Here is a 54359-nt window from a genome sequence, read left to right as displayed (position 1 = left end):
TTTGCTACGCGCATGGCGTCAAGTTATAAAGGCCCGACTGAAAGAATGCAGAAGACGATGTCCATGACTAAAGCCACCTCCCCCGCCGACAATGGCAAGCAGAAAGTCCGTTCGGCGGAGGTCGGCACCGACATCCTCAAGGCCCTTGCCGAGCTGGCCCCGTCCACCTCGCTGTCGCGCCTGGCAGAGCATGTACAGATGCCGGCGAGTAAAGTGCACCGCTACCTTCAGGCGTTGATCGCCAGTGGCTTTGCCGAACAGGATGCCGCCACCAACCATTACGGCCTGGGGCGCGAAGCATTGCGGGTGGGGCTGGCGGCGCTGGGCAGCATCGATGTGTTGAAGATTGCCGCGCTGCCGCTGGCGCAGCTGCGCGACGAGCTTAACGAGAGCTGCTTTATTGCCGTGTGGGGAAACCAGGGCGCGACCGTGGTCAGCATCGAACCGGCAGTGCGCGCGATCACCGTTGTGACGCAGATCGGCTCGGTACTGCCGCTGCTCAGCTCCTCTACCGGGCTGGTGTTCGCCACCTACCTGCCCGAACGCGAAACCGTGGAGCTGCGTGATCGTGAGCTGGCTGCCCTGGGGCACGCTGCCGAGGACTACCAGGTTGTACTGGCGGGTATTCGCGAACGTGGCCTGCACCATGTGCACGGTCTGCTGATGCCGGGCGTGGATGCGCTGTCGGCGCCGGTCTTCAACGCCATGGGGCAGATCGCTGCAGTGATGACCGTGGTCGGGCCGACGTCGATCTTCCATGCCGACGAACACGGCCCCGCGGCGCAACGGTTGCTGGCGGCCACGCGGGAAACCAGCTGGCGCATGGGCTATTCGCCTGCTGCCTGAGGGCCTGCGCCACTATTGCCCGAAACGTAAAGGTGAATGTCATAAGCGGCTATTTTTCCTACGGGATCAAGCGCTTATTCTTACCTCACTGGCACGGCATGAAGGGCTCTTCCCCCCCGCTCTTCAGGCCTGCGAGGTTCACCGACGTAGATTTTGAAGCTCCTTGATCTAACGTCTCGATTGGCCGCTGCGGCTTGCAGCGGCCTTTTTTTTGCTCTGAAAAACGTGCGTTTTCGTCTGGCTTGCGCGGTCCCTGTAGGAGCGGCCTTGTGTCGCGAAAAGGCTGCGAAGCAGCCCCTCGATTGCAGCTTCGCCGCAGAAATTGCTGGGGCTGCTTCGCAGCCCTTTCGCGACACAAGGCCGCTCCTACAGGGACCGCGCAAGCCTTTTCAGAGTGGATATTTCTGCAAATTCGCCATCATCTGCTGCAGCGCCTGCAAACTGTCCTGCGGGTGCACCGCGCCTTCAAAGTCACCAATCTGCGCCCAGTGCTCCGCCACCTGCTCGGGGGTGAAGCCTTCGCGAGGATCAAAGCCCACCCCCAGGCTGCGCTCCCAACGCACCTTGCCCACCCAGCCGCCGCCCACTTCGAACAACTCACCCGTGCCCTGGCACTGCTCACTGCCCAGGTACACCACCAGCGGGCTGACCAGCTCCGGCTTGAGCCGCTCAAACACCTGCGGCGGGATCAGCCCTTCGGTCATGCGCGTCCCCCCTGTGGGCGCAATGGCATTGACCAGAATGTTGTGCTTGCGCCCCTCGATCGCCAAGGTACGGGTCAGCCCGTACAGGCCCAGCTTGGCCATGCCGTAGTTGGCCTGGCCGAAGTTGCCGTAAATGCCGGAGGTGGACGCGGTAAAGATCACCCGCCCCCAGTTCTGCTCACGCAGGTGCGGCCAGGCAGCGCGGGTGACCTTGAAGGCGCCTTCGACATGCACCTGGTAGACCTGCTCCCAGTCGCTGTCGTCCATCTTGTGGAAGGTCTTGTCACGCAGGATGCCGGCGTTGTTCACCAGCACGTCGACCCGGCCAAAACTGTCCAGCGCCTGCTCGACGATACGCGCGCCCTGGCTGACCGAGTCATGGTTGGCAACGGCGCTGCCGCCGGCGGCGCGGATCTGCGCTACCACCCGGTCGGCAGCCGAAGCGCTGGCACCCTCGCCGTGGGTAGAGCCACCCAGGTCATTGACCACCACGTTGGCGCCGCGTGCAGCGAACAGCAGCGCATGGGCACGGCCCAGGCCACCACCGGCACCGGTTACGATTACCACGCGATCTTGCAGACGGACAGGCTCGCTCATGCTCAAGGCTCCAGGCAGTGTTCAGGTCAGCCGAGTGTCCGCCGCCAGCAGCAGGCGGACAATCAAGCTCACGCAGGCTGAATGCCTGGCAATAACGCAGGGCGATGGTTATGGGGCCGCTGTGCGGCCCATCGCAGGCAAGCCAGCTCCCACAGGTATCGCGTAAACCTTGAGGCTGGTGCAGTCGGTGTGGGAGCTGGCTTGCCCGCGATGAGGCCCGCTCAGGAATACGCCACTTTCGGCTGATAGTCGCTCAGCAGCTGCTCACGAAAGGCCAGGTAATGACGCAGCACCTGCACCGGCGCTTCGGTGTGCGGGTAGTGGCCAATGCCCTGCAACTGCACGGTGTCGGGCTCCGGCACCAGCTGCCGGTAACGCTCGAGCATGTGCGCGCCAGACAGCGGGTCGACCACACCGTTGATGAAGCGCAGCGGCACGCCTTGGCGCTGCATCGCCCCAACCCAGCGGTCGCGATGCAACCTGCGCTCGGGCATATAGCCCACCAGCTTGTGCAGGATGCGCGTGCCACGGTTGGCAGCGATCAGGCTCCAGAAATCATCCAGTGCGCTTTCGCTGGGGTGGGTGCAGGGGCCGTAGACCTGGGTCACGTTGCGCACCAGGTCATCGCGCCCGAACGAGCGCCCGACCAGCCAGCCAAAGCGGCTTAACAGCAGCTTCTGGATCAGCAGCATGCGACAGCTTTCGGCAAACAACCCGCCGTTGAGGAACACGCAGCTGGCCACTTCGACCCGCTGCTCATGGTGCCGCGCCAGCAGCTCCTGGGCCACGCTGCCGCCATAGTCATGGGCCAGCAGGTGCACCGGCAGGTCGACCTGCAGGTGGGCCAGCAAGGCCTGTTGCAGGTCGGCTTGCTCCATCAGGCTGTAGGCATGGTCGACCGGCTTGGCCGAATCGCCAAAGCCGAGCATGTCGCACGCGATTACCCGGAAGCGTTGGGCCAAAGGCCCCCACAAGTAATGCCAGTCCCAACTGGCGGTGGGGAAGCCATGTAACAGAAGCAGGGGCTCTCCTTGCCCTGCGGTCCAGTAGCGGATGCTCTGGCCCCGGAATGTGAAGCTCTGTCCCCGGGTACGCCAGACGCACAATGGAATTTCGGCCATAGGCATCAGATCGGTCCCGGTGAACAGGTGTTGGCGGAATAGGGCAAGGCTGCGGTCATTGCATGTTACCTCGGCACTTACTTGTGCTCTCTATGTCGAGGCTGAGTCTAGCCAGCCGCCCCTGGGCTGAAACTTGCGTTGCCAGCCAGCTTGATGACTGAGCGAGTCAGTGGCACGAACGGTCAGAGCAGCATGGCCAGCAGCGGCGCCGCGAACAGGTTGAGCAGCCCGGTCAAGACCATGACCAGGCCGGCCACCGAACCTTCTTCACGGCCCACTTCCTGTGCCCGGCTGACCCCGGCGCCATGCGCGCCAACGCCGAACAGGGCGCCCCTCGCCAACGGCGAGCGCAGCGGTAACCAGCGCAGCAGCACACCGCCGAACATGGCGCCGAGCACACCGGTGAACATCACGAACACGGCGGTCAGCTCGGGCACGCCACCCACGCCCAATGACGAGGCGTTCGATTACCAGCCGTTCTGCGATGAACCACTGGACGCGCTGTTGCCAGCGGGCCATGCGTTGGCGGGCCTGGACGGGGTAGACCTGGGGCAACTTGCCGCAACACCGTTCCTGCTGTACCAACGCAGCTTCGTGCTCAATGACCGGTTGCTGAAGGCGTGCCAGCAGCAGGGCTTTACCCCGAAGGAAGGCGGGCGCAGCGGCCAGGCAGATTTCCTGGCGGCGCTGGTGGCGGCGGGCCAAGGCGTGGTGTTGCTGCCCCGGGTAGTGGCAAAGGCGCTCGAGCGCCCAGGGGTGGTGCGCTTGCCATTGCGCTCGCCGGCGGATCTGCGCTGGGATATCGCCTTTATCTGGCGGCGCGGGGCGTATCTGTCGCGGGCGGCGCAGGCGTGGTTGGCTCTACTGCGCGAATATCACGGCTGACACGATCCTTGTAGGAGCGGCCTTGTGTCGCGAAAGGGCAGCAAGGCAGCCCCAGCAATATTTGCAGCATCGCCGAGATCCCGGGGCCGCTCTGCGGCCCGTTCGCGACACAAGGCCGCTCCTACATAGGAGCGCGTCAACTTCCGGTCAAGCCTTCAACGCTTGAACAAGCTCAGCCAACCAAGGCTCGGCATCAGTCTCGGGGGTCACTGTCTCACTGGCATCCAGACGCAGCATCGGTTGCACTTCGCGTACGCCCAGTTCGGCAAACAGCTCGCGCATCTGCTCACCGCCCCCGCAGTAGGTATCGCCATAGCTGGAATCGCCCAGCGCAATCACCGCGCCCGGCAGGCCACGCCAGGCCGCTGGCAGAATGTCGCGAATGCTGCTGTACAACGGCATGAGGTTGTCCGGCAGCTCACCCATGCCGGTGGTCGAGGTCACGGCCAGCAAGGCCTCAGGGGCAAAACCTTCAAGGTCCTGCAAGGTGGCACGTGCGGCATGCCAGGCCTCGAGGCCTGCAGCCTTGAGCAACGATTCAGCGTGACGGGCGACTTCTTCGGCGGTGCCATAGACCGATCCGGAAATAATGGCGACTTTCATCGGGTAGAGGATTCCGAAACTGAGTGAAAACGTAGGATACTAGCATTCAGCGCTGGCAAAAGGCCGCCTCTACCAAAGTCGCCGCCTTCAGCCCTGCTTCGCCCCTTTTTGCCCAATGGCCCGAACATGATCAACGCGCAACTGCTGCAATCGATGGTCGATGCCTCGAATGACGGCATCGTGGTCGCCGAAAAGGAAGGCGATGACACCATCCTCATCTACGTCAACGCCGCCTTCGAACGGCTCACCGGCTACAGTCGTGACGAAATCCTCTATCAGGATTGCCGCTTCCTGCAGGCCCAGGACCGTGACCAGCTCGGCCGCGCGCGTATCCGCAAGGCGCTGACCGAAGGCCGCCCATGCCGTGAAGTGCTGCGCAACTATCGCAAGGATGGCAGCGCCTTCTGGAACGAGCTGTCGATCACCCCGGTGAAGAGCGATGCCGACCAGCGCACCTACTTCATCGGCATCCAGAAAGACGTCAGCCGCCAAGTCGAACTGGAACGGGAACTGGCCGAACTCCGCGTTCGTCCGAAAGCCGACGAACGCGCCTGAACCAAGCGCCCTTTGCACGGTCAATGACGTTGAAGAAACTGCCACCACCGAGTTCGATCATGCAAGCCGACGCGCTCCTGACTCAGGCCGAACTGGATTTCATCCAGAACATGCAGCATTCGCCGCAGTTGAACCTGGCCGACTCCATGTCGAGCCTGCTGGTCAATGGTGACCGCCGCATTCAGAGCCTGCTCACTCGCCTGGTGGCCAACGAGCAGGTCACCCTGCAAGCCCAGTTCAACAACCAGCAGATCAGCTTCCCGCTGCAACTGGTGGAAGACGAGTTCCACGCCCTGCACTTGCAACTGGGTTCACCGGAAATCTACGAAGACGGCCCCATGCTGCGCCCCTGGCGCCTGTCGATGGAGCAGCCGAGCGCACTGCTTGATGCCCATGACAAGCAAAGCGGCTTGTGGGTACGCGAAATTTCGTTCAAAGGGTTACTGCTGGAACTGCGTGACCTGCCAACGGCACCCGCCCGCTTCGAGCTGCGCTTTGCCCCTGGCGGCATCAGCCCGATCGAACTGCATGGCGTGCTGGGTCGGCGTATTGGCCCGGACCTGGCAGCCTATGACCTCAGCCAAAGCCCGGCCGAAGAGATAGAACGCCTGCGCGACTACATCCTTCAGGCCCATCGCCAGGCCCACCCCGAACTGCATACTCAGGTATCCAGCTGACCGGCCAGAAACTGCCGTAAACGCTGACGCATCATTGCCCCCTGCGCACCCAGGCAAGCAACAGGGCTGCCTGCCAGGCTGTCCTGCGCCACTTCCGAGGCTTCACCCGCCAATAACAACGGGCAGTCCAGCACCGCCGCCAGGCGCGTCAGGTGCCGTGCCAGTTCTACCGTGAGCGGCTGATGGGAAAACAGCACCAGGGCGTCCGGTTTCAGGCGCTCGCAGACCAGCGCCAGTTCTTGCAGCGGTTGCCCGCAGGCCAATGGGGTCACGCCGGTTTCGTCGCTCCCCAGCACCAGGCCGGTGACCAGCAACTCAAGTTCATGACACTGCCCTGGCAATGGTGCCAACAGCACCGTGCGGCTGCGTGGTACATGAGCAAGCTGCAGACGGGCGAATACCCGGCCACGCAGGAACCGGTCGAAGAACAACCATTCGCTGGCCTGCCCGTAGCCGCCCTGCCTGACAGCCATGTCGTGCCACACGGGCATGAACACCTCGGTGAACACCTGGTCCAGGGTGCTGGCGGCAAACACCTCCTCGAAAAGGTGGTCCAGCCCTATCAGGTCAAAACGTTGCACCGCCAGGCGAATCTGGTGCTGCCAGCGCACCCAACTGCCCGTCGCCCCGTCGGCCTGCCCGGCCAGGGCATGGCTGCGGGCCAGGATGCTGCCCACCTTGCTCACCGCCACACCGCGTTCCAGCCAGCCAAGGATACGGCGGATTTCATCGATATCGGCCTGGGAATACAGGCGGTGGCCGCTGTCGGTACGGATCGGCTGGATCAGCCCGTAACGGCGCTCCCACGCACGCAGGGTCACCGCGTTCACACCGGTCAGGCGGGATACTTCACGAATCGGAAACAGCTCCTGCTGCTCGAAGCTCGCGTCGATCACCGGATTACGTCCCTGTTCGTTCATCTGCAAGGAATACCCTGTGTGCGGAAGTTGAAGACACAGTCTACTACGTCACCACCGTTCGCAACGTATGACCGTTTGCCGGCAGACATTTGCCGAAGTTCGCAACTGCGCGATAATCCGCGCCCGATTCTTGCACGCACGCCTGCGTTGCCCACCACCCCGGGCCACGCAGCCAGAGGGGCCAGCTACCCGCCAGCCCCGTTGCCAGGAGATACACGATGTCTACCCCCGTCACCCTGATGGTGTCGCGCCGCGCCGCCCATGGCCGCTACCAGGACCTGCTGGCCTGGCTGCACGAAGGCGAGCAGCTGGCCACCGACTTTCCCGGCTATCTTGGCTCGGGCATTCTCGCCCCGCCGCAAGATGGCGACGAATTCCAGATCATTTTCCGTTTCAGCGACGAGCCGACCCTGCATGCCTGGGAGCATTCCGCCTCACGCCGGGCGTGGTTGCAACGCGGCAATGGCCTGTTCGAACGCCCCAAAGAGGCGCGCGTTAGCGGCATCGATGACTGGTTTGGCACCAATATGGTGCAAAAACCGCCGCGTTGGAAGCAGGGCGTGGCCATCTGGCTGGCTTTCTTCCCGGTCTCGCTGGTGTTCAACGTGGTGTTCGGCCACTGGCTGGCAGCGCTCGACCTGGTGCCAAGGGTATTGCTCAGCACCCTGGCCCTGACACCGTTGATGGTCTACCTGTTCATCCCGCTGTCCACCCGCCTGCTGGCCGGTTGGCTGCATGCCACTCCGGCCACCGCAGGCGCCTTGCGCAGCCGCTGAGGCCAGGCCATACAACAGCGAAACAGTTCGGGTATGCTGGGCAGCAACCAAAGGACAGACAAGTTGACCGCCCCGAACATGAACAGCCCCATTCTCGTTACCGGAGCCAGCCAGCGCGTCGGGCTGGCCCTGGCCCTTGAACTGGCACAGGCCGGCCATACGGTGGTCAGTGCCAGCCGCAGCATCCAGCCACAGGCGGCCCACCCTAACATCGTGCAGTTCCAGGCTGACCTGTGCCTGGCGGCCGACCGTCAGGCGCTGGTCGACCACCTGCACCAACATTACGACGGCCTGCGTGCGATCATCCACAACGCCTCGCTGTGGCTCGACGATGGCCTGGACAACCTCGAGACCATGTTCCGCCTGCACGTCGAAGCGCCCTACCACCTCAACCTGGCCTTGGGCGAACTGCTGGCCAAGGTGGAAAAGGCCGACATCATCCACATCTGCGACGAAACGTCCTCGCGCGGCAGCAAGAGCCACATCGGCTACGCCGCCACCAAGGCCGCGCTGCAGAACATGGTGCTGTCATTCGCCGAAAAATATGCGCCCACGGTGCACGTGAACGGTATCCTGCCCGGGCTGCTGATCCTCAAGGAAGGGGGTGACGAAGCCTACCGCCAGCAAACCCTGAAAAAGGCCCTGCTGGAGTTCGAACCCGGCGCCGGCCCACTGATCGAAACGGTCAAATACCTGCTGGCCAGCCAGTACAGCACCGGCAGCCAGGTGGTCATCAACGGTGGCCGCCACCTGAAGAACCGCATGACTTGAGAGAAGCCCATGACTCCACAGCAACAGCTCGAACTTGAGGCCGCCGCATTCCGGCGCCTGGTCGACCACCTGCAAAAGCGTACCGACGTACAGAACATCGACCTGATGAACCTGTCCGGTTTCTGCCGCAACTGCCTGTCCAAGTGGTACAAGGCTGCGGCTGACGAGCGCCAGCTCGACCTGAGCCTGGACGACGCCCGCGAAGCGGTATACGGCATGCCTTACGCCGAGTGGAAAGCCCAATACCAGAAAGAAGCCAGCGCCGAACAACAAGCGGCGTTCGAAAAAGGAAAACCCCGTGACTGATCTGAACACCCTGCGCGCCAGCCTGGCCGGCGGCCAACACGTGTTTGCCGACACCCTGGCGTTCATTGCCGACAATTACAGCTACCAGCCGCAGGCCTTCAACAATGGTGGCGTGGAAAATGCCGCCGGGCAGAACGAAGGTTCGTGCAAGACCTTGGGCCTGGCTGTACTGGAAGGGCTGAGCGACCAGGAAGCACTGCTGGCGTTTGGTGAGCATTACCGTGATGTAGTGGCCACGCCTGAGGGCAGTGACCATGGCAATATCCGCGCGCTGATCAAGCATGGGCTGGCCGGTGTGAAGTTCGCCGCGCAGCCGCTGTCGCGCAAGGCTTGAGATTGCCGGGGCTGCTTTGCAGCCCATCGCGACGCAAGGCCGCTCCTACACGGGAGCGCGATCTCCTGTAGGAGCGGCCTTGCGTCGCGATGGGCCGCAAAGCGGCCCCAAACTATCGAGCCCGACATCAATCGATCAGGGTTCCCGGCACTCCCTCTACGAGCCCTCCCCGCTGCAACCACTGCAACGCCACCGGCCACAAACTCTCGCGAAACCGGTCATGGAAAAACGCGAAATGGCCAATTTCCCCAACCGAGATATCCACAGGCGCAATGCGCAGGTGCCGTCGCTCGCCCCCCTGCAGATAACCCAGCAAGCGCTCGGTCGCCTCGACCGTGCCAAAGGGGTCGTCAGTCAGGCTGATAGCCAACGTCGCCGCCCGCACCTGGGCAAACGGTAGCGCTGCCAATGCCCGCCCGCTGGGCCGCTGCTCATAACGCGGTGTACGGGTGGCCCAGTCATGCACCACGCCGGATGGCGTGTCCTCCAGCCAACCCAGGCGCTTGCCGGGGAAGTAGCCGAATACCCGTGTCAGCAGTGGCATTACCACATGCCATTTGCCAAACAGCTGCCAGCGCTGATCGGCCGCGTAGTCGCGCCAGTAGGCGAACTGCGCACCCACCATTACCACCCGGCGTACCTGGCCTGCCGACGGAGCCAGGCCTACCGCACAACCGCCGAAGCTGTGCCCCACAACATCTACCGGTTGGCCGGGAAAGTGTTCGGCCGCATGTGCCAGCATGGCTTCGAAGTCCAGCCGGCCCCAGTCGCTCCAGGTGGCCTGAAAGCCGCGCAGGGAAGCCGGGCGGGATTCGCCGATGCCACGGTAGTCGTAGGTCAGCACATCGCAGCCTTGGGCGAACAGGTAATCGGCAAAGCGGGAGTAATAGCGGCAGCGTACCGAAGTGGCTGCGTTGATGATCACCAGCGGGCGCTGGGGGTCAGGCTGGGCGTGGCGCCAGATGAAGCCACCCAGGCTGTAGCCGTCGGCTGCGGGGTGGCGAAAGGCAGTGGCGGGTTGGGTGAGGCTGCTCATGGCACATTCCCGGTTGTTGTGCGCCAAAGCTAGCAAATAATCTTGAGCCTGTACCGGCCCTATCGCCGGCAAGCCAGCTCCCACAAGGTTCCCACAGACTTCAAGGGTTGTGGAGTACCTGTGGGAGCTGGCTTGCCGGCGATAGGGCCAGCACATTTTCAGATTACAGCTCGACGCAGTCGAACTTCACATCAGTCGCCACGTCTTCGTCATAGTTGACGTCAGCACGCTCGAAGCCGAACAGGTTGAGGAACTGCTTCTTGTAACCGGCGTAGTCGGTCAGCTCGAACAGGTTCTCGGTGGTCACCTGTGGCCACATGGCCTTGCACGCGTTCTGCACGTCGTCGCGCAGTTCCCAGTCGTCCAGGCGCAGGCGGGCTTTTTCGTCCACTTCGGCCGGGGCGCCATCGGCACGGTACAGGCGGTCGCGGAACATGCGGTCCAGCTGGTCCTGGGTGCCTTCGTGCACACCCTTTTCCTGCATGATCTTGAACACCATCGACAGGTACAGCGGCATCACCGGAATGGCCGAGCTGGCCTGGGTAACCACCGACTTGAGCACCGCCACGTTGGCGCCACCCTTCACTTCAGCGGCCAGCTTCTGGTCCAGGCGCAGGGCGGTTTCGTCCAGGTCCTGCTTGGCCTGGCCCAGCGCACCGTGCCAGTAGATCGGCCAGGTAATTTCAGTGCCAATGTAGCTGAAGGCCACGGTACGGGCGCCTTCGGCCAGTACGTCGGCACCGGCCAGGGCGTCGATCCACAGCTGCCAGTCCTGGCCACCCATGACGGTGACGGTGTCGGCGATTTCCTGCTCGGTGGCCGGCTCGATGCTGGCCTCGATGATGGTGTCCTTGTTGGTGTCGATGGCGGTCGAGTTGTAAGGCTGGCCGATCGGCTTGAGTGCAGAGCGGATCACTTCACCGGTTTGTGGCAGCTTGCGCACAGGCGAAGCCAGCGAGTAGATGACCAGGTCGACCTTGCCACCCATTTCGTTCTTGATCAGCTCGATGACCTTGGCGCGGGCTTCGTCGGAGAAGGCGTCACCGTTGATCGACTTGCTGTACAGGCCCTCGGCCTTGGCGAACTTGTCGAAGGCAGCGGAGTTGTACCAGCCAGCGGTGCCGGCCTTGGTTTCGGTGCCTGGTTTTTCGAAGAACACGCCCAGGGTATCGGCCTTGAAGCCGAACGCCGCGGTAATGCGGGCTGCCAGGCCGTAGCCGCTGGAAGCGCCGATGACCAGGACCTTCTTCGGGCCATCCTCGCGCACGCCCAGCTTGCGGGTGGCTTCGATCTGGTCACGGACGTTGAGCTCGCAGCCCTTCGGGTGAGTCGTGGTGCAGATGAAACCGCGAACCTTAGGATGAATGATGGCCAATGTCTGTACCTCGTCAGGTTTATGCCGGGGAAGCGCCACTTGGGGCGATTCCGATTGATCAGAGGGTGAGACTACCCCCGCAGGTTATCCGACACATATTACGGGGTGATCATGGGGATGCAAAACGGTGGTTAGCTTGTTCCGGCCTCTTCGCGGCGGTTCGACGCCTCGATGAACCCGCTCCCACAGGGACCGCACACATCTTGAGAGCTGTGATGTACCTGTGGGAGCGGGTTTACCCGCGAAGAGGCCGGTACAGTCAGTCGCGACGCCGCCTACGCCCGGTGATCATCGACCACGGCAGGTTTTCGCGCAGGCGCACACTCTCGACGATGGCGCCCAGCACATGCAGGCACACCAGCGCCAGCAGCGCATTGGCCAGCCAGCTGTGCACATCCATCGGCCAGTCGGCTCCCCACAGTGCATCCACCTCCTGCGAAGCCCAGCCGGTCAAGCCAAGGCCGGTGATGCCGATCAGCATCAGTAGCATCACCACAGCGCCAATCGGCGAATGCCTGAGGCCATGAACATACCCTCCGCGCAGCAGCTCCCGGGCATGCCCGGCCACGCCCCGCAGGGTAGGCCAGAAATCGGCCCAGCGTGCGCTACGTGGCCCGACAAAGCCCCAGACCACACGCAACACCACACACACGAGCGCGTAGTAGCCCAGCCACTGGTGCCAGTCATCACCCTCCTCATTGAAAAAGTAATTGGCGAAGAACACGACGGCGATGGACAGGTGGATCAACCGCAGGAGCGGGTCCCACAGCTGCACCGTGCCGTCGCTGTTCACTTGTGGTACTCGGTCTTGACTGCCTTGCCGGTCACAGGGTCATGGTAGATCTCAACCTTCTTGCCATCCTTGTCGAAACCATAGATCTCGTAGCAGTTGCCCTTGGTGACCTTGAACGTGTTGATTTTGTAGCCTTGCTCCTTGAGCTGTTCCTGGAACTTGCCCTGGTCCTGCCAGGTGCTCTTGTCTGCGGTGGTGCATTCGGTAGCGGCGAATGCAGTGCTGCTGCCGATCAAGAGGGTAAGGGCCATGAAGATGCGCATGAGCATGTGCTCCATTCAGTTGAGTGATACAGCGCGTCATTCAGCTTAGATCGGGTGCGTGCTTTACGCCCACTCATTTGTTTTCCACATCAATCAAGAAGAAAAACAAACTTAACAAATAAGCCAAAGCAACCGATGCTGGGTGCTTTACGCCCATCGCACGGAGAACAACAATATGAACGACGTGGTCATCGTCGCCGCAACCCGTACCGCCATCGGCAGCTTCCAGGGCGCCCTGGCCACTGTGCCTGCGGTCGACCTCGGCGCCGCCGTGATCAAGCGCCTGCTAGCGCAGACCGGGCTGGACCCGGCGCAGGTCGACGAAGTCATCCTCGGCCAGGTGCTCACCGCCGGTGCCGGGCAGAACCCGGCCCGCCAGGCCGCGATCAAGGCCGGCCTGCCCTTCAGCGTACCGGCGCTGACCCTGAACAAGGTGTGCGGCTCGGGCCTCAAGGCCCTGCACCTGGCCGCACAGGCCATCCGCTGCGGTGACGCCGAGGTGGTCATTGCCGGCGGCCAGGAGAATATGAGCCTGGCCCCCTACGTGATGCCCTCGGCCCGTACCGGCCAACGCATGGGCCATGGCCAGCTGATCGACAGCATGATTACCGATGGCCTGTGGGATGCCTTCAACGACTACCACATGGGCATCACTGCCGAGAACCTGGTGAACCAGTACGGCCTCAGCCGCGAACAGCAGGACGCCTTTGCCGCCGAATCGCAGCGCAAGGCCGTGACGGCGATCGAAGCCGGCCGCTTCGACGCGGAAATCACCCCGATCGTGCTGCCGCAGAAAAAGGGCGAGCCGAAGGTGTTCGCCCGTGACGAGCAGCCGCGCCCGGACACCAGCGCCGAATCGTTGGGCAAACTGCGCCCGGCGTTCAAGAAGGACGGTAGCGTCACCGCTGGCAACGCCTCCAGCCTGAACGACGGTGCGGCCGCCGTGCTGCTGATGAGCGCCAACAAGGCTAAGGCCCTGGGCCTGCCGGTGCTGGCGAAGATCGCCGCTTATGCCAGTGCCGGGGTAGACCCGGCGATCATGGGCATTGGCCCGGTTTCGGCAACCCAGCGTTGCCTGGACAAGGCCGGCTGGCAATTGAATGATCTGGACCTGATCGAAGCCAATGAAGCCTTTGCCGCACAGGCACTGGCGGTGGGCAAGGCGCTGGAGTGGGATGCTGCGCGGGTCAATGTGAACGGTGGGGCGATTGCCCTGGGGCACCCGATTGGCGCGTCCGGATGCCGGGTGCTGGTGACCTTGTTGCACGAGATGATCAAGCGTGATGCCAAGAAAGGGCTTGCTACCCTGTGCATTGGGGGTGGGCAAGGCGTGGCGCTGGCCATTGAGCGTTGATCGGCGATTGAGTTGAGCAGGCCCGGCCTCTTCGCGGGTAAACCCGCTCCTACACAGGCTGTGTGAAAACCCCCGTCACTTTTCGATGATCGCGCTCGTACGTGAAATCTGAAAAGAGTTGGCTGCTCAGCAGACCCAGATTTTGCGTAAGAGCGCGATTTTTAGGATGTTTTTTGAACAGCTACATCGGTCGGGAGGTTTTCACACAGCCTGTACAAGTACGGCGCAAACGTTGAAATGTGCGCGGTCCCTGTAGGAGCGGGTTCACCCGCGAAGAGGCCGGGCCTGCTTATGAACCTTTAAAACCGCTCATCAGCAATAGCCGGCAAGGTCAGCTCACGCACATAGCTCGCCGCCGACAGTTCCAGCAAGCTACGCACCATCAGCACCACATCATGCAGCGGTATCAGCCCCCCTTCCCCACGCGCCGCCGCCTCGGCCAGCGGCACATCGAGGCTGTCCTCGGTATTCAAATACCCCAGGTTCAAGCAAGTCACCCCGAGCCCCTGCCCCCGATAGCCTTCACGCAACGCCTCGGCAATGCCGCGTAGGGCGAATTTGGACGCAGCAAAGGTCACTTCCGGGCACCCACTCTGCGGCAGGCCCGAGGTGGAGCCTGTAAGAATGATGCGTGGTTTCTCGCTTTTCAGCAGCAGCGGCAGCAGGCGCTTGATCAGCAGGATGGTCGCAGTGATGTTGCAGTCGACCATGCGCTGCAATTCCACATCGTGGTCTTCGAGAAAGCTGTAGTGCGCTTCGAAGGCGTCGGCCTCCCACAGGCCGAGGTTGTAGATCAGCGTATCCACGCCACCTTCGCCAAGCGCTTGGGCAATGGCCTCGACGGCAGCGGCCGGCTGGCCGAGATCGGCCTCGATCCACTGGGCGTGGATACCCTGGCTGATATTCACGGCCGCTGGTTTGGCGCGTGACACGCCGATCAATGTATCGCCGGGTTTACCCAGCCCTTCCATGAATGCCTTGCCTAAGCCCTTGCTGGCGCCGACTACCAGAATGCGCATCGCATCACTTCCCTGTGGATTTCATTGGAATCGGCATTCTAGGGGTTTTGTATGGGCTGTGCGGGCCTATTCGCGGGTGAACCCGCTCCTACAAGGACCGCGCAAATTTCACTGTTTGCGCTGTACCTGTGTAGGAGCGGGTTCACCCGCGAATAGGCCGGTACAGGCAACAGATGATCAGGCAGCGACGCGGTACTGCTCCAGCGAAGCGGCCAGCGTAGCTACTTCGCGGCACTTCTGCACAGCCACTTCCACGGTGCATTGAGCCAGCGAGCAGGCCGGCGCCAGCCACAGCCGTTCACCCAGACGTTCATGGGCATCGTGCAGCAGGTTAATCGTACTTCCCAGGTCGCAAGGCGCGGCGTCGCGGCCATCAACCAGGCCCAGCGACAGTACCTTGTAGGCCGGCAGGCGGTCGAGGATGGCCTGGTACTGCTCAGGCGCCTGTACCAGATCGATATGCAGGCCATCGACCGGCAGGTTGGCGGCCAGGCCGAGGTTGCCATCGAGACCACCGGAGTAGGTGGCGATCAGCTTCTTCAGCGGCGCACGCTGAAGGATGTTGTAGACGCGTTCGTAGGCGTTTTTCCAATCCTGCGGCAACGCCTGGGCAAGGATCGGTTCGTCGATTTGCACCCACTCAACGCCCAAGGCGGCCAAGCGGTTAAGAACCTGGTCATACAGGGGCAACAGGCGGTCGAGCAGTTCCAGCTTGTCGAAGTCGACGTTCCGGGCCTGTCCCTGCCACAGGTAGGTCAATGGGCCGACCACCACCGGCTTGACGGGATGGCCCAGCGCTTTGGCTTGCTCGACTTCTTCGAACAGGGGTTCCCAGTTGAGGACAAACGGCTGGTCATCGGTGCTCAGGGCGTAGTCATGCTGGGCGAAGTCGCCGACTGGCAGCAGTTCGACTCCGGCGTCCTTCTGCACTTGCCAGTGGCGGGCCCGCAGTTCGCGGTCCCCGCCAATGTGTGGAAAGCCCAGGTTATGTGCCAGTGCCATGTCTTGTCCCTTCAGCATGTTCAAATTGATGAAGCAATTTTCCGGCGGATGGGAGTATTGAGACAAACTCATAAAATTTGAGATGAACCCAAGAAATTCTCATGTTCATGGTTTTGCATGGGCTGACCCATGTCATTCAGAGCACCACCCTGCGCATCCGGACATGACCTCGCCCGCCTACTGCCGCACAATGCCACCCTGACTACACCAGGTGCCCGGCCTCATGAGCCTGCTGAAAACTGCGCTGCGTGAACAGAACTTTGTCTGTGTCATGGAGTTTGTCCCCAAAGCCTCCGCAGAACGCTTCGCTGCCATGCAGGCGATCATGGACCGTGCGCACCTGTGCGGCTGGCCAATGACCGTGGCCATCGGCGACCGCGTTGGCAGCCCGTTGGACATGTCGCCGCTGGACGCCCTTGCCTCGTTCAGCAGCCCGGTACCCGCCCTGCCCCACTTCTCCGGCAAGGACCGAGAACGCCACCACCTGCTTGCCCAATTGCAACGCATGGACGCCGCCGGCCTCGACCAGCTGTTGCTGCTGACCGGTGACCGCTTGCCCGGGCATGAACCTGGCCAGCGTCCGGTGCGCTACCTGGAGTCGGTGGCCGCGCTGCAGATTGCCCGGCAGGCCTGCCCGCACTGGTTGCTGGGCGCGGCGCTGAACCCGTTCAAGTACCACGAGGAAGAAGGCGGCGCGCAGTACTTCAAGGCCGAGAAAAAGCTGGCAGCGGGGGCCGACTTCCTTACCCTGCAACTGGGTTTCGATGCCGCCAAGCACCAGGAAGCCATGCACTGGATGCGCCGCCAGGCCACGCCAAAACCAATGCTGGCCTGCCTGATGAGCCTTACCCACGGCCGTGCAGCAATGCTCGACCACGTGGCCGGCGTGACCGTCACACCGTCCATGCGTGACATGCTCGAAGCAGAAACGGCGCAGTCCAAGGCCTTTGCCCAGGCACGCAGCGTTGACCGCCTGGCCTTGCAGATCGTGGGTACCAAACTGATGGGCTACGCCGGCGTGCACCTGTCGGGGGTTCACGAGCTTAAGCAGTTGCTTGCCCTGGAAGCGCGGTTGGAGCACTGGCAAGCGCAGGTTCATACGCTGGAACAATGGGCGCCTGCCTGGCAGGCCAGCTGGCAGATGCCCGGTCTGCCGGCAGTGACGTTCCATCCGCCCCATGCGGGCTGGCGCCAGGGCGAGTCACGGGTCGATGCCTCGTTCAAGGAAAAAGCCCGCTATCACCTGATGCATGGCATGCATTCGCTGCTGTTCAGCCGCCGCAACAGCCTGAGCAAGGCGTTTGGCTGGGCGGTGCGCCAACCCCTGTGGGCGACCCCCGTTGGTGCACACGTGCTGCACAGCCTGGAACGCACTGTGAAGCGCCCGCTGGTGGGTTGCGATACCTGCGGCCGCTGCCGCCTGGAAGAGACCTTGTATATCTGCCCGGAAACCTGCCCCAAGGGCCTGGCCAACGGCCCCTGCGGCGGTACTGCGCTGAACCGCTGCGAGTTCGGCGACCGCGAGTGCATCCACAGCATCAAGTACCGCACCGCCAAGGCCGTGGGGCAAACTGCCGTGCTGACCGAACGGCTGATTCCGTGCATCGAGGTGGAAACGCGCCACCGCAGCTCATGGCCGCAGTGGTTCGCCCCGCAAGCCCCACACCGGCTCAGTCCGCAGCCAGCGCCTCGAACCCAGCCCGAATCGTAGCCTCGGGCAGGTCATCGGCAATAAACACCATCACGCTTTCGCGTGTTTCACCTGCGGCCCACTCGGCGTCCCAGTCAAAGCCATACAGCTTGAGCACGCCCTGGAACACCAGTTTGCGCTCCTCGCCGGCAATGTTCAGTACGCCCTTGTAGCGCAGCAATTGCTTGCCGTGGGTTTCCAGCAGCTCGTTCATGAAGCCACTGAGGCGGTCGATATCCAGCGCGGTTTCCGTGCGCAGCACCATCGTGCCGATGCGGTCTGGTGTGGCGGGTTTGAGTACCGGGCGCAGCGAGGGTTTCAAGTGTGCGCCCAGGTCGGGGTTGAGGTTGAAACCGCGCACATCCAGTAGCGCTGCCAGGTCGATGCGACCGTGCTCAACGATACGGATCGCCGCCCGGCCATTGATGCGGGCCAGGCGTTCGCGCAAGGCTTCGACCGCAGCCGGCTCGACCAGGTCGGTCTTGCTCAGCAGCAGGCGATCGGCAAAGCCGACCTGGGCCTGGGCGATGGTCTGGGTCAGGTGCAAGTCGGCATGCATGGCATCGACCAGGGTGATGATGCCGTCGAGGAGATAGCGCTCGCGCAGTTCCTCGTCGATGAAGAAGGTTTGCGCCACCGGCGCCGGGTCGGCCAGGCCGGTACATTCGATCACCAGGCGGTCGAAGGCGATTTCGCCGGCGTCCAGGCGTTCGAGCAACAGGTACAAGGCGCGGGTCAGGTCGCCGTGGATGCTGCAGCATACGCAGCCATTGGCCAGGGTCATCACCTGCACCGGCTGGTCGCCCAGCAGCTGGCTGTCGATGCCGGCTTCGCTGAATTCGTTTTCGATCACAGCCAGCTTCAGGCCGTGCTCGGCCTTGAGCATGTGCTTGAGCAAGGTGGTCTTGCCGGCGCCGAGGAAGCCGGTGAGGATGGTGACGGGAATGGGCGTCTGCACGCAGAACTTCTCCTGTGCGGAAAAAACACTGGCCTCATCGCCGGCAAGCCAGCTCCCACAGGTACTGCACAAGCCTTGCGGCCTGTGCATTTCCTTAGAAAGCTGCTCCACAGGTACTGCACAAACCTTGTGGCCTATGGAGTACCTGTGGGAGCTGGCTTGCCGACGATGAGGCCGGGACAGGTTAACGCTTGTGGCTCAACAGCACTTGGGCCCGGACTTACCGCCGTAACGTGCTTCCTGACGTTCGCGGAAGAACTGCTCGTACGTCATGACCGGCTTGTCCGGGTGTGTCTTCTGCATGTGCTCGACATAGTTGTCGTAGTCGGGCATGCCGACCATCAGGCGGGCTGCCTGCCCCAGGTATTTACCCAGTCGACCCAGGTCGTTGAACATGGCTGCAGTCCTCTCAAGCGTCAGGCAGGGCCTGGAACGGGGTTTCCTTGTCGCTGCGCTCCTTGCGGCCGAGGGCGGCGTAGCCGACCTTGAGGGCAAAGAACAGCACGCTGAACACCACCAGCAGGAACAGGATGGTCAGGCCGGCGTTGGTGTAGGCGTTGAAGATCACGTGCTGCATCTGCCCGATGTCCTTGGCCGGGGCCAATACCTGACCGGCGTCCAGTGCGGTGCTGTACTTCTTGGCCAGGGCCAGGAAACCAACCGCCGGGTTCGGGTCGAACAGCTTGATCAGGCCTGCCGCGGTGGTGCAGATCAGCAGCCAGGTAGCCGGCAGCAGGGTGACCCAGATGTAGCGCTCGCGCTTCATCTTGATCAGCACCACGGTGCCGAGCATCAGGGCAATACCGGCCAGCATCTGATTGGAGATACCGAACAGCGGCCACAGGGTGTTGATGCCACCCAGCGGGTCGATCACACCCTGGTACAGCAGGTAACCCCACAGCGCCACGCAACCGCCGGTGGCGAGCAGGTTGGCCCCCCACGACTCGGTGCGTTTCAGGGCTGGCACGAAGCTGCCCAGCAAGTCCTGCAGCATGAAGCGGCCGGCACGGGTACCAGCGTCTACTGCGGTAAGAATGAACAGCGCCTCGAACAGGATCGCGAAGTGGTACCAGAAGGCCATGGTGTTTTCACCCGGCAGTACATGGTGCAGGATCTGCGCGATACCGACTGCCAGGGTCGGTGCCCCCCCGGCGCGGGCCAGGATGGTGTGCTCGCCGATGTCGCGGGCGACCGCCTCCAGTTGCTCCGGTGTGATCAGGAAGCCCCAGCTGCTGACCGTCTGCGCCACCGATGCAACGTCGGCGCCAACCACGGCAGCCGGGCTGTTCATGGCGAAGTACACGCCTGGCTCGATCACCGACGCAGCCACCATGGCCATGATGGCGACGAACGACTCCATCAGCATGCCGCCGTAGCCGATGTAGCGGGCGTTGGTTTCGTTATCCAGCAGCTTGGGCGTGGTGCCCGAGGAAATCAGCGCGTGGAAGCCGGACACCGCACCACAGGCAATGGTGATGAACAGGAACGGGAACAGGGTGCCCTTCCACACCGGGCCGGTGCCGTCGGTGAACTGGGTCAGCGCTGGCATCTTCAGCTCGGGCATGGTGATCAGGATGCCGATGGCCAAGGCGATGATGGTGCCGATCTTGAGGAAGGTCGACAGGTAGTCGCGCGGCGCCAGTACCAGCCACACCGGCAACACAGCCGCGACAAAGCCATAGCCCACCAGCATCCAGGTGATCTGTACCCCGGTGAAGGTAAACGCCGGGCCCCATACCGGATCAGCCGCAATCTGGCCCCCCAGCCAGATCGAACCCAGCAACAGCACCACGCCGATGACCGAGATTTCACCGATGTGGCCCGGGCGGATGTAGCGCATGTAGACGCCCATGAACATCGCGATCGGGATGGTCGCCATCACCGTGAACATGCCCCATGGGCTTTCAGCCAGGGCCTTCACCACAATCAGCGCCAGCACGGCGAGGATGATGATCATGATCAGGAAGCAGCCGAACAAGGCGATGGTGCCCGGAATGCGGCCCATCTCCTCGCGCACCATGTCGCCCAGCGAGCGGCCATTGCGGCGGGTAGACAGGAACAGGACCATGAAGTCCTGCACCGCACCGGCCAGCACCACGCCGGCGATCAGCCACAGCGTGCCGGGCAGGTAGCCCATTTGCGCGGCGAGTACCGGACCCACCAGTGGGCCTGCACCGGCGATGGCGGCGAAGTGGTGACCGAATAGAATGTGTTTGTTGGTCGGAACGTAGTCCAGGCCGTCGTTGTTGAGCACCGCCGGTGTGGCACGGCGCGGGTCGAGTTGCATCACCTTGGTGGCGATGAACAGGCTGTAGTAGCGATAGGCAACCAGGTAGATGGCCACTGACGCGACCACGATCCACAAGGCGTTGATTGCCTCGCCGCGACGCAGGGCTACCACACCCAGCGCGCAGGCCCCTATGACGGCCAGCGCAAGCCACGGAATGTGGCGTAGCAGGCTATTATTGTTGTTCATGGTTAGCTTCCAGCTGGTGGATTGGAAAGACCGCCCACCGAGTCTAGGGCCAGTCATCGCGCATTGCCACACTTGCTTTGGTCTAGAGCCTCTGCGGCCAGATTGCGGTACCTGATGCACATACTTCTAACTATAGTCAGGATGTCACCCGGAGACTCCGCCCATGAGCAATCACGACGAACGCCGCCGTTTCCAGCGTATCAAGTTCGATGCCCCGACCCGCTTGTGCCAGGGCGAACGTTGCTGGGAGGTGAAATTGCTCGACCTGTCCCTCAAAGGCCTGCTGGTCGAATGCCCGCAACCCTGGAATGCCGACCTGACCCAGGATTTCGAGGCCTACATCCTGCTCAACGACGAAGTGACCGAGGTGCAGATGCAGGTTGAACTGCGCCACGAAGAACCTCATCGGCTGGGCTTCATCTGCCTGTATATCGACATCGACTCGATGAGCCATTTGCACCGTCTTGTGGAATTGAACGTGGCCGACAGCACCGAAATGATGCGCGAGCTGCGCGAACTCATCGAAGAATAGAATCTGTTAGTCGGCTAACAGCCTTCCCATCTTCTGTTTCTTGTCTACCCAGACAGCTTTAAGCCTGGGTAGCAGCCCTTTGTACACACCCCTCTAGTACAGCTTCTGATGAGTTGGTACGCCTTCTGCATTGGGTTTTCGCGCACCCTGCAGCCGAACCTGTGCGCGATCCGATCAAAATATTGTATACAATTCTTGTGGCAATCATTTGTAGGAAGTGTCTACAGTAGCGACACAACAATAAACAGAGAGCCTGCTCCATGACTACGTCCCCTAGCACGTCTCCCGCCAAACGCCCCGAGGATGAAAACCTCGGGCTTGGTGCCAACCTGGCCTATGGTCTGCAGCATGTGCTGACCATGTATGGTGGGATCGTGGCGGTACCCCTGATCCTGGGGCAGGCCGCTGGCCTGAACGGTGCCGAGATCGGCATGCTGATTGCTGCCTCGCTGTTTGCCGGTGGCCTGGCCACCTTGCTGCAAACCCTTGGCTTGCCGTTCTTCGGCTGCCAATTGCCGCTGGTGCAGGGCGTGTCGTTCGCCGGTGTGGCGACCATGGGCGCAATCCTCAGCAGTGAGGGCGGCGGTGGCTTGCCGGGCGTGCTTGGCGCGGTCATGGCAGCATCGCTGATCGGTTTCCTGATCACCCCGGTGTTCTCGCGCATCACCAAGTTCTTCCCGCCGCTGGTGACCGGCATCGTCATCACCACCATTGGCCTGACCCTGATGCCGGTCGCCGCGCGCTGGGTGATGGGCGGCAACAGCGCTTCGCCCGAGTTCGGCAGCGTGGCCAACATCGGCCTGGCCGGGTTGACCTTCGCCATCGTGCTGCTGCTGAGCAAGCTGGGCAGCGCGACCATCTCGCGCCTGTCGATCCTGCTGGCCATGGTGGTCGGCACGCTGATCGCCTGGGCACTGGGCATGACCGACTTCAGCAAGGTCAGCGAAGGCCCGATGTTCGCCTTCCCCACGCCGTTCCACTTCGGCATGCCGGAATTCCACATCGCCGCGATCCTGTCGATGTGCATCGTGATCATGGTAACCCTGGTGGAAACCTCGGCCGACATCCTCGCCGTGGGTGAAATCATCGAGACCAAGGTCGACTCCAAGCGCCTGGGCAACGGCCTGCGCGCCGACATGGCATCGAGCATCCTGGCGCCGATCTTTGGTTCGTTCACCCAGAGCGCATTCGCCCAGAACGTCGGCCTGGTGGCCGTGACCGGGGTCAAGAGCCGCTACGTGGTGGCCACCGGCGGCGTTATCCTGGTGGTACTCGGCCTGCTGCCGGTAATGGGCCGGGTGATTGCCGCCGTGCCTACCCCGGTGCTCGGCGGCGCCGGTATCGTGCTGTTCGGCACCGTGGCTGCCAGTGGTATCCGAACCCTGTCCAAGGTCAGCTACAAGAACAACGTCAACCTGATCATCGTCGCCGCCTCGCTGGGCTTCGGCATGATCCCGATTGCCGCGCCGACCTTCTACCACAACTTCCCGAACTGGTTCGAGACCATCTTCCACTCGGGTATCAGCTCGGCGGCGATCATGGCCATCCTGCTGAACCTGATCTTCAACCACTTCACCACCGGCAACTCGGAAAACCAGTCGGTGTTCGCCGCAGCCTACGAGCGCACCATCCAGTACTCGGACATTTCCGCGCTGCGTGACGGTGACTACTTCAAGGATGGCAAGCTGTTCGATGCCGAGGGTAACGAAGTGCCGATGCTGGAACTGGACGAGCATGGCAATGAAACGGTCAGGCGCACGCCGGTGGCCGAGCATTGACCGCTGACTGAGCGGTGAGGTGGAGGGGCCTGTGGGAGCGGGCTTGCCCTAATGCCGGTCAGTTAAGCAATTTGGGGCCGCGTTGCGGCCCATCGCCGGCAAGCCAGGCTCCCACAATATGGCGCATGGCTTGAATCCGATGCGGTCGGTGTGGGAGCTGGCTTGCCGGCGATGGGCTGCACAGCAGCCCCGGCAGTCTTAACTGACTGGCATTAGGGCTTGCCCCGCGAACACCGGCGTAGCCGGTGCCAAAGGACAGTGTCGCCCTATTCGCGGGACAAGCCCGCTCCCACATTCCCGCGAATAGGCCGGTACAGGCTATACATCACTCAAACAACGCATCCAGAGCTTGCTCCAACCGGGTCACGGCAATCACCTGCAACCCCGCCGGCGACTCTTTCGGCGCATTGCCCTTGGGCACGATCGCCCGCTTGAACCCATGCTTGGCCGCTTCCTTCAACCGCTCCTGCCCGCTTGGCACCGGCCGCACCTCGCCCGACAGGCCAATCTCGCCAAACACCAGCAGGCCATGAGCCAAGGGCCGGTTGCGCAAGCTGGACATAACCGCCGCCAGCAGCGCCAGGTCGGAAGCGGTTTCCAGCACCTTGACCCCGCCAACCACGTTGAGGAACACGTCCTGGTCATGGGTCGGGATACCCCCGTGGCGGTGCAGCACCGCCAGCAGCATGGCCAGGCGGTTCTGGTCCAGGCCCAGGGTGACCCGGCGCGGGTTGGCCAGGTGGCTGTCGTCGACCAGTGCCTGGACTTCGACCAGCATCGGTCGGGTACCTTCCCAGGTGGCCATTACCACACTACCGGGCACTTCCTCCTGGGTACGGTTGAGGAAGATCGCCGACGGGTTGGACACTTCTTTCAGGCCGCGGTCGGTCATGCCGAACACGCCCAGTTCGTTGACCGCGCCAAAGCGGTTCTTCACCGCCCGCAACAAACGCAGGCGGCCATCGGACTCGCCCTCGAAATACAGCACGGTATCAACCATGTGTTCCAGCACCCGTGGGCCGGCCAGCGAACCTTCCTTGGTCACGTGGCCGACCAGGAAGATCGCTGTACCGCTCTGCTTGGCGTAGCGCACCAGCAACGCCGTGCTTTCGCGTACCTGGGCCACGCCGCCGGGGGCCGACTGCAGTTGCTCGGTGAAAATGGTCTGGATCGAGTCGATCACCATCACCCGCGGTTTCTCGACGCGCGCCGTGGCAATGATGGTCTCGATGCAGGTTTCGGTCATCACCTTGAGCTGGTCCTGGGGCAGGCCCAGGCGCCGCGAACGCATGGCCACCTGCTGCTGCGATTCCTCACCGGTGACATACAGCGCCGGCATGCCCACGGCGATGTTGCACAAGGTCTGCAGCAGGATGGTCGACTTGCCGATGCCGGGGTCGCCGCCGATCAGCACCACCGAACCATCCACAAGGCCGCCACCCAACACGCGGTCCAGCTCGGTGCTGCTGGTGGTGAAGCGCGGGATTTCCTCGACGCTGACTTCGGCCAGGGTCTTGATCTGCGCCTGCTGCCCGGTCCAGCCGGCACGGCCACTGCTGGGCGCCGCGGCGCCGCCGCTTTCGATCATGGTTTCGACCAGGGTGTTCCAGGCCCCGCATTCGCCGCACTGTCCGGCCCATTTGGGGAAGGTCGCGCCGCACTCGGTGCAGCCATACAAGCGCTTGGCTTTGGCCATGGGAGGGGTCTCCTGGAAAAAACCGCCATGATAGCCGAGCAAGACGTGTCTCGAACGCTTCCGCGTGCGACAAAACTATTCGTTCTAACTGCAGTCTGTAGCCCTGTACACAACGCATGAAGCGTTCTAGTGGCTTACACTGCGTTAACCTTACCTTTTGTTACAAGGATCTAAACATGGGCATGCTCAATGAGTTCAAGGCCTTCGCGGTCAAAGGCAATGTCGTCGACATGGCGGTTGGTATCATCATCGGCGCGGCCTTCGGCAAGATCGTCTCGTCCTTCGTCGGCGACGTGATCATGCCGCCACTGGGCCTGCTGATCGGTGGCGTGGACTTCAGTGACCTGGCCATTACCCTGAAGGCTGCCGAGGGTGACGTGCCTGCGGTAGTGCTGGCGTACGGCAAGTTTATCCAGACGGTGATCGACTTCGTGATCGTGGCGTTTGCCATTTTCATGGGCGTGAAGGCGATCAACCGCCTGAAGCGTGAAGAGGCCGTGGCGCCTTCTGCGCCGCCAGTGCCTTCGGCTGAAGAGACCTTGCTGACCGAGATTCGCGATTTGCTCAAGACGCAGAACCAGAATCGGTTGCCTTAAGGCTGCAAGCTGCAAGCTGCAAGAAAAAGCAGGTAGGTGAACTGGGGCTGCCTTTTCTTGAAGCTTGCAGCTTAAGGCTTGCAGCTCGCCTTACCAGTAGTTTTCCACAGCCACCTGCCCCGGCCGCTTGCTCAGGCTCAATTGCAAATCGCGCGCTTTCAGTACCTTGCGCGTCTCGTCGATCATTTCCGGGTTGCCACACAACATCACCCGCGAATGCTCCGGCGACAGCTCCAGCCCCGCCGCCTTCTCCAGCTCGCCATTCTCGATCAACGTGGTAATGCGCTGGTTCAACGCCCCCGGGTGCTGCTCGCGGGTCACCACCGGAATGAACTGCAGCTTGCCGGCAAACTCGGCCAGGTAGTCACGCTGCTCCAGCCCGGCGATTGCATCCACATAGGCCAGCTCCTTCGCTTCGCGCACTGAATACACCAGCTTGATGCTGTCGAACCGCTCCCAGGCCTCGAAGTCCTGCAGGATCGACATAAATGGCGCAATGCCGGTGCCAGTAGCCAGCAGCCACAGGTCGCGACCACCCACAAAGCGGTCCAGGGTCAGGAAGCCGAAGGCCTGGCGGTCGATCAGCAGGGTGTCACCCGCCCCTAGCCGGCTCAGTTCACTGGTGAATTCACCGCCCGGCACCACGATGGAGAAGAAGTCGAGGTGCTCGTCATGCGGCGCGCTGACCATAGAATAGGCGCGCCACACCACGCTGCCATCGGCCTTGGTCACACCCAGGCGGGCGAACTGGCCGGAACGGAAGCGGAACCCCGCATCGCGCGTAACCCGCAGGCTGAAGAGGTTCGGCGTCAGTGGCTGAACATCGAGCAGGGTCTGGCGAGTGAATTTTTCGGCGCTAGCGGTCATATCGGGCTCCAAGGTTTGCATGCGCACAGTGTCGCCTAAAGTGGCCGGGATAAAAACCACCGCTTTGTAGGGCCTCATCTACGGCGATCATGCCGAAGTTGCAGAAAAACCTGATCGCTATAACAAAAAAATCCCAACAGGATGGTAGGTCTTTTCCTACAATCATCCGGGTACTCAAACGGATTGGATTCTGCGTCCCCGAGGAGCGTTACAGATGCAGCACTGGAAACCCGAACATCTCCAAGCCTTCGTCAGTGAACGCAGCCCAAGGAAGCTGTTCGACATCGCGGTGCACCTGGCACAAGACTTGGGCATGGATTACCTCGGGTTAAAGATCCGCATTCAAATCGCTACACAAACGCCGAAGCTGTACCTGTACAGCAATTACCCAAACGGATGGATCGAGCGGTGCCAGCGCGAGGATTTCTACAAGCAAGACGCTGCTGCCAACGTAAGCCATAGCTCGACCATGCCTGTATTGTGGACGGACGACCTGTACCGCGAGGTGCCGCAATTTCGCGAAGAGGCTTGTTGGTACGGTCTACGCCATGGCTGGACCCAGTCAGTGCACGACCTGCAGCATAACGAAAGTCAAATCAGCGTATCCCGGCGCGTCGGCGACATCGACAGCGGCGAACTTTACGGAAATGCCGGCAACGTGCAATGGTTGTGTCACACCCTGCACGCGGTGCTGGGCGAGCACCACCTGAATGCGCTGTGCCCGCCACCCCCGAAAATGAGCGAGCGGGAACTGGAAGTGCTGAGGTGGTCGGCCGCTGGCAAAACAGCCAACGACGTGGCCTGCATCCTGTCACTGTCGCAAAGCACGGTAAACTTTCATATCCGCAGCGTCATCACCAAGACCAACGCTGCCAACAAGGCCGGCGCCATCGCCATCGCAGCTCTGCGCGGCTGGATCTGACCTTCAAGCCTGCGACCTCGGCCAAAGCCCTGTAGAATCGCCCGGCAAAGCCCGGGGCGAACCGCAACGGGCAGTTTCATACCCGAGCCAGACGCCATGCCCCTGTTGACCACCCCCTACGCCGAACTCGACCTGATCCGCCAACCGGAGCAGGCCAACGACCCGTTGCAGGCTTTCGATGCCGCCGACGAGTACCTGCTTGCGCAGTTGCACGAACAGGCACCTGACGCCAGCTGCCGGGTACTGGTGCTCAATGACAGCTTCGGCGCCCTGGCTGCCAGCCTGGCCGGCCAGCTGCAGGTGGTCAGCAGCGGCGACTCACACCTGGCGCACCTGGCCCTGGAAAAGAACCTGGTGCGCAATGGCCTGCCGTTCGACAGCGTGCCATTCGTGCCGGCCAGCGAACACTGGCAAGGCCCGTTCGACCGGGTGTTGGTGCGCGTGCCCAAGACCCTGGCCTTGCTCGAAGAGCAGCTAATCCGCCTACAGGGCCAGTTGGCGCCCGGTGCACAGGTGATCGCCGGGGCAATGATCAAGCACCTGCCACGGGCCGCTGGCGAGCTGATGGAGAAATACATCGGCCCGGTGCAGGCTTCGCTGGCACAGAAAAAGGCCCGCTTGCTGACTGCGACGGTAGCCGAGCGGCCCGTCGCCCGCTCGCCTTATCCCAGCCGCTATCGCCTCGATGTGCCCGCGCTGGAACTGGTCAACCACGCCAACGTGTTCTGCCGCGAGGGCCTGGACATCGGCACCCGGGCGCTCCTTCCGCACCTGCCCCGCGACCTCGGCCGTGGGCGGGTGGCGGACCTGGGTTGCGGCAACGGCGTGCTGGCGATAGCCAGCGCCCTGGCCAACCCGGATGCCGAGTACACCTTGGTTGACGAGTCGTACATGGCGGTGCAATCGGCACGGGAAAACTGGCAGGCTGCGCTGGGCGAGCGAGCGGCGACCTTCGCGGCAGCCGACGGCCTGGCCGGAGTAGAAAAGCAGTCGCTGGATGTGGTGCTGTGCAACCCGCCGTTCCACCAGCAGCAAGTGGTGGGCGATTTTCTCGCCTGGCGCATGTTCCAGCAGGCGCGCGAAGCGCTGGTGGTGGGTGGGGCGCTGTATATCGTGGGGAACCGCCACCTGGGCTACCACAGCAAGCTGGCGCGGTTGTTCCGTGGGGTTGAGCAGGTGGCGGCTACGCCCAAGTTCGTTATCCTCAAAGCCCGCAAGTAAGCCTGTACCGGCCCTATCGCCGGCAAGCCAGCTCCCACAGGTACTGCACAGGGCTTGAGGCTGATGCTCTCCCTGTGGGAGCTGGCTTGCCGGCGCTGGGCCAGAGCAGGCTTACCTTAATGGGTGGTCAGGCCAGCAGCCCCCATGAACAAACGCATGACCCACGCCGCCACCCCCAGCGCTGCAACACTCATTGCCCAGATCAGCACCAGCCAACCCAGCCGCTGCCACAGCGGTTTCTTTTCTTCAAGGCTCTGCTTGCCCGTCATCATTCGGCCTCCTAGTGATAGCCCTGGTCGTGAGTCACCTTGCCGCGGAACACGTAGTAGCTCCAGAACGTGTAGCCAAGGATGAAGGGCAGGATGAACAAGGTACCCACGAGCATGAAGCCTTGGCTTTGGGGTGGCGCCGCAGCCTCCCAGATCGAAATCGACGGCGGAATGATATTGGGCCACAAGCTGATGCCAAGACCGCTGTAACCCAGGAAAATCAGCACCAACGTCAGCAGGAACGGTGTGTAGTGAGCGTTGCGCGCCACCGCCTTGAACAGCCCGTAGAACGTCACCAGCACCAGCAACGGCACCGGCATGAACCAGATCAGGTTAGGCATGCTGAACCAGCGGTCGGCGATTTGTGGATAAGCCACGGGTGTCCACAAGCTGACGATACCGATCACAGCGAGCAACACCAAGGCCAGCGGCCGCCCGAGCTTGTGCATCTGTTCCTGCAGCGGGCCCTCGGTCTTCATGATCAACCAGGTGCAGCCCAGCAGCGCATACGCCACGATCAGCCCCAGGCCGCTGAAAATGCTGAACGGCGTCAACCAGTCCAGCGAACCGCCGGCGTAGTGCCGGTCGACGACCTTGAAGCCTTCGATGAACGCCCCCAATGCCACACCTTGAAAGAACGTGGCCACCAGCGAACCCCAGATGAACGCCTTGTCCCAAAGGTGGCGACGGTGGGCGCTGGCCTTGAAGCGGAACTCGAAGGCCACCCCGCGGAAGATCAAGCCAATCAGCATCAGGATCAGCGGCAGGTACAGCGCTTCGAGTACCACCGCGTAGGCCATCGGGAACGCGCCAAACAGGCCGGCGCCACCCAGCACCAGCCAGGTTTCGTTACCGTCCCATACGGGTGCCACCGTGTTCATCATCACGTCCCGGTCACGCTCGCCCTTGACGAAGGGGAAGAGCATGCCGATACCGAGGTCAAAGCCATCCATCACCACATACATCATGACGCCGAAAATGATGATCACGGCCCAGATCAACGGAAGGTCGATACCCATGGCTCAGTTCCCCTTGCTCAGGTCTGCAGTTGAGGCTTCGCTGCCGTCCTCGGCAGCGGACAGCGGCCGCGCAGGTGTGCGCTTCTGGCCTGGCCCGCCAGGGCGTGTTTCGTCGCCTTCGCCGGTGTGTGGGCCTTTGCGCACCAGGCGCATCATGTAGGCGAAACCGGTGCCGAACAGGGCGAAGTACACCACCACGAACGCCACCAAGGTAAAGCCCAGCTGGGCATAACTGTGGTTGGACACGCCATCGGCTGTGCGCATAACGCCGTAGACCACCCAAGGCTGTCGCCCGATTTCGGTGGTGAACCAGCCGGCCAGGATCGCAATCAGCCCAGACGGCCCCATCCACATCACAAAGTGCAGGAACGGACGCGAGCTGTAGAGCTTGCCGCCTTTGCGTAACAACAGGCTCCACAGCCCCGCAGCGATCATCAGCAAGCCAAGCGCAACCATCACCCGGAACGACCAGAAGATGATCGTCGAATTGGGCCGGTCCTCGGCGGGAAACTCCTTCATCGCCGGCACTTGCTGGTCCAGGCTGTGGGTCAGGATGAGGCTGCCCAGCGCTGGGATCTCGACTTTGAATCGCGTGGTTTCGGCTTGCATGTCGGGGATGCCGAACAGGATCAGCGGGGTCGGTTCGCCTGGGGTGTTTTCCCAATGCCCTTCGATGGCGGCAATCTTCACCGGCTGGTGCTTGAGGGTATTGAGGCCATGGAAGTCACCGATCACTGCCTGGATCGGCGCCACGATCAAAGCCATCCACATGGCCATCGACAACATCTTGCGCACCGACGGGTTGTCACGCCCGCGCAGCAGGTGCCAGGCCGCCGAGGCACCGACGAAAAACGCCGTGGCAACAAAGGCGGCGGTGGCCATGTGCATGAGTCGGAACGGGAATGACGGGTTGAAGATAATCGCCAGCCAATCAACCGGGATTACCCGGCCATCGACAATGGCATGCCCCTGTGGGGTGTGCATCCAGCTGTTGGAAGCCAGAATCCAGAATGTCGACACCAGCGTGCCGAGCGCCACCATGCAGGTGGAGAAAAAGTGCAGCCCGCGGCCAACACGGTTCCAGCCGAACAGCATCACACCGAGGAAGCCGGCTTCAAGGAAGAACGCCGTCAGCACCTCATAGGTCAGCAGCGGCCCGGTCACCGAACCTGCGAATTCGGAAAAACGGCTCCAGTTGGTGCCAAACTGATACGCCATCACCAGCCCGGAAACCACGCCCATGCCGAAGTTGACAGCGAAGATCTTCGACCAGAAGTGGTAAAGGTCGCGGTACACCTGCTTGTCGGTCTTCAGCCAAAGGCCTTCAAGCACTGCGAGGTAGCTCGCCAGGCCAATGGTGATGGCCGGGAACAGGATATGAAAAGACACGGTAAACGCGAACTGGATTCGGGCGAGATCTAGGGCCTCTAAACCGAACATAGTGCTTCCTCTTCAGATAATCCGGCGTTCGGGCTCGTGGCCCTGTCGCCCACTGCCCCCACATAGTCGAGTACGGCGAGTTGGAATTGTTCTGTTCGATTTGCAGGGATTAGGGCCGATGGCCCGATCACGACCGGATCGTTTCATTTGCAATGATTGACCCAGATCAATGACTGCCAGAAAGCATAGTCCCGAATGGCCCGGCGAGCCGTGTGGTTGATTGCCGCGTGACCGGTTGCCCCACCCTCTTACATAAACACTGAAAAAGTGCCGATCCGGGCAAACAGTAACCGTTTGTTACAAACAGGTGATACGCTGCGCACCCCGTCTACTGCGCCGAGGCCCCTGGTTTCCGATGTCCGAATCCGCACCGCAGTTGTTGCGTCATCACCGCCCTTTCCTGGCGTTCTGGCTGGCCCGCGTGTTTACCGCCAGCGGCTTCCAGATGCTCACCGTGGCCATTGGCTGGCACCTCTACCAGTTGACCGGCAATGTGCTGGACCTGGGCCTGGTCGGCCTGGTCGAATTCGCCCCACGCGTGCTGTTCATGCTGCATACCGGGCATGTCGCCGACCGCTACGACCGGCGCAAGGTCGCCGCCCTGTGCCAGAGCCTGCAGGGGCTGATTGCCCTGGCGCTGGCCGTGGGCAGCGCCACCGACAACGTTACCCGCGAGCTGATCTTCGCCCTGGCCTTCCTGCTCGGCGCCACCCGCTCGTTCGAAATGCCGGCGACCCAGGCGCTGCTGCCCAACGTGGTACCGCCCGGGCTGTTCCCGCGGGCTGTGGCAGCGTCGGCCTCGGCCACGCAGTCGGCGACCATTGTCGCGCCGGCGGTTGGCGGCTTCCTGTATGCCTTCGGCAGCCTCTGGGTGTACGGCCCAACCGTGGCCCTGTACGCCATCGCCTGCGTACTGACCCTGAGCCTGCAGGCGCGCGGCCAGGTGGTGCAGCGCGGGCGCGCCAGCATCGAGTCGCTGCTGGCGGGCATCCGCTTCATCCGCAGCCGCCCCGACATCCTCGGCGCCATCTCGCTGGACCTGTTCGCCGTGCTGCTGGGCGGCGCCACCGCGCTGCTGCCGGTGTTTGCCAAGGACATCCTGCTGACCGGCCCACTGGGCCTCGGCCTGCTGCGCTCGGCGCCAGCGGTAGGGGCGCTGCTGATGTCGCTGTGGCTGGCGCGCTTCCCGTTCGAGCGTAATGTCGGCCGCACCATGTTCACGGCAGTGGGCATTTTCGGCGTGGCGACCATTGCCTTTGGCCTGTCCACCTCGTTCTGGTTCTCGCTGGCGGTGCTGGTGGTGCTGGGCGCGGCGGACATGATCAGCATGGTCATTCGCAGTTCGTTCGTGCAGCTGGAGACGCCAGATGAAATGCGCGGGCGGGTGAGCGCGGTGAACGGGCTGTTCATTGGTGCCTCGAACCAGCTCGGCGAGTTTGAATCGGGGGTGACGGCGCACTGGTTTGGTACAGTGCCGGCTGTGGTGATGGGTGGGGTGGGCACTTTGCTGGTGACTGGGGTGTGGATAAAACTGTTCCCTACGCTGGCCAAGCGGGATCGGCTGCATAACGGTTGATTGCTGGCCTGTTCTGGCCCTATCGCCGGCAAGCCAGCTCCCACAGGTACTGCACAGGTTTCAGCAACGGTGGTGTACCTGTGGGAGCTGGCTTGCCGGCGATAGGGCCAGAACAGGCTATAAAAATCCCATTCCCAACGGCCATAGGCCCCCGTCCAGCATGCTGGTATGATGCGCGGCTTTTTTCCTCCCCACACAAAACCACGGCAACCGGTACGGTCTGTGCTTTGCTGATGGGGTCGATATATTCATGGCGCCGGGGGCGCCTTGGGGAGCGGGCATGCTGGAAAGGCTGTTTCAACTAAGAGCACATAACACCAACGTGCGCACCGAGATTCTCGCGGGCGTCACGACCTTCCTGGCCATGGCCTACATCCTGTTCGTCAACCCGAGCATCCTCGGCGAGACCGGCATGGACAAGGGCGCGATCTTCGTCGCCACCTGCCTGGCAGCGGCCATCGGCTCTACCACCATGGGCCTGATCGCCAACTACCCGATCGCCCTGGCGCCGGGCATGGGCCTGAACGCGTTCTTCACCTACACCGTGGTGCTGCACATGGGTCACACCTGGCAGGTGGCACTGGGCGCGGTGTTCCTGTCGGCGGTGATGTTCTTCCTGCTGTCGATCTTCCGCATCCGCGAATGGATCGTGAACAGCATCCCGTTGCCGCTGCGCTCGGCGATTGCCGCCGGTATCGGTCTGTTCCTGGCGCTGATCGCCCTGCATAACGCGGGTATCGTCGTCGATAACCCGGCTACCTTGGTAGGCTTGGGCGACCTCAAGCAGCCGGCACCGATCCTCGCCACCCTGGGCTTCTTCCTGATCGTAGGCCTGGAGTCGCTGAAAGTGCGCGGCGCCGTCCTGATCGGCATCCTGGTGGTGACCATCGCCTCGATCGTGATGGGCGTGACGCCATTTGCCGGGATCGTTTCCATGCCGCCGTCGCTTGCACCGACCTTCCTGCAACTGGACATCGCCGGCGCACTGGACGTGGGCCTGGTCAGCGTGATCTTCGCCTTCCTGTTCGTCGACCTGTTCGACAACTCCGGCACCCTGATCGGCGTGGCCAAGCGCGCCGGGCTGATGGGCAAGGACGGCCACATGCCGAAGATGGGCCGTGCGCTGATTGCCGACAGCACCGCCGCCATGGCCGGTTCGCTGCTGGGCACCTCGACCACCACCAGCTACATCGAGTCTGCCGCAGGCGTGAGCGCCGGTGGCCGTACCGGCCTGACCGCCATCGTGGTCGCCGTGCTGTTCCTGCTGGCCCTGTTCTTCGCGCCGCTGGCCGGTAGCGTGCCAGCCTTCGCCACCGCCCCGGCACTGCTGTTCGTCGCGGTGCTCATGGCTTCGGGCCTGGCAGAAATAAACTGGGACGATGTCACCGAAGCCGCACCGGTGGTGGTAACCGCCCTGGCCATGCCGTTGACCTACTCGATCGCCAACGGCATCGCCTTCGGCTTCATCTCCTGGACCGCCGTCAAGCTGATCTCCGGCCGCCACCGCGACCTGAACCCGGCCCTGGTGATCCTTTCCATCCTGTTCGTCATCAAGCTGGGCTGGTTCAACGCATGAGTGCTGCTTTCGACCCCTCCTCCTACGCCACCCAGCTGGATGCCAAGGTGGCCCGGCTGCGCGAGCTGCTGGCGCCGTTCGGCGCGCCGGAGCCGGCTGTTTTCGACTCGCCGCGTGAGCACTACCGCCTGCGCGCCGAGTTCCGTCTGTGGCGCGAGGATGGCCAGCGTCACTACGCCATGTTCGCCCCGGGCGAGAAGCACAAGGCGATCCTGATCGACGACTTCCCGATTGCCAGCCAGCGCATCAACGAACTGATGCCGCGCCTGAAAGCAGCCTGGCAGGCCAGCGAAGCACTGGGCAACCGCCTGTTCCAGGTGGAGTTCCTCACCACCCTGGCGGGCGACGCCATGATCACCCTGTGCTACCACCGCCCGCTGGACGAGGCCTGGGAAGTGGCTGCACGGCAGCTGTCCGAGACATTGGGCGTTAGCGTGATTGGCCGCTCCAAAGGCAAGCGCCTGGTAATCGGCCGCGACTACGCGGTGGAAAAACTCGACGTGGCTGGCCGTGTGTTCAGCTATCGCCAGCCGGAAGGTGCCTTCACCCAGCCTAACGGTGCAGTAAACCAGAAGATGCTGAGCTGGGCGTTCGAGGCAATTGGCGAGCGTGAGGACGACCTGCTGGAGCTGTATTGCGGCAACGGCAACTTCACCCTGCCACTGGCCACCCGCGTGCGCCAGGTGCTGGCCACCGAGATCAGCAAGACGTCGGTCAATGCCGCGTTGAGCAACCTCGACGAGAACGCTGTGGATAACGTGCGGTTGGTGCGCCTGTCGGCAGAAGAGCTGACCCAGGCGCTGAACGAGGTGCGGCCGTTCCGCCGGCTGGAAGGCATCGACCTGAAAAGCTATGACTTCGGTACGGTGTTCGTCGACCCGCCGCGCGCAGGGATGGACCCGGATACCTGCGAGCTGACCCGGCGTTTCGAGCGGATCCTGTACATCTCGTGCAACCCGGAGACGCTGGCGGCAAACATTGCCCAGTTGCAGGACACCCACCGCATCGAGCGGTGTGCGTTGTTTGACCAGTTCCCGTATACCCACCATATGGAAAGTGGTGTGTTGCTGGTTCGGCGTTGACCTGCCAAATCGCCGGGGCTGCTTTGCAGCCCTTTCGCGACACAAGGCCGCTCCTACAGGGGAATGCGATTTCCTGTAGGAGCGGCCTTGTGTCGCGACGGGCCGCAACGCGGCCCCAGAAGACTTGAATCAGAAGTCGAAGAACACCGTCTCCCCTTCCCCCTGAATACGGATATCAAAGCGATACGCCGTCTTCCCGTCCACTTCGCAGCGCTTGGCAATCAGCGTCTCACGGCGTTGCGGCTGCTCGATCAGGTTGAGCACCGGGCACTTGGCGTTGGCCTGGGCCTCGTCATCGAAATACAGGCGTGTGTGCAGGTGAATGTTGATCCCCCGCGCAAACAGGCTGATGTTGATGTGCGGCGCCATCGGCACGCCAGCGGCGTTGTTCACCACACCCGGTTTGACCGTGTGCAGGGTCCACTCACCGGCATCGAACGTGGTCGCAGTGCGGCCAAAGCTGTTGAAGGCGTTTTCCAGGTTGTAGGCATCCTGGTACTCGCCATTGGCGTCGGCTTGCCACACTTCCAGGAACGAGTCGCGCACCAGGTGGCCGTTACCGTCGTACACCTGGCCAAGCAGCAGAATGTGCTCGCCCGGTGCATCCGGTTTGGCCAGGCGGTTCCAGATTTCCTGATCGCGGGTCGGGTTGCCGGCCGCTTCCAGGGCCAGGCCGATGTGCACGTAGGGGCCGGCGGTCTGCGAAGGGGTTTCCGGCAGCAGTTCGATTGGCATGGCGGGGTCCTCAGCAGTTTTCGAAGTGGGTCTTGCGCTGGCCGCGCAGCACGATGTCGAAGCGGTAGGCCAGGCAGTCCATCGGATTGGCGCTGCTCATGTCGAGCTTGGCGATCAACTGCTGCACGGCTTCAGGGTTGGCGATCGACTTGACGATCGGGCACATCGGGATCAGCGGGTCACCTTCGAAGTACAGCTGGGTGATCAGCTTGGTGGCGATCGACGGGCCGCTGATGGCGAAGTGGATGTGCGCCGGGCGCCAGTCGTTCGGGCCATTGCGCCATGGGTACGGGCCCGGCTTGATGGTGCGGAAGCTGTAGTAGCCGTCACGGTCGGTCAGGCAGCGGCCGACGCCACCGAAGTTGGGGTCCAGCGGTGCCAGGTAGCGGTCGTTCTTGTGGCGATAGCGGCCGCCGGCGTTGGCTTGCCACATCTCCACCAGGGTGTTCGGCACAGGCTTGCCGTACTGGTCGACGACGCGGCCGGCAACGATGATGCGCTCGCCGATCGGCAGGCCACCGTTGTTGAAGTTCAGCAGCAGGTCATGGTCATGGGTACCGAAACCCAGGTGGGAAAAGTCGGGGCCGGTGGTTTCGCTGATCGATTGCGGGATGCTGACCAGAGCCTGACGCGGCGAGCGGGCGATGGACGTCTTGTAGTCAGGCGTAAGGGCTTTCGGGTGCCAGTTGCGATCACGGATCACGAAGCGGCTATTGTCCTGTGCGGGCATGCCGGTTTCCTCTCTTGGAATTATGTAAAAGCCTGGGCGTGGCAGGCGGACTTGCAGTTTCCGGCATGTCGTGCGTGACGAATATTGAAATGAAGCCATGCAAACATAACCATATGGTTATGCTTTAACACCTATGTCTGTCGCCATCGATTGACCTGAACTAATATTTGTCTTCTTGTTTCACGCTCTGGAGCGCATTCATGGAATGGCGAAAAGGCCGACGCAGCGACAATGTGGTTGATGCCCGAGGCGCAGGTGGCGGTGGCGGCATGCGATTCGGCGGCGGTAAAGGCTTGGGACTCGGCGCGATTCTGCTGATCGTCGGTATTGGCTGGCTCACCGGGCAGGACCCGTTGCAGATCCTGGGCCAGCTTACTGGCCAGATGGAACAGCAGCAACAGCAAACAGCCCCCCGTGGCGCTGGCGGCAAGGCGCCGCCGGCCAACGACGAACAAGCCGAGTTCGTCGCCTCGATCCTGGGCGATACCGAGGACACCTGGAAGGCTCTGTTTGCCGAAGCCGGCAAACAATACCGTGACCCCAAGCTTGTGTTGTTCAGCGGCCAGGTCAATTCGGCCTGTGGCTTTGCCTCAGCGGCGGTGGGGCCGTTCTACTGCCCGGCCGACCAGCAGGTGTACCTGGACACCTCGTTCTTCCGCGAGATGGAAACCCGCTTCGCCGCAGCCGGTGATTTCGCCCAGGCCTACGTGATCGCCCACGAAATCGGCCACCATGTGCAAACGCTGCTGGGGGTGTCGGCCAAGGTCGATGCCGCTCGCCGCAGCGGCCAGCGCATGGAAGGCGACAACGGCCTGCTGGTGCGCCAGGAACTGCAAGCCGACTGCCTGGCCGGGGTATGGGCCTACCAGGCGCAGAAGCGCCTGAACTGGCTGGAGCCGGGTGATGTCGAGGAAGCGCTGAACGCAGCCAATGCCATTGGCGATGACCGCCTGCAGCAGCAGGGCCGCGGGCGTGTGGTACCGGACTCGTTCACCCATGGCACCTCGGCGCAGCGGGTGCGCTGGTTCAAGACCGGGTTTGCCGAAGGCGAGGTGAACCGCTGCGACACCTTCAGTGCGCGTAACCTCTGATGCCTTGCCCAACAGGCTGACGCGGTCAGTGTAGGAGCGGCCTTGTGTCGCGAAGGGGCCGCTTCGCGGCCCTTGCGCGACACAAGGCCGCTCCTACAAAAATCGCGTAATCGTTATTGCTGAAAAAGCGTTTCAGCTTCCATGATCACTGCCGATAACCCCTGCACGAGTCAGCGGGCATCCAGAACAACAACGCCTGGCGATCGAAGATCAAGAGAGCGAAAACTACTTCTGGAGTGCGTGCATGAACAGCTGGTTCGCCAACATCAGCGTCAACCTCAAACTCGGCCTGGGCTTCGGCCTGGTGCTGATCCTCACCGGCCTGCTGGCCCTGACCGGCTGGACCAGCCTGGGCAGCCTGATCGACCGCAGTAACTGGATGGGTGACATCGGCCAGCTGAACAAGGACCTCACCGACCTGCGCATCGCGCGCCTGCAGTACATGATCGCCAACGGCGACGATGCCGCAGCTGCCAACACCCAGGCCAAGCTGGACGCCTTCAGTAAGCAGCAGGCCTACCTGGCCCGCACGTTCAAGAGCCCTGAGAACATCCAGCTGCTGAGCGAACTGGGCGAAACCATCAGCGCCTACAAGCTGTCATTGAACAAGATGCGCCAGGGCTACGACGCCACCCGCACCGCACGAAGCGCCATGGACAGCTCGGCCAGCCGCGCCGACCAGGCCATGGACGTGCTTAGCCAGGAAGTGATGGCTCGCCCCGAGGCCGACAGTATGCGCCTTGCCCAGTACCAACTGATCAGCAAGGCCCGCCAGCAACTGCTGCAAGTGCGCATCGACGTGCGTGGCTATATTGCCGACAACAGTGCCGCCAATGAACAGGCCGCCCTGCGCCAGCTGGATGCGGCACTGGCCGACATCGATAACCTCAAGCGCCAGCTGCCTGGCGAAAGCACACGCCTGCAGCAGTACGAAAGCGCAGTGCTGGCCTACCGCGACGCCGTGCGCCAGCTCCGCGACGCAGTCGCCAACATCACTACCTCGCGCGCCGAAATGACCGTGCAAGGTGCCGACATCGTCAAGCGCAGCGACGCGCTGTACCAGATCCAGCTGGAGCGCCGTGACATCGAAAGCACCCAGGCCCGCAGCCTGCAAGCCATCGCCACATTGCTGGCGTTGCTGGTAGGTGTGCTGGCAGCGGTCCTGATCACCCGCCAGATCACCCGCCCGTTGCGTGACACCCTCGCAGCAGTAGAAAAGATCGCCAGCGGCGACCTGACTCACGACCTGCGCGTCACCCGCCGCGACGAGCTGGGCGTACTGCAACAAGGCATCGCACGCATGGGCACCACCCTGCGCGACCTGATTAGCGGTATTCGCGATGGCGTCACCCAGATCGCCAGCGCCGCCGAAGAGCTGTCGGCCGTGACCGAGCAGACCAGCGCTGGCGCCAACAGCCAGAAGGTCGAGACCGACCAGGTGGCCACCGCCATGCATGAAATGGCCGCCACCGTTCAGGAAGTGGCGCGTAATGCCGAACAGGCCTCGCACGCCGCCACCGGTGCCGATGACGAAGCCCGCGCCGGTGACCGCGTGGTGGGTGAGGCGATTGGCCAGATCGAGCGCCTGGCCGAAGACATGCACCGCTCCACCGAGGCCATGAACCTGCTGCAACAGGAAAGCCAGAAGATTGGCAGCGTGATGGACGTGATCAAGTCGGTGGCCGAACAGACCAACCTGCTGGCGCTGAACGCGGCGATCGAAGCGGCGCGGGCTGGTGAGGCGGGCCGTGGGTTTGCCGTGGTTGCCGACGAAGTGCGCGGCCTGGCGCAACGCACGCAGAAGTCCACCGAAGAGATCGAAGAGTTGATTGCCAGCCTGCAGCATGGCACCCAGCAAGTGGCCAACGCCATGCAAGGCAGCCGCACCCTGACCGACAGCAGCGTCGAACTGGCGCGCAAGGCCGGGGTATCACTGGAAAATATCACCAGCACGGTGTCGAGCATTCAGTCGATGAACCAGCAGATTGCTGCGGCGGCCGAGCAGCAGAGTGCGGTGGCCGAAGAGATCAGCCGCAGCATCCTGAATGTGCGTGATGTGTCGGAGCAGACGGCGGCGGCCAGTGATGAGACGGCGGCGTCCAGTGTCGAGTTGGCGCGCCTGGGCGGGCAGTTGCAGACCCTGGTCAGCCAGTTCCGCGTTTGACCTGAAGAACCTGGGGCCGCTTTGCGGCCCTATCGCGACGCAAGGCCGCTCCTACAGGAGATCGCGGTCCCTTGTAGGAGCGGCCTTGTGTCGCGATGGAGGGCGAAGCCCTCCCGGCAATCGAACAGGTTTTTACTTGACGACCATCCCCACCCCACGCCCACGCGGATCAGAAGCGGTCTCCAGCTTACCCCCATCCACCCGAATCGCCTGGATATCGCCCATTTCCCAACCCTGGTCCTCCAGCACGTAGCCCATCTTCTTCAGCCCGTCAGCCACCGGCCCGGTCAACGGCGCATAGCTGTCGAAGTAAATGGTGTCCTTAGGCAGCAACTGATGGTGCACACGCTGCGCCGCCACCGCCTTGTCCAGCGGCATGCCGTAGTCGTACAGGTTGTTCATCACCTGGAAGATCGAGGTAAAGATCCGCGAACCACCCGGGGTACCGATCACCAGTTCGACCTTGCCATCACGGGTCATCAGGCTGGGGCTCATCGACGACAACATGCGCTTGCCCGGCTCGATCGCGTTGGCATCGCCACCGACCACGCCAAAAGCATTCGCCGCCCCCGGCTTGGCACTGAAGTCGTCCATTTCGTCATTCAGCAGGAAGCCCGCGCCCTTCACCACCACACCGCTGCCGTAGTCGAGGTTGAGGGTGTAGGTATTGCTGACCGCGTTGCCCTGCTTGTCGACGATCGAGAAATGCGTGGTCTGGTGCGGCTCCAGGCCCGGCTTGACCTTGTCGGTGTCGGAAATCGCCTTGGGGTTGACTTGCGCGGCGCGCTTGGCCAGGTAGTCCTTGGCTACCAACTTGTCCACGGGTACCTGGGTGAAGGCCGGGTCGCCGAGGTAGTCGGCGCGGTCGGCGAACACACGCTTCTCGATCTCGGCCAGCAAGTGGATGTACTGCGCCGAGTTGTGCGCTACCCCTTTGAAGTCGGCTGCGCGGTCTTCCTTGATGCCCAGCAACTGGGCCAGCGCCACACCGCCAGAGCTGGGTGGTGGCGCGGTGTACACCACGTTGCCACGCCAGCTGACGGCCATCGGCTCACGCCATACGGCCTTGTAGTCCTTCAGGTCTTCCTTGGTGATCAGGCCTTTGTCGGCCTGCATCTGCGCCACCAGCAAATCGGCAGTCTTGCCTTGGTAGAACTCGCTTACGCCCTTGTCGGCGATGCGCTCCAGGGTCTGGGCCATTTCCGGCTGCTTGAACAGCTCGCCAACCTTCATGTTGCCAAAGTAGTCGTTGAAGTTGGTCGCGGTCTTGAACATGCCCTGGGCATCGTTGCGGTACTGGTACTGCTTTTCGGCCACCTTGAAGCCGTTTTTCGCATAGCCGATGGCCGGGGTCAGCAGCTCGCTCCAGGGCAGCTTGCCGAACTTCTGGTGCGCTTCCCACAGGCCCATCACCGTGCCGGGCACGCCAGCGGCGCGCACGCCGACCAGGCTGAGGTTCTCGATCACTTCCCCCTTGTCGTCCAGGTACATGTTGCGCGTGGCGGCCTTGGGCGCCACTTCGCGGTAGTCGAGGAAGTACGGCTTGCCGTCGACGAACAGGGTCATGAAACCACCCCCGCCTATGTTGCCGGCCTCGGGGTAAGTCACCGCCAGGGTGAAGGCCGTGGCCACGGCCGCGTCTACCGCGTTGCCGCCCTTTTTCAGGATATCGGCGGCTACCTGTGCACCATATTGATCGGGGGCGGCCACCGCGCCACCTTCCAGATTGGCGGCGTAAACCGAGGAACAGCTCAGGATCGCGGCTGCGAGAGCCAGGTACTGGAACGGGACAATACGCATGACACTTCCTTGGTGTTGTTTTTGTTGAGCAGTCAGTAAGGCCGAAGCGCTTCGACTGTGCAATCAACAGCAGGAAGTTTCGCCGCCTGTGGGCAGGATCTGTCGCGTTCAGGCAACTCAGCAGGCGTACATCGCCAGCTTGCGCTGGATGAAATCGAGGAAGCACTGGATGCGCAGCGCCAACTGAGTGTTGCGGTAGTACACCGCATGGATCGGTTGGCGATAGCCATTGTTGGCTTCGCTCAACAGCACCTGCAGGCGCCCGGCGCGGATGTCCTCGTGGGTCATGAAGTGCGACAGGCTGACAATACCCTCACCGGCTAGCGCCAACTGACGCAAGGTTTCGCCGCTAGAGGCGATCAGCGCCGGGCGAATGCTCCAGCGGTCGCCCTGGGCATGGCGCAGCGGCCAGTGGTTGAGTGACTCGGGCTGGCTGAAGCCGAGCAGGCAGTGGCTGGCCAGGTCCTCGACGCGCTGTGGCGTGCCGTGCTGCTCCAGGTAGGCCGGGCTGGCCAGCACCTGCACCGGGCTGCAACCCAGGTTACGCGCATGCAGGCTGGAATCGGCCAGCTCACCGATGCGGATCGCCACGTCGGTGCTCTGTTCCAGCAGGTCGATGATCAGGTCGTCAGTGTTCAGTTCCAGCTCGATACCTGGGTACTGGCGGCGGAACTCGCCGATCCACGGCAAAATGGCATGCAGCATGAACGGCGCGGCGGCGTTGATGCGCAGGCGCCCGGTGGGGGTCTGGCGGTTCATCGACAGGCGCTCTTCCATCTCGTCCATCTGCTCGAGGATCAGCCGCGAGCGCTCAAGAAAGAACCGGCCCTCTTCGGTCAGGTCCATGCGCCGCGTGGTGCGGTTGACCAGCGTGGTACCGAGTTTGCCCTCCAGGCGCGACAGGGTGCGGCTGACGGCGGACGGGGTCTGGCCCATCTGCTCGGCGGCGGCGGAGATCGAGCCGCAGTCGATGACGGCGACGAATACCTGGAGTTCTTCGGATCGGGTTTTCACATCTGGGCCTTGGGTTAGACGCTGCAGAGATTAGATAGCTGCTTATTAAGGCCAAGTCCAGCGGTGCCTGTACGGGCCTATTCGCGGGTGAACCCGCTCCCACAGCCCGCTCCCACAGGTCCCCACACTCCTTGCTACCTGCGCAATACCTGTGGGAGCGGGTTTACCCGCGAAAGGCCGGAACAGGCAATACCTTATTGCGCCTTGCCAAACACCTTGTCCAGATGCGCCTCATAGGCCGCCAACGCAGCCGGCACATCCGGCCGCTTCATCACATCTGTCGCCAGGAACGTCGGCAGGCCCGTCATGCCAAGGAACTGGTTAGCCTTGTGGAAAGGGAAATACACCGCATCCACGCCTTTACCCTCGAAGAAGTCGCTCGGGTCATCAAACGCCTGCTGCGGCGCGTTCCAGGTCAGCGACAGCATGTACTGCTTGCCGTGCACCAGGCCACCGCTGCCGTACTTCTGCGAATGGTCCGAACGGGTACGGCCGTCGTTGGCATACAGGCTGCCGTGGCCTGCGGTGAAGACATCGTCAATGTACTTCTTTACCGTCCACGGCGCGCCCATCCACCAGCCGGGCATTTGATAGATCACGACATCGGCCCAGAGGAATTTTTCCACTTCTTCCTGGGCGTCGTAACCGCCATCGATAAAGGTCTGGCGCACATCGAAGCCAGCCCGGTCGAGATGGGCGATGGCGGCTTCATGCAGAGTCGCGTTAAGGCGACCATCGGAGTGAGCAAACTGTTTACCACCGTTGAGCAAAAGGATCTTCTTCATGCGAGCCTCGCGGAAAAATTCAGGTCGGCAGGTTAGTGGCTCGCGGGCACGGGATACAGCAGGGGCGGGGCAAAATACAATTGACCTGAAGTCACGAATACAGACCTCATTATTGCCGTAGAATCTGTTCATCTCCCCTCAACGAGTAGCGCCCCATGAGTGAGCAGTTCGCCTTCATCCTCAAAGCCAAGACCCGCCCGGACATGGCTGATGCGTTCGAAACCCTGTTCCGCCCCTATGTCGAGCCAAGCCGCCAGGAACCAGGCTGCATCGAGTACCACATGCTGCGCGACAAGGAAGACCCAAGCCTGTTCGTGTTCTTCGAGGTGTGGGCCGACCAGGCCGCGCTGGACATGCACTCGGCCCTGCCGCACATGACCGCGTTCTTTGAAAAACGCATGGATTACCTGGAGCGCGATTTCGATATCCAGCGGGTCGACATGCTCAGCGCTTCGTCTGCTAACCGTTGATCAGCAGATGGCCGCCGAGGGCGGCCAGGCCGATGAAGAAGCAACGCTTGAACAGCTGCGCGCTGATACGCTGACGCAGCCACTGACCGGCCAGCATGCCGAGCAGGGCCGGCACCAGCATCAGCAGCGATGCGCCCAGTGCCTGGCCACCCAGGGCAGCCTGCCCGGCCAGGCCCACGGCCAAGGCCAGGGTCGAGACAGTGAATGACAGGCCCAAGGCCTGGATCATCTGCTCCTGGCTCAGGCCCAGGCTCTGCAGGTAGGGCACTGCAGGCATCACGAACACCCCGGTTGCCGCGGTGATCACGCCGGTGACCAGCCCGCAGAGCGGCCCCAGCCAGCGCTCATGCCGCGCCGCCAGGTGCAACCCCGGGCCGACCAGCCCATAAAGCGCATACACCAACAAGGCTGCACCCAGTGCGTGCACGGCCCATCGGCCACTGTTGATCCCCAGCCAGGCGCTACCTAGCAAAGTGCCGACGAAGATCAGCGCCAGCATCGGCCCCAAGCGACTCAACAAGCCCCGCAGGTGCGCGCCGCTGGCCAGCTGCCACAGGTTGGTCAGCGTTGAAGGCACAATCAGCAACGCCGCAGCCTGCGCCGGCGACATAGCCAGGCCCAGCAGGCCCATGGCGATGGTCGGCAGGCCGAGGCCGATCACGCCTTTCACCGCGCCAGCCAGCAGAAAGGTGATTACCACCAGCACAGTCAGTGCCGGGCCTATGTTCTGGTAGAAAGAGAGGAAGGTAGTCATAGGCCGATGATGACGGCTGCCGGGTGCGGTGAAAATCTGCCATATACTCAGTCAGACTCTTGCACAGGCAGAGCCACATGCAATTCGACCTGATTGACCTCAAGCTGTTCCAGCACACCCTGGAGTGCGGCAACATCACGGCCGGTGCCAGCCGCAGCCACCTGTCACTGCCGGCCGCCAGTGCGCGCATCCGCGCCATGGAAGCCTCGCTGGGTATTCCCTTGCTGGAGCGTAACCGCCGTGGCGTACAACCCACCCCGGCCGGCCAGGCGCTGTTGCAGCATGCGCGGCTGATTGCACAGCAGGTCGAGCGCCTGCAGTTCGACCTGGGCCAGTACGCGCACGGGCAACATGGCCAGGTGCGGCTGCTGTGCAATACCGCAGCGCTCACCGAATACCTGCCCGAACTGCTGGCCAGCTACCTGGCGCAGAACCCGGGGGTAAGCGTGGACGTGCAGGAGCTGCCGAGCTTGCGCATCGTGCAGGCGATTACCCAAGGCATGGCCGACCTGGGCATCGTTTCGACCGCCGCCCCCAGCGAGCACCTGCAGACCCGGCCATTTCGCGACGACCCGCTGGTGCTGGTGACGCCGCTGGGCCACCCGCTTGCCAGTGCGGCCGCGCCCAGCTTCATCGACAGTTTGAGCCATGGTCATGTCGGCCTGGGTGCCGGCAGTGCGCTGGCGTTGTATTTGGAAGAACAGGCACTGCGCGAAGGGCGCCGCATGCAAGTACGGGTGCGGGCCGAGGGTTTCGATGGGGTGATCCGTATGGTCGCCGGCGGGGCTGGGGTCGGGGTGGTGCCGCTGGCTGCGGTGCAGCGCTGGCAGGGCGTGCTGCCGTTGCACTGGGTGATGCTTGAAGAGGCATGGGCCAAGCGCAAGTTGCTGCTGTGCGCGCGGGATTTTGCGGCCCTGCCGGGTTATGCCGCAGCATTGGTTGAAAAATTGGTGGAAGCCTGAGGTGCATTCACGGGTTAACCCCATCTCTGTGGGAGCCGCGCTTGCCGGCGATGGGCTGCGAAGCAGCCCCAATGCAGGCGACACCCTTCTGACGAATTGTGATTGACTTGTAACTTTGGGGCCGCTGCGCAGCCCATCGCCGGCAAGCGCGGCTCCCACACCGGGCACAGTCCCATTCGCGACAGCGCAGCCCGGAGAGGCTGGATGATCGCCCACAGAAGACCGATGCTTCCAGGGTTGACGCTAAACCTGTGGGAGCGGGTTTACCCGCGAAGCATGCTGACACACAATAGCGCCCTGTCGCACCACGAAAAAGGATTTTCCAGTGGCATCCATCTACCAGCTGAAACCACGCTTCCAGGCCCTGCTGCGCCCGACCGTACAGCGCCTTTACGACCGTGGCGTCACCGCCAACCAGGTTACCGTCGCTGCCGCTGTGGTGTCGCTGCTGCTAGGCATGCTTCTGGTAGCCCTGCCCCACATCCCCTCGCTGTTCATGCTGGTGCCGCTGTGGATGCTGCTGCGCATGGCACTGAACGCTGTCGACGGCATGTTGGCCCGGGAGTTCGACCAGCAGTCCACCCTTGGCGCCTACCTCAACGAGCTGTGCGACGTGATCGCCGATGCCGCCCTTTACCTGCCCTTCGCCTTGCTGCCTGGTGTGTCACCGGCACTGGTGGTGCTGGTCGTCCTGTGCGCTACCTTCAGCGAATATGCCGGGGTCATGGGGCCACTGGCCGGCGCCTCACGCCGCTACGACGGGCCCATGGGCAAGAGCGACCGGGCGTTTGCCTTCGGCGTGCTGGGCGCCGGCGTCGCCTTTGGCCTGCTCGATGGCAGCTGGGTCAACGGCCTGTTGCTGGTCATCCTCGTGCTCTCGCTCTATACCCTCTACAACCGGGTTCGCCATGGGCTGGCCGAAACCCGCTGAGCCACCTGCCGCTGCAAAAGGATGTTGACCATGCGTCAAGCGCAAGCGCTGCACTTCTCCACCCATGACGGTGTCGAGTTGCACTACCGTCATTGGCCTGCCACCCGCAATGAACACCAACCACGCCGAGCGGTGGTGATGTTCCACCGCGGCCACGAACACGGCGGGCGCATGGCCCACCTGGCCGACGAGCTGGACATGCCGGGCTACGACTTTTTCGCCTGGGATGCTCGCGGCCACGGCCAGTCGCCAGGCGCCCGCGGCGACAGCCCGGGGTTTGCCACCAGCGTTCGCGATGTTCAAACCTTCATTGCACACATACAAACCCACCACGGCATTGCAGAGCAGGACCTGGTGGTGCTGGCACAGAGCGTGGGGGCCGTGCTGGTCGCTACCTGGGCCCATGACTACGCACCCAAGGTGCGTTGCCTGGTACTGGCCTCGCCGGCGTTCAAGGTCAAGTTGTACGTACCGTTCGCTCGCCCCGGCCTGAGGCTGCTCAAGGCCTTGCGCGGGAACTTCTTCGTCAACAGTTACGTCAAGCCGCGCCTGCTCACCCACGACCCCGAACGGGTCATGTCCTATGTGGCCGACCCACTGATCAGCCGGCCCATTTCGGTGACCATGCTGCTGGGCCTCTACGAAGCCGCCGACCGGGTGGTGGCGGATGCCCAGGCCATCCAGGTACCCACGCAGTTGCTGGTATCCGGTGCCGACCTGGTGGTCGAGCGCCAGCCACAGGAACGCTTCTTCGAACGCCTGGGCAGTACGCGCAAGGAAATGCACATTCTGCCGGGCTTTTTCCATGACACTCTGGGTGAGCGTGGCAGGGCTCATGTTCAGCGGCGCATTGAACGCTTTGTCGAGCACTGCTTCGCCAGCCCAGCCGCAGTACCGTCGCTGCTCGATGCCGACAAGACCGGCGCCAACTGCGCCGAAGCAGAAAGCCTGGCCGCGCCGCTGCCGCGCAACTCACCGCGTGACCTGTACTGGCGCGCCACCCGCGCCAGCCTGCGCCTGGGCAAGGGCCTGTCCGAGGGCGTTAAGCTCGGCTTCGACACCGGTTTCGATTCGGGCAGCACCCTGGACTACGTGTACCGCAACCAACCCACCGGCAAGGGCAAGCTGGGCCGCCTGGTCGACCAGAATTACCTCGGCGCCATTGGCTGGCGCGGTATCCGCCAGCGCAAGCTGCATGTCGAAGAACTGCTGCGCCTGGCGATCGCCCGCCTGCGTGAACAACAGCGTCCGGTCCATATCGTCGACATCGCCGCCGGCCATGGCCGCTACATTCTCGAAGCCCTGCAGGAACTGCAGCAACTGCCGGACTCGATCCTGCTGCGCGACTACAGCGAGCTGAACGTGCAGCAAGGCAGTGCGTTGATTGCCGAAAAAGGCCTGGCCAACATCGCCCGTTTCATTCAAGGCGATGCCTTCGACCGGCAGAGCCTGGCCACGCTGGATCAGCCACCGACCTTGGCCGTGGTCTCGGGCCTTTACGAGCTGTTCCCGAGCAACCAGCTGGTGGGCAATTCTCTGGCGGGCCTTGCCGATGCCATGGAGGACGGCGGCTATCTGGTCTACACCGGCCAGCCGTGGCACCCGCAACTGGAAATGATCGCCCGCGCCCTTACCAGCCATCGCGGCGGCGAGGCGTGGGTAATGCGCCGCCGCAGCCAGGCCGAAATGGACCAGTTGGTGGAAGCGGCGGGCTTCCGCAAACTGGCCCAGCGCATCGATGAATGGGGCATCTTCAGCGTTAGCCTGGCACAACGGGTGCGCTGAATGGGCCTGGCACGTGAACCCGGGCTGATCCGCCGCGGTGTGTTCTGGCTGCTGTTGCTCGGGCCATTGTTTTTCCTCAGCTACGGGCTGGCCAACAACCATACGGCCGGGCGCATGGATGTCGGCAGCCTGGTGTTCGGCTGGGAGCAGGGCATGCCGCTATGGCCCTGGACGATCATTCCGTATTGGTCGATTGACCTGCTCTACGGGTTGTCCTTCCTGCTGCCGCGCACGCGCCAGGAAATGGACCGGCACGCGCTGGCGCTGCTCAGCGCTCAACTGATCAGCGTGACCTGCTTCCTGCTCTGGCCGCTGCGCTTCACCTTCGAGCGGCCTGAACTGGGTGGGCTGTTCGGCTGGTTGTTCGATGTGCTGATGGGTTTCGACAAACCCTTCAACCAGGCGCCTTCGCTGCATATTGCGCTGCTTGTGATCATCTGGACGATGTTTGCGCGGCATGTACGACACCCTGCCTGGCGTTGGCTGACGCATGGCTGGATGGCACTGATCGGGGTGTCAGTGCTGACCACCTCGCAGCACCATTTCATCGACGTGCCAACAGGGGCATTGGCGGGGTTTGCCTGTGTCTGGCTGTGGCCGCACGAGGGGCGGTTACCTTGGCAACAGGCTCGTCTTGCAGGTGATGCCAAACGTTGGTGGGTGGCGTTGTGCTATGCCGTGGGCGCCCTGTTGTGCACAGTGCCTGCCATTGCGTTGAGCGGTGCCTGGCTGTGGCTGGCCTGGCCGGCCGTATCGCTGGCTTTGGTGGCGCTGAATTATGCTGTGTTTGGCCCAGGCGGGTTTCAGAAAGGCACCGACGGGCGCTTGTCGCCTGCGGCCTGCTGGTTGCTGGCGCCGTACCTGCTGGGAGCGTGGGCCAATTCGCGGTTGTGGACCAGGCACCAGCCGCAGGCGAATGAAGTGTGCGATGGCGTTTATCTGGGGCGGCTTCCCGGGTACGGCGACGGCGCGCAATTCGCTGCGGTTGTCGATTTGTGTGCAGAGCTGCCGTGCCATTTTCAGGACAGCACGGACCTTTGTAGGAGCGGCCTTGTGTCGCGAAAGGGCTGCACAGCAGCCCCGGCGATCTCTGCAGCGAAGCTGAAAATCTGGGGCCGCTTCGCGCCCCTTTCGCGACACAAGGCCGCTCCTACACCGATTGCGTCAGCGGTTGGATACCAGTGTTTTCCTGCCTTGGACCTGATAGCGCCAGAGACTAACCTGCTGCACCAGGCAGCCAACGCCATCCAACACCTGCGCGCCCAAGGCCCGGTCCTGGTCTGCTGCGCCCTGGGTTATTCGCGCAGCGCCAGCGCCGTGGCTGCCTGGCTAATGCTCACAGGCCGCTGCAGCAATGCCCCACAGGCCGAAGCGCTGATCCGCAAGGCTCGCCCTGGTGTCGTTCTGCACCGCGCACACCGCCTGGCCCTGCAACAGCTTGGAGCACAGCCATGAACCTGTTCGTGGTTGCCACATTGCTGGGCCGTGGCAAACAGCTGGAACGCCTTTCAGACGGCCTGACCCTGCTGGCCCTGGCCTACGGCCTGGCGCCTTTGCTGGGCGCACCGCTGCAACCGCTGGCTAGCCTGCTGTGCTGCGTGCTGTTGATGCTTGGCGTGCTGCACAAGTACTGGGCCATCCGCGTGGCTGTGGATGCCGAACTGTTTGCCCGCCTCGCCGATAGCAGCGACCTGGCAGCAGACACCCTGGCCCTGGACCGTGCCCTGTTCGAACTGAAACTCAAGCCACAGGCCGCAGACGCCCGAGCCTGGCCCGCCCGCAGCCAGGCCGCGCTCGGCCTGTTGCGCCGCCAGGCAGTTTGCCTGGGCCTGCAACTGACGCTGGCCCTGGCTACCCTGCTGATGCTGCCTTTGAAGGGATGACTACTAAACCATGCTCGCCAACCTCACGGCCTACCTCATCACCTCCGCCGCCCGCCTGGTCACCGGCGCCCGCGCCCTGTGGCTGGGTTGCACGCCGTTGCCAGTGCAACGCCTGTATTTTGCCAACCACAGCAGCCACGGCGACTTCGTGCTGCTGTGGGCCTCACTGCCACAACCACTGCGCAGGCGCACCCGCCCGGTGGCCGGCGCCGACTACTGGGCCAAACCGGGCATCCGCAACTTTCTCATTCGCAAGGTCTTCAATGGCGTACTGATCGACCGGCAACGCAGCGAAGGCCAAGGCAGCCCGCTGCAGCCGATCCTCGACGCGGTCAGCCAGGGCGACTCGCTGATCTTCTTTCCGGAAGGTACGCGCAACCTGGGCGACGAGCCGTTGATGCCGTTCAGGAGCGGGTTGTATCACCTGGCGGCGGCCAACCCGAAAGTCGAACTGGTGCCCGTATGGATCGCCAACCTCAACCGGGTGATGCCAAAAGGCCGCGCCCTGCCCTTGCCGTTGCTTTGCACGTTGAGCTTTGGTGAGCCCCTGCACCTGCAAGCCGATGAAAGCAAACAGGCGTTTCTCGAGCGGGCCAGCCAGGCCCTGCTGAACCTGGCCCCGAAGGATGCCTGACATGGACGACAATACCCTTTCCCTTTTTGCCGGCATCGGCGCCTTGCTACTGCTCGCCAGCGTGATCGGCCGCTTGCTCAAGTGGCGCGCCGGGTCGGCACCGCACGCGGTAATCGACAACCTCAACGCCCGCATCAATGCCTGGTGGGTAATGGTGCTGGTGATCGGAATCGCATTTCTGTTCGGCAAGTACGGCGTGATCGTGCTGTTCTATGGCGTGTCGTTCTACGCCTTGCGTGAATTCATGACCCTCACGCCGACCCGGCGCAGCGACTACCCGGCACTGGTGGCTGCCTTCTATGTGGCGCTACCCGTGCAGTACGTGCTGATCGCCATGGACTGGTACGGCCTGTTCAGCATCTTCATTCCGGTGTACCTGTTCCTGTTGCTACCCATTCTGGCCAGCTTCGGCGGTGATACGACACGTTTTCTCGAACGTGCCTCGAAAGTGCAGTGGGGCTTGATGATCGCGGTCTACTGCGTGTCGTCGGTACCAGCCTTGATGACCCTGGATATCCCGGGTTATGAAGGCCGCAACCTGCTGCTGATCGCCTGGTTGATCCTGGTGGTGCAGATCAGCGATGTGTTGCAGTACGTATGCGGCAAGCTGTTCGGCAAACATAAGGTAGCGCCCAACCTGTCCCCCTCCAAGACCGTCGAAGGCCTGGCCGGCGGCGTGGCGCTGGCCACGCTGATCGGCGCCATGCTGTGCTGGATCACCCCGTTCAGCTTCTGGCAGGCCGCGCTGATGGCGCTGGCGGTGAACGCCATGGGCTTCTTCGGCGGGCTGGTGATGTCGGCAATCAAGCGTGACCGTGGGGTGAAGGACTGGGGGCACATGATCGAAGGCCACGGCGGCATGCTCGACCGCATGGATTCGGTGTGCTTTGCCGCACCGGTGTTTTTCCACTTTGTGCGGTACTGGTGGGCATAGCTATACCCCCAGGGGGTATACCCGCCTTTTGTAGGAGCGGCCTTGTGTCGCGATAGGGGCGTGAAGCGGCCCAAGATTTTCAGCTTCGCCGCAGATATCGCCGGGGCTGCTGCGCAGCCCTATCGCGACACAAGGCCGCTCCTACAACGGAACGCGCCACTGCCGCGCAATCACTTGAGGTAAGAGCGCAACAACGCCGCCACCTTGTCCGCCTCGTCCTGCCGTTCCTCGGCACTCAGCCCGTCCGCCACCAGGTGTTCGCGGATATGCCCTTCCATCACTTCGGCCATCAGCCCGTTCACCGCGCCGCGCACGGCGGCAATCTGCTGCAGGATCGCCAGGCAATCCTTGTCATGCTCCAGTGCCGTCTCCAGGGCGGCGGCCTGGCCTTTGATCTTGCGCACCCGGGTCAGCAGCTGCTTCTTGCTCTTCAGGGTATGTGCCATTGGATTTCACACCACGCTAGGTATACTGGGGTATAGTATATTTCTCGACGTTCCGGGAGCATGATAAACCATGGCGACACAAACCTCAGACCGCTGGCAGCACAGCCATCAGTTCCACACCAGCAACCTGGGCGCCGAGCGCAAGACGCGGCTGGCGGTGTGGTTGACCGCCGTGATGATGGTGGCGGAAATTGCCGGGGGCTGGTTCTTCAACTCCATGGCCTTGCTGGCCGATGGCTGGCACATGAGCTCTCATGCCCTGGCCCTGGGTTTGTCGCTGCTGGCTTACGCTGCCGCAAGGCGCTATGCCGCTGATCGACGCTTTGCCTTCGGCACCTGGAAGATCGAGATTCTCGGCGGCTACTCCAGCGCCCTGCTGTTGCTCGGTGTGGCCGGGCTTATGGTGTTCCAGTCCGTGGAACGGCTGCTGTCACCGGGGCCGATCCACTACGACGAGGCGATCCTCATCGCCGGGGTAGGCCTTGCCGTCAACCTGACCTGCGCCTGGCTGCTACGGGATGACCACCATCATCATGATCATGATGATCACCACCCTGGCCACGACCATCATCATGACCACGGCCATCACCACCACGACCTGAACCTGCGCTCGGCCTACCTGCATGTGATGGCCGACGCCGCCACCTCGGTGCTGGCAATCGTCGCCTTGCTGGCCGGCAAGTTCTGGGGCGCCAGCTGGCTCGACCCGGTCATGGGCCTGGTCGGTGCACTGCTGGTGGCGCTGTGGGCTCGCGGCCTGCTGCGCGATACCGGGCGGGTACTGCTGGACGCCGAGATGGACGCCCCGGTGGTGGAAGAGATCCGTGAAGTGGTGGCGCAACTGCCGGTCGCGGCCAGCATCACCGACCTGCATGTGTGGCGCGTGGGCAAGGACCAATACGCCTGCATTCTCGGGCTGGCCAGTCAAAGCGCTCTCAGCCCCGACAGCGTTCGCCAAGCCCTGGGTGTGCACCAAGAGCTGGCGCACATCACTGTCGAGGTAAACCGCCTGGCATAGCGCGGGCAGGCAGCTGGACGTCGAGCCCAGGCAACTGCAGCCCGGCATATGGCCCTATGGTGACGAGTCATTCAGCCAGTCACCAGGAGTTGTGCCATGTCCGATTTCATCACCGTCCTGCGCGAAACCTGCCCGACGCCGGTCGTGGACGCCACCAAGTGGAAGCGCATCGGCGGCGATCCGCACACCGTCAACCTCAACGCCTACCTGTCGGCCGACGGCAGCAAGATCATGGGCACCTGGATCTGCACCCCGGGCAAATTCGAGGTCAACTATGACAAGTGGGAGTTCTGCCACTTCCTCGATGGCTACTGCATCATCACCCCGGAAGGCGAAGAGCCTAAGCACCTGAAAGCCGGCGATGTGTTCGTGATCGAGCCGGGGATGAAAGGTACCTGGGAAGTGGTCGAGACGGTGCGCAAGTATTTCGTCTTTGCCTGATCCCACTGCTCACATAGCTTGTTGTAGGAGATCACCCAGCCCTTCCGGGCTACGCTGTCTCGCAGAGAACAATGGCCATTGTGGGAGCGGGCTTGTCCCGCGAAGCAGGCAACGCGGTGTCTGGCACCGGCTTTGCCGGTGTTCGCG

The 54359-nt window shown here is 62.8% G+C and carries 54 protein-coding genes and 2 pseudogenes; 30 read left to right on the top strand and 26 right to left on the bottom strand.

The annotated features are described in order from the left end of the window. Window positions 1-63: 63 nt before the first annotated feature. The gene (locus ACI2KG_RS25820; protein WP_400614292.1) at window positions 64-846 is read left to right on the top strand and encodes an IclR family transcriptional regulator; all 783 of its coding nucleotides are present in this window, start codon (window positions 64-66) and stop codon (window positions 844-846) included. Between the two features lie 389 nt (window positions 847-1235). Here the strand turns inward: ACI2KG_RS25820 and ACI2KG_RS25815 are convergent, their stop codons facing one another. The 3 genes and pseudogenes from ACI2KG_RS25815 to ACI2KG_RS25805 all read right to left on the bottom strand — a co-directional run. Continuing rightward, on the bottom strand, window positions 1236-2147 hold the full coding sequence (locus ACI2KG_RS25815; protein WP_404663804.1) for an SDR family oxidoreductase: 912 nt from the start codon (window positions 2145-2147) through the stop codon (window positions 1236-1238). A 221-nt stretch (window positions 2148-2368) separates the two neighbouring features. Continuing rightward, complete coding sequence (locus ACI2KG_RS25810) at window positions 2369-3274, bottom strand: alpha/beta fold hydrolase (RefSeq protein WP_404663803.1); 906 nt, start codon at window positions 3272-3274, stop codon at window positions 2369-2371. Between the two features lie 176 nt (window positions 3275-3450). Next, window positions 3451-3714, bottom strand: a pseudogene (locus ACI2KG_RS25805) (LrgB family protein); the annotation flags it as partial. Between ACI2KG_RS25805 and ACI2KG_RS25800 the strand changes: the two are divergent. Further along, window positions 3713-4153: pseudogene (locus tag ACI2KG_RS25800) on the top strand (LysR substrate-binding domain-containing protein); the annotation flags it as partial. The pseudogenes ACI2KG_RS25805 and ACI2KG_RS25800 overlap by 2 nt on opposite strands. A 147-nt stretch (window positions 4154-4300) precedes the next feature. Here the strand turns inward: ACI2KG_RS25800 and ACI2KG_RS25795 are convergent. Then, window positions 4301-4756: a flavodoxin gene (locus ACI2KG_RS25795; RefSeq protein WP_404663802.1), complete on the bottom strand. Its 456-nt coding sequence runs from the start codon at window positions 4754-4756 to the stop codon at window positions 4301-4303. A 126-nt stretch (window positions 4757-4882) separates the two neighbouring features. Here ACI2KG_RS25795 and ACI2KG_RS25790 point away from each other — a divergent pair, with 126 nt between their 5' ends. Both ACI2KG_RS25790 and ACI2KG_RS25785 read left to right on the top strand, forming a co-directional pair. Continuing rightward, window positions 4883-5311, top strand: a complete 429-nt coding sequence (locus ACI2KG_RS25790) for a PAS domain S-box protein (protein WP_404663801.1) — start codon at window positions 4883-4885, stop codon at window positions 5309-5311. Window positions 5312-5370: 59 nt separating this feature from the next. After that, window positions 5371-5988 carry a hypothetical protein gene (locus tag ACI2KG_RS25785; RefSeq protein WP_404663800.1) on the top strand — a complete coding sequence of 206 codons (618 nt, stop codon included), beginning with the start codon at window positions 5371-5373 and terminating at the stop codon, window positions 5986-5988. On the opposite strand, the gene ACI2KG_RS25780 is transcribed toward ACI2KG_RS25785, so the two are convergent. Next, window positions 5973-6908, bottom strand: coding sequence for a MerR family transcriptional regulator (locus tag ACI2KG_RS25780; protein ID WP_404663799.1), 936 nt, complete (start codon window positions 6906-6908; stop codon window positions 5973-5975). The genes ACI2KG_RS25785 and ACI2KG_RS25780 overlap by 16 nt on opposite strands. Window positions 6909-7126: 218 nt before the next feature. Here ACI2KG_RS25780 and ACI2KG_RS25775 point away from each other — a divergent pair, with 218 nt between their 5' ends. Genes ACI2KG_RS25775 through ACI2KG_RS25760 form a run of 4 tightly spaced genes read left to right on the top strand, consistent with a single transcriptional unit; the run spans window position 7127 to window position 9095 of the window. Next, window positions 7127-7684, top strand: coding sequence for an antibiotic biosynthesis monooxygenase (locus tag ACI2KG_RS25775; RefSeq protein WP_404663798.1), 558 nt, complete (start codon window positions 7127-7129; stop codon window positions 7682-7684). A gap of 33 nt (window positions 7685-7717) precedes the next feature. Continuing rightward, on the top strand, window positions 7718-8455 hold the full coding sequence (gene folM, locus ACI2KG_RS25770) for a dihydromonapterin reductase (RefSeq protein WP_404663797.1): 738 nt from the start codon (window positions 7718-7720) through the stop codon (window positions 8453-8455). 9 nt (window positions 8456-8464) lie between these two features. Then, complete coding sequence (locus ACI2KG_RS25765) at window positions 8465-8761, top strand: DUF1244 domain-containing protein (protein ID WP_146230333.1); 297 nt, start codon at window positions 8465-8467, stop codon at window positions 8759-8761. Further along, window positions 8754-9095, top strand: a complete 342-nt coding sequence (locus ACI2KG_RS25760; RefSeq protein WP_404663796.1) for a HopJ type III effector protein — start codon at window positions 8754-8756, stop codon at window positions 9093-9095. Before ACI2KG_RS25765 ends, ACI2KG_RS25760 begins: the two co-directional genes overlap by 8 nt. A gap of 127 nt (window positions 9096-9222) precedes the next feature. Here ACI2KG_RS25760 and ACI2KG_RS25755 read toward each other — a convergent pair whose 3' ends face one another. The 4 genes from ACI2KG_RS25755 to ACI2KG_RS25740 all read right to left on the bottom strand — a co-directional run bounded on the left by ACI2KG_RS25755 (window position 9223) and on the right by ACI2KG_RS25740 (window position 12562). Then, window positions 9223-10131, bottom strand: a complete 909-nt coding sequence (locus ACI2KG_RS25755) for an alpha/beta fold hydrolase (RefSeq protein ID WP_404663795.1) — start codon at window positions 10129-10131, stop codon at window positions 9223-9225. Window positions 10132-10294: 163 nt separating this feature from the next. Continuing rightward, a complete protein-coding gene (fabV, locus tag ACI2KG_RS25750; RefSeq protein WP_404663794.1) occupies window positions 10295-11506 on the bottom strand; it encodes an enoyl-ACP reductase FabV in 1212 nt (403 codons plus the stop codon). 259 nt (window positions 11507-11765) lie between these two features. After that, window positions 11766-12299 (bottom strand): cytochrome b/b6 domain-containing protein, encoded by a 534-nt coding sequence (locus ACI2KG_RS25745; protein ID WP_404663793.1) that lies wholly within the window; start codon window positions 12297-12299, stop codon window positions 11766-11768. After that, the gene (locus ACI2KG_RS25740) at window positions 12296-12562 is read right to left on the bottom strand and encodes a PepSY domain-containing protein (protein ID WP_404663810.1); all 267 of its coding nucleotides are present in this window, start codon (window positions 12560-12562) and stop codon (window positions 12296-12298) included. Before ACI2KG_RS25740 ends, ACI2KG_RS25745 begins: the two co-directional genes overlap by 4 nt. 175 nt (window positions 12563-12737) lie before the next feature. On the opposite strand from ACI2KG_RS25740, the gene ACI2KG_RS25735 reads away from it, so the two are divergent. Further along, a complete protein-coding gene (locus ACI2KG_RS25735) occupies window positions 12738-13916 on the top strand; it encodes an acetyl-CoA C-acetyltransferase (RefSeq protein ID WP_404663792.1) in 1179 nt (392 codons plus the stop codon). Window positions 13917-14215: 299 nt separating this feature from the next. Here ACI2KG_RS25735 and ACI2KG_RS25730 read toward each other — a convergent pair whose 3' ends face one another. Together ACI2KG_RS25730 and ACI2KG_RS25725 are read right to left on the bottom strand one after the other, a co-directional pair. Further along, window positions 14216-14935, bottom strand: coding sequence for an SDR family NAD(P)-dependent oxidoreductase (locus tag ACI2KG_RS25730; protein ID WP_404663791.1), 720 nt, complete (start codon window positions 14933-14935; stop codon window positions 14216-14218). 177 nt (window positions 14936-15112) lie between these two features. Next, the gene (locus tag ACI2KG_RS25725) at window positions 15113-15937 is read right to left on the bottom strand and encodes a 5-methyltetrahydropteroyltriglutamate--homocysteine methyltransferase (RefSeq protein WP_404663790.1); all 825 of its coding nucleotides are present in this window, start codon (window positions 15935-15937) and stop codon (window positions 15113-15115) included. 223 nt (window positions 15938-16160) lie between these two features. Between ACI2KG_RS25725 and ACI2KG_RS25720 the strand changes: the two genes are divergently transcribed. Then, complete coding sequence (locus tag ACI2KG_RS25720) at window positions 16161-17648, top strand: methylenetetrahydrofolate reductase C-terminal domain-containing protein (protein ID WP_404663789.1); 1488 nt, start codon at window positions 16161-16163, stop codon at window positions 17646-17648. Here ACI2KG_RS25720 and yjiA read toward each other — a convergent pair. The 3 genes from yjiA to ACI2KG_RS25705 all read right to left on the bottom strand — a co-directional run bounded on the left by yjiA (window position 17608) and on the right by ACI2KG_RS25705 (window position 21061). After that, window positions 17608-18585 (bottom strand): GTPase, encoded by a 978-nt coding sequence (gene yjiA / locus ACI2KG_RS25715; RefSeq protein ID WP_404663788.1) that lies wholly within the window; start codon window positions 18583-18585, stop codon window positions 17608-17610. The genes ACI2KG_RS25720 and yjiA overlap by 41 nt on opposite strands. 198 nt (window positions 18586-18783) lie before the next feature. Continuing rightward, window positions 18784-18981: a YbdD/YjiX family protein gene (locus tag ACI2KG_RS25710; RefSeq protein WP_085626863.1), complete on the bottom strand. Its 198-nt coding sequence runs from the start codon at window positions 18979-18981 to the stop codon at window positions 18784-18786. 13 nt (window positions 18982-18994) lie between these two features. Next, complete coding sequence (locus ACI2KG_RS25705) at window positions 18995-21061, bottom strand: carbon starvation CstA family protein (RefSeq protein WP_404663787.1); 2067 nt, start codon at window positions 21059-21061, stop codon at window positions 18995-18997. 163 nt (window positions 21062-21224) lie between these two features. Here ACI2KG_RS25705 and ACI2KG_RS25700 point away from each other — a divergent pair, with 163 nt between their 5' ends. Both ACI2KG_RS25700 and ACI2KG_RS25695 read left to right on the top strand, forming a co-directional pair. Further along, on the top strand, window positions 21225-21593 hold the full coding sequence (locus tag ACI2KG_RS25700) for a PilZ domain-containing protein (RefSeq protein ID WP_404663786.1): 369 nt from the start codon (window positions 21225-21227) through the stop codon (window positions 21591-21593). Between the two features lie 260 nt (window positions 21594-21853). Beyond that, window positions 21854-23371 carry a nucleobase:cation symporter-2 family protein gene (locus tag ACI2KG_RS25695; protein WP_404663785.1) on the top strand — a complete coding sequence of 506 codons (1518 nt, stop codon included), beginning with the start codon at window positions 21854-21856 and terminating at the stop codon, window positions 23369-23371. 325 nt (window positions 23372-23696) lie between these two features. Here the strand turns inward: ACI2KG_RS25695 and radA are convergent, their stop codons facing one another. Continuing rightward, window positions 23697-25067: a DNA repair protein RadA gene (gene radA, locus ACI2KG_RS25690; RefSeq protein ID WP_019472669.1), complete on the bottom strand. Its 1371-nt coding sequence runs from the start codon at window positions 25065-25067 to the stop codon at window positions 23697-23699. A gap of 176 nt (window positions 25068-25243) precedes the next feature. On the opposite strand from radA, the gene mscL reads away from it, so the two are divergent. Next, window positions 25244-25663, top strand: coding sequence for a large-conductance mechanosensitive channel protein MscL (gene mscL, locus ACI2KG_RS25685; RefSeq protein ID WP_400614235.1), 420 nt, complete (start codon window positions 25244-25246; stop codon window positions 25661-25663). Between the two features lie 90 nt (window positions 25664-25753). On the opposite strand, the gene ACI2KG_RS25680 is transcribed toward mscL, so the two are convergent. Continuing rightward, window positions 25754-26530 (bottom strand): ferredoxin--NADP reductase, encoded by a 777-nt coding sequence (locus ACI2KG_RS25680; RefSeq protein WP_404663784.1) that lies wholly within the window; start codon window positions 26528-26530, stop codon window positions 25754-25756. 214 nt (window positions 26531-26744) lie between these two features. Between ACI2KG_RS25680 and ACI2KG_RS25675 the strand changes: the two genes are divergently transcribed. Further along, window positions 26745-27452, top strand: coding sequence for an autoinducer binding domain-containing protein (locus ACI2KG_RS25675; protein ID WP_404663783.1), 708 nt, complete (start codon window positions 26745-26747; stop codon window positions 27450-27452). 96 nt (window positions 27453-27548) lie between these two features. Beyond that, entirely contained in the window at window positions 27549-28673 is a 1125-nt protein-coding gene (locus ACI2KG_RS25670; RefSeq protein WP_404663782.1) for a methyltransferase, read from the top strand. 116 nt (window positions 28674-28789) lie between these two features. On the opposite strand, the gene ACI2KG_RS25665 is transcribed toward ACI2KG_RS25670, so the two are convergent. The 3 genes from ACI2KG_RS25665 to ACI2KG_RS25655 are packed head-to-tail and all read right to left on the bottom strand — an operon-like array spanning window position 28790 to window position 31401. Next, window positions 28790-28945 (bottom strand): DUF2474 domain-containing protein, encoded by a 156-nt coding sequence (locus ACI2KG_RS25665; RefSeq protein ID WP_404663781.1) that lies wholly within the window; start codon window positions 28943-28945, stop codon window positions 28790-28792. An 8-nt stretch (window positions 28946-28953) separates the two neighbouring features. After that, complete coding sequence (cydB, locus tag ACI2KG_RS25660; protein WP_400614225.1) at window positions 28954-29961, bottom strand: cytochrome d ubiquinol oxidase subunit II; 1008 nt, start codon at window positions 29959-29961, stop codon at window positions 28954-28956. A gap of 3 nt (window positions 29962-29964) precedes the next feature. Continuing rightward, complete coding sequence (locus tag ACI2KG_RS25655; RefSeq protein WP_404663780.1) at window positions 29965-31401, bottom strand: cytochrome ubiquinol oxidase subunit I; 1437 nt, start codon at window positions 31399-31401, stop codon at window positions 29965-29967. A gap of 355 nt (window positions 31402-31756) precedes the next feature. Between ACI2KG_RS25655 and ACI2KG_RS25650 the strand changes: the two genes are divergently transcribed. From ACI2KG_RS25650 to trmA, 3 genes are all read left to right on the top strand, one after another. Further along, window positions 31757-32977 (top strand): MFS transporter, encoded by a 1221-nt coding sequence (locus ACI2KG_RS25650; protein ID WP_404663779.1) that lies wholly within the window; start codon window positions 31757-31759, stop codon window positions 32975-32977. Window positions 32978-33257: 280 nt separating this feature from the next. Further along, window positions 33258-34553 (top strand): NCS2 family permease, encoded by a 1296-nt coding sequence (locus ACI2KG_RS25645; protein WP_404663778.1) that lies wholly within the window; start codon window positions 33258-33260, stop codon window positions 34551-34553. Further along, a complete protein-coding gene (gene trmA, locus ACI2KG_RS25640; RefSeq protein WP_404663777.1) occupies window positions 34550-35635 on the top strand; it encodes a tRNA (uridine(54)-C5)-methyltransferase TrmA in 1086 nt (361 codons plus the stop codon). The genes ACI2KG_RS25645 and trmA overlap by 4 nt, the downstream gene beginning before the upstream one ends. A 129-nt stretch (window positions 35636-35764) precedes the next feature. Here trmA and pcaG read toward each other — a convergent pair whose 3' ends face one another. Then, complete coding sequence (gene pcaG / locus ACI2KG_RS25635; protein WP_003251601.1) at window positions 35765-36370, bottom strand: protocatechuate 3,4-dioxygenase subunit alpha; 606 nt, start codon at window positions 36368-36370, stop codon at window positions 35765-35767. Window positions 36371-36380: 10 nt separating this feature from the next. Continuing rightward, a complete protein-coding gene (gene pcaH, locus ACI2KG_RS25630; RefSeq protein WP_400614215.1) occupies window positions 36381-37100 on the bottom strand; it encodes a protocatechuate 3,4-dioxygenase subunit beta in 720 nt (239 codons plus the stop codon). A 200-nt stretch (window positions 37101-37300) separates the two neighbouring features. Here pcaH and ACI2KG_RS25625 point away from each other — a divergent pair, with 200 nt between their 5' ends. Together ACI2KG_RS25625 and ACI2KG_RS25620 are read left to right on the top strand one after the other, a co-directional pair. Next, entirely contained in the window at window positions 37301-38191 is an 891-nt protein-coding gene (locus tag ACI2KG_RS25625) for a neutral zinc metallopeptidase (RefSeq protein WP_400614213.1), read from the top strand. Between the two features lie 244 nt (window positions 38192-38435). After that, window positions 38436-40355: a methyl-accepting chemotaxis protein gene (locus ACI2KG_RS25620; RefSeq protein WP_404663776.1), complete on the top strand. Its 1920-nt coding sequence runs from the start codon at window positions 38436-38438 to the stop codon at window positions 40353-40355. Between the two features lie 132 nt (window positions 40356-40487). Here ACI2KG_RS25620 and ggt read toward each other — a convergent pair whose 3' ends face one another. The 3 genes from ggt to ACI2KG_RS25605 form a co-directional block, all read right to left on the bottom strand. Continuing rightward, entirely contained in the window at window positions 40488-42155 is a 1668-nt protein-coding gene (ggt, locus tag ACI2KG_RS25615) for a gamma-glutamyltransferase (protein WP_404663775.1), read from the bottom strand. 117 nt (window positions 42156-42272) lie between these two features. After that, on the bottom strand, window positions 42273-43169 hold the full coding sequence (locus tag ACI2KG_RS25610; RefSeq protein WP_404663774.1) for a LysR family transcriptional regulator: 897 nt from the start codon (window positions 43167-43169) through the stop codon (window positions 42273-42275). A gap of 194 nt (window positions 43170-43363) precedes the next feature. Then, complete coding sequence (locus ACI2KG_RS25605; protein WP_404663773.1) at window positions 43364-43954, bottom strand: NAD(P)H-dependent oxidoreductase; 591 nt, start codon at window positions 43952-43954, stop codon at window positions 43364-43366. A gap of 155 nt (window positions 43955-44109) precedes the next feature. Here ACI2KG_RS25605 and ACI2KG_RS25600 point away from each other — a divergent pair, with 155 nt between their 5' ends. After that, window positions 44110-44424: a putative quinol monooxygenase gene (locus ACI2KG_RS25600; RefSeq protein ID WP_404663772.1), complete on the top strand. Its 315-nt coding sequence runs from the start codon at window positions 44110-44112 to the stop codon at window positions 44422-44424. On the opposite strand, the gene ACI2KG_RS25595 is transcribed toward ACI2KG_RS25600, so the two are convergent. Continuing rightward, window positions 44414-45178: a sulfite exporter TauE/SafE family protein gene (locus ACI2KG_RS25595; RefSeq protein ID WP_404663771.1), complete on the bottom strand. Its 765-nt coding sequence runs from the start codon at window positions 45176-45178 to the stop codon at window positions 44414-44416. The two genes, ACI2KG_RS25600 and ACI2KG_RS25595, sit on opposite strands and share 11 nt — an antisense overlap. A 77-nt stretch (window positions 45179-45255) precedes the next feature. On the opposite strand from ACI2KG_RS25595, the gene ACI2KG_RS25590 reads away from it, so the two are divergent. From ACI2KG_RS25590 to ACI2KG_RS25560, 7 genes are all read left to right on the top strand, one after another. Then, on the top strand, window positions 45256-46140 hold the full coding sequence (locus ACI2KG_RS25590) for a LysR substrate-binding domain-containing protein (RefSeq protein WP_404663770.1): 885 nt from the start codon (window positions 45256-45258) through the stop codon (window positions 46138-46140). Between the two features lie 325 nt (window positions 46141-46465). After that, complete coding sequence (locus tag ACI2KG_RS25585; protein ID WP_404663769.1) at window positions 46466-47071, top strand: CDP-alcohol phosphatidyltransferase family protein; 606 nt, start codon at window positions 46466-46468, stop codon at window positions 47069-47071. Window positions 47072-47101: 30 nt separating this feature from the next. Next, a complete protein-coding gene (locus ACI2KG_RS25580) occupies window positions 47102-48856 on the top strand; it encodes a bifunctional alpha/beta hydrolase/class I SAM-dependent methyltransferase (RefSeq protein WP_404663768.1) in 1755 nt (584 codons plus the stop codon). After that, window positions 48857-50311 carry a phosphatase PAP2/dual specificity phosphatase family protein gene (locus ACI2KG_RS25575; protein ID WP_404663767.1) on the top strand — a complete coding sequence of 485 codons (1455 nt, stop codon included), beginning with the start codon at window positions 48857-48859 and terminating at the stop codon, window positions 50309-50311. Further along, window positions 50308-50739: a hypothetical protein gene (locus ACI2KG_RS25570; protein ID WP_404663766.1), complete on the top strand. Its 432-nt coding sequence runs from the start codon at window positions 50308-50310 to the stop codon at window positions 50737-50739. Before ACI2KG_RS25575 ends, ACI2KG_RS25570 begins: the two co-directional genes overlap by 4 nt. A gap of 10 nt (window positions 50740-50749) precedes the next feature. Further along, window positions 50750-51373: a lysophospholipid acyltransferase family protein gene (locus ACI2KG_RS25565; RefSeq protein ID WP_404663765.1), complete on the top strand. Its 624-nt coding sequence runs from the start codon at window positions 50750-50752 to the stop codon at window positions 51371-51373. Window position 51374: 1 nt separating this feature from the next. Beyond that, window positions 51375-52307 (top strand): phosphatidate cytidylyltransferase, encoded by a 933-nt coding sequence (locus ACI2KG_RS25560; RefSeq protein WP_404663764.1) that lies wholly within the window; start codon window positions 51375-51377, stop codon window positions 52305-52307. Window positions 52308-52477: 170 nt separating this feature from the next. Here ACI2KG_RS25560 and ACI2KG_RS25555 read toward each other — a convergent pair whose 3' ends face one another. Further along, window positions 52478-52753, bottom strand: coding sequence for a metal/formaldehyde-sensitive transcriptional repressor (locus ACI2KG_RS25555; RefSeq protein WP_400614182.1), 276 nt, complete (start codon window positions 52751-52753; stop codon window positions 52478-52480). A 70-nt stretch (window positions 52754-52823) separates the two neighbouring features. Here ACI2KG_RS25555 and dmeF point away from each other — a divergent pair, with 70 nt between their 5' ends. Then, window positions 52824-53771 (top strand): CDF family Co(II)/Ni(II) efflux transporter DmeF, encoded by a 948-nt coding sequence (gene dmeF / locus ACI2KG_RS25550; protein ID WP_404663763.1) that lies wholly within the window; start codon window positions 52824-52826, stop codon window positions 53769-53771. A gap of 96 nt (window positions 53772-53867) precedes the next feature. Then, window positions 53868-54212, top strand: a complete 345-nt coding sequence (locus tag ACI2KG_RS25545) for a cupin domain-containing protein (RefSeq protein ID WP_003251579.1) — start codon at window positions 53868-53870, stop codon at window positions 54210-54212. Window positions 54213-54359 lie beyond the last annotated feature (147 nt).

The sequence above is a fragment of the Pseudomonas sp. NPDC089407 genome, from assembly GCF_044900445.1.
GTDB lineage: Bacteria > Pseudomonadota > Gammaproteobacteria > Pseudomonadales > Pseudomonadaceae > Aquipseudomonas.
This window is presented reverse-complemented; position numbering and strand designations above follow the sequence as displayed.

What these genes read in the sequence shown, in the direction of transcription:
- ACI2KG_RS25820 (WP_400614292.1), top strand. Translation starts at nt 64, where the DNA reads ATGACTAAAGCCACCTCCCCCGCCGACAATGGCAAGCAGAAAGTCCGT.
- ACI2KG_RS25815 (WP_404663804.1), bottom strand. Translation starts at nt 2,147, where the DNA reads ATGAGCGAGCCTGTCCGTCTGCAAGATCGCGTGGTAATCGTAACCGGT.
- ACI2KG_RS25810 (WP_404663803.1), bottom strand. Translation starts at nt 3,274, where the DNA reads ATGCCTATGGCCGAAATTCCATTGTGCGTCTGGCGTACCCGGGGACAG.
- ACI2KG_RS25795 (WP_404663802.1), bottom strand. Translation starts at nt 4,756, where the DNA reads ATGAAAGTCGCCATTATTTCCGGATCGGTCTATGGCACCGCCGAAGAA.
- ACI2KG_RS25790 (WP_404663801.1), top strand. Translation starts at nt 4,883, where the DNA reads ATGATCAACGCGCAACTGCTGCAATCGATGGTCGATGCCTCGAATGAC.
- ACI2KG_RS25785 (WP_404663800.1), top strand. Translation starts at nt 5,371, where the DNA reads ATGCAAGCCGACGCGCTCCTGACTCAGGCCGAACTGGATTTCATCCAG.
- ACI2KG_RS25780 (WP_404663799.1), bottom strand. Translation starts at nt 6,908, where the DNA reads ATGAACGAACAGGGACGTAATCCGGTGATCGACGCGAGCTTCGAGCAG.
- ACI2KG_RS25775 (WP_404663798.1), top strand. Translation starts at nt 7,127, where the DNA reads ATGTCTACCCCCGTCACCCTGATGGTGTCGCGCCGCGCCGCCCATGGC.
- folM (WP_404663797.1), top strand. Translation starts at nt 7,718, where the DNA reads ATGCTGGGCAGCAACCAAAGGACAGACAAGTTGACCGCCCCGAACATG.
- ACI2KG_RS25765 (WP_146230333.1), top strand. Translation starts at nt 8,465, where the DNA reads ATGACTCCACAGCAACAGCTCGAACTTGAGGCCGCCGCATTCCGGCGC.
- ACI2KG_RS25755 (WP_404663795.1), bottom strand. Translation starts at nt 10,131, where the DNA reads ATGAGCAGCCTCACCCAACCCGCCACTGCCTTTCGCCACCCCGCAGCC.
- ACI2KG_RS25740 (WP_404663810.1), bottom strand. Translation starts at nt 12,562, where the DNA reads ATGCGCATCTTCATGGCCCTTACCCTCTTGATCGGCAGCAGCACTGCA.
- ACI2KG_RS25735 (WP_404663792.1), top strand. Translation starts at nt 12,738, where the DNA reads ATGAACGACGTGGTCATCGTCGCCGCAACCCGTACCGCCATCGGCAGC.
- ACI2KG_RS25730 (WP_404663791.1), bottom strand. Translation starts at nt 14,935, where the DNA reads ATGCGCATTCTGGTAGTCGGCGCCAGCAAGGGCTTAGGCAAGGCATTC.
- ACI2KG_RS25725 (WP_404663790.1), bottom strand. Translation starts at nt 15,937, where the DNA reads ATGGCACTGGCACATAACCTGGGCTTTCCACACATTGGCGGGGACCGC.
- ACI2KG_RS25720 (WP_404663789.1), top strand. Translation starts at nt 16,161, where the DNA reads ATGAGCCTGCTGAAAACTGCGCTGCGTGAACAGAACTTTGTCTGTGTC.
- ACI2KG_RS25710 (WP_085626863.1), bottom strand. Translation starts at nt 18,981, where the DNA reads ATGTTCAACGACCTGGGTCGACTGGGTAAATACCTGGGGCAGGCAGCC.
- ACI2KG_RS25705 (WP_404663787.1), bottom strand. Translation starts at nt 21,061, where the DNA reads ATGAACAACAATAATAGCCTGCTACGCCACATTCCGTGGCTTGCGCTG.
- ACI2KG_RS25700 (WP_404663786.1), top strand. Translation starts at nt 21,225, where the DNA reads ATGAGCAATCACGACGAACGCCGCCGTTTCCAGCGTATCAAGTTCGAT.
- ACI2KG_RS25695 (WP_404663785.1), top strand. Translation starts at nt 21,854, where the DNA reads ATGACTACGTCCCCTAGCACGTCTCCCGCCAAACGCCCCGAGGATGAA.
- radA (WP_019472669.1), bottom strand. Translation starts at nt 25,067, where the DNA reads ATGGCCAAAGCCAAGCGCTTGTATGGCTGCACCGAGTGCGGCGCGACC.
- mscL (WP_400614235.1), top strand. Translation starts at nt 25,244, where the DNA reads ATGGGCATGCTCAATGAGTTCAAGGCCTTCGCGGTCAAAGGCAATGTC.
- ACI2KG_RS25680 (WP_404663784.1), bottom strand. Translation starts at nt 26,530, where the DNA reads ATGACCGCTAGCGCCGAAAAATTCACTCGCCAGACCCTGCTCGATGTT.
- ACI2KG_RS25675 (WP_404663783.1), top strand. Translation starts at nt 26,745, where the DNA reads ATGCAGCACTGGAAACCCGAACATCTCCAAGCCTTCGTCAGTGAACGC.
- ACI2KG_RS25670 (WP_404663782.1), top strand. Translation starts at nt 27,549, where the DNA reads ATGCCCCTGTTGACCACCCCCTACGCCGAACTCGACCTGATCCGCCAA.
- ACI2KG_RS25665 (WP_404663781.1), bottom strand. Translation starts at nt 28,945, where the DNA reads ATGATGACGGGCAAGCAGAGCCTTGAAGAAAAGAAACCGCTGTGGCAG.
- cydB (WP_400614225.1), bottom strand. Translation starts at nt 29,961, where the DNA reads ATGGGTATCGACCTTCCGTTGATCTGGGCCGTGATCATCATTTTCGGC.
- ACI2KG_RS25655 (WP_404663780.1), bottom strand. Translation starts at nt 31,401, where the DNA reads ATGTTCGGTTTAGAGGCCCTAGATCTCGCCCGAATCCAGTTCGCGTTT.
- ACI2KG_RS25650 (WP_404663779.1), top strand. Translation starts at nt 31,757, where the DNA reads ATGTCCGAATCCGCACCGCAGTTGTTGCGTCATCACCGCCCTTTCCTG.
- ACI2KG_RS25645 (WP_404663778.1), top strand. Translation starts at nt 33,258, where the DNA reads ATGCTGGAAAGGCTGTTTCAACTAAGAGCACATAACACCAACGTGCGC.
- trmA (WP_404663777.1), top strand. Translation starts at nt 34,550, where the DNA reads ATGAGTGCTGCTTTCGACCCCTCCTCCTACGCCACCCAGCTGGATGCC.
- pcaG (WP_003251601.1), bottom strand. Translation starts at nt 36,370, where the DNA reads ATGCCAATCGAACTGCTGCCGGAAACCCCTTCGCAGACCGCCGGCCCC.
- pcaH (WP_400614215.1), bottom strand. Translation starts at nt 37,100, where the DNA reads ATGCCCGCACAGGACAATAGCCGCTTCGTGATCCGTGATCGCAACTGG.
- ACI2KG_RS25625 (WP_400614213.1), top strand. Translation starts at nt 37,301, where the DNA reads ATGGAATGGCGAAAAGGCCGACGCAGCGACAATGTGGTTGATGCCCGA.
- ACI2KG_RS25620 (WP_404663776.1), top strand. Translation starts at nt 38,436, where the DNA reads ATGAACAGCTGGTTCGCCAACATCAGCGTCAACCTCAAACTCGGCCTG.
- ggt (WP_404663775.1), bottom strand. Translation starts at nt 42,155, where the DNA reads ATGCGTATTGTCCCGTTCCAGTACCTGGCTCTCGCAGCCGCGATCCTG.
- ACI2KG_RS25605 (WP_404663773.1), bottom strand. Translation starts at nt 43,954, where the DNA reads ATGAAGAAGATCCTTTTGCTCAACGGTGGTAAACAGTTTGCTCACTCC.
- ACI2KG_RS25600 (WP_404663772.1), top strand. Translation starts at nt 44,110, where the DNA reads ATGAGTGAGCAGTTCGCCTTCATCCTCAAAGCCAAGACCCGCCCGGAC.
- ACI2KG_RS25595 (WP_404663771.1), bottom strand. Translation starts at nt 45,178, where the DNA reads ATGACTACCTTCCTCTCTTTCTACCAGAACATAGGCCCGGCACTGACT.
- ACI2KG_RS25590 (WP_404663770.1), top strand. Translation starts at nt 45,256, where the DNA reads ATGCAATTCGACCTGATTGACCTCAAGCTGTTCCAGCACACCCTGGAG.
- ACI2KG_RS25580 (WP_404663768.1), top strand. Translation starts at nt 47,102, where the DNA reads ATGCGTCAAGCGCAAGCGCTGCACTTCTCCACCCATGACGGTGTCGAG.
- ACI2KG_RS25575 (WP_404663767.1), top strand. Translation starts at nt 48,857, where the DNA reads ATGGGCCTGGCACGTGAACCCGGGCTGATCCGCCGCGGTGTGTTCTGG.
- ACI2KG_RS25570 (WP_404663766.1), top strand. Translation starts at nt 50,308, where the DNA reads ATGAACCTGTTCGTGGTTGCCACATTGCTGGGCCGTGGCAAACAGCTG.
- ACI2KG_RS25565 (WP_404663765.1), top strand. Translation starts at nt 50,750, where the DNA reads ATGCTCGCCAACCTCACGGCCTACCTCATCACCTCCGCCGCCCGCCTG.
- ACI2KG_RS25560 (WP_404663764.1), top strand. Translation starts at nt 51,375, where the DNA reads ATGGACGACAATACCCTTTCCCTTTTTGCCGGCATCGGCGCCTTGCTA.
- ACI2KG_RS25555 (WP_400614182.1), bottom strand. Translation starts at nt 52,753, where the DNA reads ATGGCACATACCCTGAAGAGCAAGAAGCAGCTGCTGACCCGGGTGCGC.
- dmeF (WP_404663763.1), top strand. Translation starts at nt 52,824, where the DNA reads ATGGCGACACAAACCTCAGACCGCTGGCAGCACAGCCATCAGTTCCAC.
- ACI2KG_RS25545 (WP_003251579.1), top strand. Translation starts at nt 53,868, where the DNA reads ATGTCCGATTTCATCACCGTCCTGCGCGAAACCTGCCCGACGCCGGTC.